Source organism: Paraburkholderia sp. IW21, assembly GCF_041321145.1.
Classification (GTDB): Bacteria; Pseudomonadota; Gammaproteobacteria; order Burkholderiales; family Burkholderiaceae; genus Paraburkholderia.
The window spans coordinates 229,654-285,530 of record NZ_JBGGWA010000010.1; the positions used below are offsets into that span (position 1 = coordinate 229,654).

Genomic DNA, 55,877 nt, shown 5'->3' on the forward strand with positions numbered 1-55,877 from the left:
AAGGGATCGGCGTGGCTGACGCGATGCTCAAGCAGATGATGCGCAATCAGGGCCTGCAGGTGGGCGGCGCGAGCGGTGCAGGCGGCACAAGCGGTGGCCTGAGCGGCGGCATGGCGGCTCTCGGCGGCAGCGGCGGCGACGAAGGCCAGACCGCGGCGCTGAATGCGCTCGCCAAGGCCTACGGCAATGCGCAGGCCAACGGTCAACTGGCGATGGGCAAGGGCTACTCGGCCAACAGCGCGTTAACCCCGCCGTTGCGCGGCGACGGCACCTCGCACAAGGTCGACGCCTTCGTCGACAAACTGGCCGGACCCGCGCAAGCCGCGAGTGCGGCCACCGGCATTCCGGCGCGCTTCATCATCGGTCAGGCCGCGCTCGAATCGGGTTGGGGCAAGAGCGAAATCAAGAAGGCGGACGGGTCGACGAGCCACAACGTGTTCGGCATCAAGGCGACCAGGGAGTGGACCGGCAAGACCGTCTCGACCGTGACGACCGAATATGTGAACGGCAAGCCGCAACGTACCGTCCAGAAATTCCGCGCGTACGACTCGTATCAGGATGCGATGACCGACTACGCGAGCCTGCTCAAAGGCAACCCGCGTTATGCGCAGGTGATCAATTCCGCGCATGACGTGAGTGGCTTCGCCAACGGTATGCAGCGCGCAGGTTACGCAACCGATCCGCATTACGCGAAAAAGCTGATGTCGATCATGCAGAAAATGGGCTGAGCGACAATTAATGCGTTTTAACGTTTGCGGCGAATATTTCATTACAGACCCTAAATTTTGCTTGATCGCTGCCGCTAATCAGTTAGACCCGATACCGGAAAGCGTCGTAACGTCCGGTTGAATGCGCGTGCCGCGGCTTCGATGAAGACCGCACGAAAGCCCCGGCAGGAGCCTTGGCACGCGCCCGCAAGAACATGCATACCGGCAAGCCCATGGATACTAACCAGTCGAACGGCCAGACCGAAGCGCCCGGCCAGTTGCACGCCGCGCCAGAAGAAAACGGTCACGATTTCGGCCGTCGCAATCCGCTGGAGATCGGCGTTCAGTTGCGCAACCTCGTCAATCGACGCGATTTCCTCACCGTCGCATATGCGGGCGGTCAGCTCGTTACGCGCCTGCTCGATGTCGACGTGCGCGGACGCACCTTCACTTTCGATTGGGGCGCGCTCTCCGATCAGAACCGAAGCTTATTAGCCGCGCCGCGTTGCGAATTCCACGCGTCGCCGGACGGCGTGCGCGCCGAGTTCGCCACCGGCACGCCGCGCGAAACCCGCTACGAAGGGCTGCCCGCGTTCGAGGCGGACTTCCCGGAAGTGCTGTTCTACGTGCAACGCCGCGAGTATTTCCGCGTCGATGCGCCGATTCTCGATCCGTATATGTGCTCCGGCCGTTTGCCCGAAGGCGACACGTTCCGCTTCGAAGTCCACGATCTGTCGCTTGGCGGTGTCGGCATGCGTACCGCGGATGAACGCGTGGCCGAATTGCCGATGGGCACGAGACTGGAGGATTGCGAGCTGTCGCTGGGCTCGCTCGGCCGGCTTTCACTCGATCTGCAACTGGTGTCGCACCGCTCCACCGCGTTGCCGAACGGCACGCAGCGCTATCAGCTCGGCTTCCGTTTTCTGACCCTGCCGGGCAGCGCGGAAAACACGCTGCAACGGTTGATTACACAACTCGAAATGAAGCGCCGCTCGCTGGTGCGCTGATGAGGAATGGCCCTCAATTTTTCCTCGTGAGGGCCGTTAAACAGGATGTTCAAGTAACGCGGCGACACGTGGTGGGTGTCGCCCTTCAGGATGACGCATGTCCAATCTCATCAATCTCGGCCTCAGTGGACTGAACGCAGCCCAGTGGGGACTCACGACGACCGGCCAGAACATCAGCAACGCGTCGACGCCGGGCTACACGATCGAAACACCGGTCTACGCGGAAAGCGGCGGCCAGTACACGGGTTCCGGCTATTTGCCGCAGGGCGTCTCGACCGTCACCGTCACGCGCCAGTACAGCCAGTATCTGACGACTGAACTGAACAACGCGCAGTCGTCAGGCAGCTCGCTGTCGACGTACAACACGATGATCTCGCAGCTGAACAGCCTGATCGGCAACCCGACCGGCGGCATTGCGAGCGCGATCACCGGCTATTTCACCGGCTTGCAGAACGTCTCGAACAACGCTTCCAGCCTGGCCACTCGCCAGACCGCGATGAGCGGCGCGCAGACGCTCGTGAACCAGATCAATGCCGCGGGTCAGCAATACGACGCGTTGCGCCAGAGCGTCAACACGCAACTCAGCAACACTGTTTCGCAAATCAACAGCTACACGCAGCAGATCGCCCAGTTGAACGGGCAGATCGTCGCGGCCAGCACGCAAGGCCAGCCGCCGAACCAGCTGATGGACCAGCGCGATCTCGCGGTGTCGAACCTGTCGCAACTGATCGGCGTGAACGTCGTGAACAGCAACGGCAGCTACAGCGTGTTCATGGGCAACGGCCAGCCGCTCGTGTCGGCCGGCAACAGCTACAACCTGGGCACGGCGCCTTCGACGGGCGACACCAGCGAACTGTCGGTGCAGTATCTCGGCCAGGCCGGCGCGAACCCGGCCACCGCGCCGCAAAACCTGCCCGACAGCAAAGTCACGGGCGGTACGCTTGGCGGCCTCGTCGCGTTCCGCAGCCAGACGCTCGATCCGGGCGAAGCGCAACTTGGCGCGATTGCGGTGAGCTTCGCTTCGCAGGTCAACGCGCAGAACGCGCTCGGCATTACGCTCACCGGCGCCCAGGGCGGCGCGCTGTTCTCGGTGGGCAGCGCGACGGTCTACGCGAACACGCAGAACACGGGTAATGCGTCGCTGAAAGTGTCGTTCGCGAATCCCGCGCAACCGACCAGCGGCGACTACACGCTGGCCTACAACGGCACCGCCTACACGCTGACCGACAATTCGAGCGGCGCCGTGGTGGGGTCGGCGGTCAACCTGAGCCAGCCGATCGACGGCCTGAATTTCTCGACCACCGGCACGATGAACGCCGGCGACTCGTTCACGGTCGAACCGACCCGTGGCGCGCTGAACAGCTTCACCACTGCGACCACGGCTGCTTCGGCGATCGCCGCCGCGTCTCCGGTGCTGGGTTCGGCCGCGGTGAGCAACACCGGTACCGGCGCGATTTCGTCGGGCACGGTGACGGCGGGCTACACCATGCCGAATGCGTCCACCACGCTGTCGTACACCGGCGTAGGGCTGGCCGGTTTCCCGGCGGGTTCCACGGTGACGGTGGCGGGCTCGCCCCCGACCAGCTATCCCATCGTTGATGCGACGACCGTGGTGCCGTACTCGTCCGCCACGGGCGCGACGCTGACGATCAACAACGCGACCGCCGGCCAGATGAACAAGGTGTCGGTGACGATCAACGGCGCGCCGTCCGCCGGCGACAAATTCACCATCGGCCCGAATACCGGCGCGACCAACGACGGCAGCAACGCGCTCGCGTTGTCGAATCTATCCAGCGCGAAATCGCTGGGGGGCGGCACGCTCACGCTGGTGGGCGCGTATGCGAACTACGTCAACCAGGTCGGCAACCAGACCAACCAGATTCAGACTTCGAGCACGGCCCAGACCGCGCTGGTGACGCAGATCACTACCGCGCAGCAGTCGGTCTCCGGCGTGAACCTTAACGAGGAAGCAGCCCACCTGCTTCAGTTTCAGCAGCTCTATCAGGCCAACAGCAAAGTCATCCAGACCGCGCAGACCCTGTTCCAGACGCTGCTCGGCATCTTCCAGTAAGGCGTTGAACATGCGCATCTCGACTTCGCAGTACTTCAACATGGACGTGGCGACGATGAGCGATCAGCAAACTCAGTTGTCGCAGCTGTATGCACAGGTTTCAAGCGGCGTGAGCCTCTCCACGCCGGCGGACAATCCGCTCGGCGCAGCGCAGGCGGTGCGGCTGAGTTCGACGGCGACAACCTTGTCGCAATACACGAGCAACCAGACTGCCGCGCTCGGGTCGCTGCAACAGGAAGACTCCACGCTCGGCAGCGTCAATACCGTATTGCAGAGCATCCACGCGCTGGTGCTGCGTGCCGGCGACGGTTCACTGAACAACGGCAACCGCGGCGCGATCGCGACGCAGTTGCAGGGGTTGAGCAGCCAGTTGATGTCGCTGGCGAACTCGACGGACCCGCAGGGCAACTACCTGTTCGCCGGCTTTCAAAGCACCGCGCAGCCGTACTCCACCAATTCGGCCGGTGCCGTGACGTATTCGGGCGACACCGGCACGCGCGCAGTTCAGGTCGCCGATTCGCGCACCGTCCAGACCGCCGACAACGGCCTCTCGATCTTCGGCAGCGTGGCGCCGATCGGCACGAGCGCGGTGCCGGCCGCGACGGCCGGCAACACGGGCAGTGGCGTGATCAGCAGCGTCAGCCTGACGAATCCGACCAATCCGGCCAATGCGGATACGTACAGCATCAGCTTTTCGTCGGCGACCTCCTACGCGGTGAACCAGACCGATCCGGCCACCGGCGTGGTCACGCCGGGCACGGCGCAGACCTTCACGGCCGGCTCGGCCATCACGCTCGGCGGCCAGTCGGTGAGCATCGCCGGGGTGCCGAACGCAGGCGACAGCTTCACGGTGACGCCGGCCACGCAAGGCAGCATGGATGTGTTCGCGAATCTGAACCAGTTGATCAAGACCCTGCAAACGCCGATTTCGGGTGCGGCCTCGACGGCCAGCTTCCAGAGCGCGCTGACCACCAGCATGACCCAGCTCGAGAACACGATGAACAACGTCGTCACCGCGCGCGCATCGGTAGGTGGCCGCGAGCAGGAAGTACAGGCATTGCAGACGGTCACGCAGTCCAACACGCTGCAGACCTCGACCAACTTGTCGGCTCTGACGCAGACGAACATGGTCAAGACGATCGGCCAGTACACAATGACGCAAGCCGCGCTGCAAGCGGCGCAACAGGCATTTTCGAAGATCCAGAACATCTCGCTGTTCCAGTACCTGAACTGAGCGGGCAAGCAGCCTGAAATGAGGAAGGGCGCAAGCCGGTGCGAGCCGGTTGCGCCCTTCTTTCCAATGTGACTCGCATCAGATAATGCCTGGAAATGTTGGGCGAGTGAAGGCGGCGAAGCGATGCAGCGTTGCCGCGCTACTTCAACCCCGCCGCCACACGCCCCATCTGATCGATGCCGATGTCGAACAGGCGCATGAAGAACGGAATCATGTTCGGGATCATCAGTTGCAGGAGCAGCATGCCGATCAGCATCGTCAGCGGAAAGCCGATCTGGAAGACGCCGATTTGCGGTGCGGCCCGATTCAGAATGCCGAGCGCGAGGTTGGTGATCAGGAGTGCGACGACCACCGGCAGCGACAGCAACAGGCCCGCCGAAAACACCGTGCTGCCGAAATTCGCCAAGGTGCGCCAGCCGGGCGCGCCCAGAATGTTCGCCGAGACCGGCACCGACTGGAAGGTCGTCAGCAGCGCGCTGATCATCTGCAGATGACCGTCGATCACCAGAAACACCAGCATCGCGATAGTGTTCATGTAGCTCGACAGCACCTGGCTCGAACTGCTCGCCTGTGCGTCGAAGAAGGTCGCGAAGCCGAGACCCATGCCCAGACCGACAAAGTCGCCCGTGGCGCTGATCGCCTGAAACACGATCTGCATCGTCATGCCGAGCGCGATGCCGATCAGGAACTGGTTGACGATGATCCACACGCCTTCGGCGGAAAACACCGTGACTTGCGGCAGCGCGCCGAGCGTGGGCGCCACGATGATCGTGATGAAAGCGGCGAGGCCGATCTTCACGCGCGTCGGGAGCGAGCGGTTGCTGAGCACCGGCGCGGTCGCGACCAGCGCGAGAATCCGCACGAACGGCCACAGGAAAGCCGTGAGCCAGCCGTTCAGTTGCGCGTAGGTGACGGAAAACATGAGGGCAGCGGAAGGGTGACGTCGCGAACGGAGGCCGGCCCGGCGCTCAGTTGACGAGCGTCGGGATGTTGGTGAGCGTCTGGCGCAGGTAGTCGAGCATGATGGTCAGCATCCACGGACCGGCGATCACCAGGGTGACGGCGATCGCGAGCAGCTTCGGAATGAACGACAGCGTGCTTTCGTTGATCTGCGTCGCCGCCTGGAACAGGCTCACCACGAGGCCGACCACCAGCGCGACCAGCAAGAGCGGCGCGGCGAGCAACAGGCCGACATACATGGCCTGGTGCGCGAGCGTCATAACGGATTCCTGATTCATGGCGAGTCGACCGGAAGCGTGAGGGGTTGAGCGGCGCAGCCTGGGCGCAAATAAGCGATGCAAATAAGCGACGCGGTTAAACAAAACTCTGCGCGAGCGAGCCGAGCAGCAGTTGCCACCCGTCGACCAGCACGAACAGCATCAGCTTGAACGGTAACGAGATGGTGGCGGGCGACACCATCATCATCCCCATCGACATCAGCACGCTCGCCACTACCATGTCGATGATGAGGAACGGGATGAAAATCGTGAAACCGATCTGGAAGCCGGTTTTCAGTTCGCTCGTCACGAACGACGGCACCAGCAGCGACAGCGGCACGTCTTCCGGACCTTGCATCGGCGCGGCGTGCGAGATGCGGGCGAACAACGCGAGATCGCTTTCGCGGGTCTGCCGCAGCATGAAGGTCTTGAACGGCGCGAGGCCGCGGTTGACGGCGGTCTCCATCGGGATCGAGCCTTCGGAGAACGGCTTGTAGCCGTCGTTATAGGCTTTGTCGAGTACCGGCGACATGACGAACAGCGTCAGGAACAGCGCGAGTCCCACCAGCACCTGGTTCGGCGGCGTAGTGGTCGTGCCGAGCGCCTGGCGCAGCAGCGACAACACAATGATGATGCGCGTGAAGCTCGTCATCATCAGCACCATCGCCGGCAGGAACGACAGCATCGTGAGCAGCAGCATCGTCTGCACGCTGAGCGAATACGTCGTGCCGCCGTTCGGGCCGGGGCTCGTGTTGAAGGCCGGCAAGCCGGCAGTTTGCGCGAACGATAGTGTCGGCAGCCCGAGCATCAGCGCAGGTAACATGAAAGGTGCGAGACGGCGCAGCACGGCGATGATTTTCGAGGCGACGCAGGACATGCGAGCGGCTTGCGCGTCTCGCGCCGATAGAAGACTGAACTGCATTACCGATCCCCGCTGCCTTGCCCACTGAAACGTTTACCCATTTCGCCTTTTAAGGCGTCGCGAAAGCGTTGGCCGAAGGTGCCGGGCAATGCGCCGGCGCCCGTTGCTCCTGGCGTGGCGGGCTGTGCGCCTGTGACCGGATCGATTGCGGCTGAACCGGCGGGCATCGTGTGCAACAGACGCACGTTGCCGGGCGCCGTGCCGAGCACGAGCCATGTATCGCCGATCTCGACCACCGCGACCCGCTCCTTGCCGCCGAGCGAGGCCCCGCCGATCGTCTTCACCAGACCGCCGCGATTGGCCGGCTGCAAGCCTAAGCGGCGCGCGAGCCACGCACAGGCGAACACCAGACCGATCACGACCAGCAGGCCCACGATCGTCTGCAACACCGCGCCGACGCCGAGCGCCGGAACGGCCGTGCCCGCACCCACTCCTGAAGCCATTTTCGCGGCGTTGTTGACCGCGTTCATGTCGGCCGCCTGCGCGGCCGATGGCGTGAATGTCGCCACGAGGCTCAGCGCGACCATCAGCGCCGAAGCCGCCGCTGTCGTTGTCACGGGCGCCGCGAGCACCTGGCGATTGGGAACATTGCGCGACGTATGGCACACGCGCAACGCGGCGCGACCCGCAACACGTTTCATCGATTCAATTTCCGGATGCGCTCGGACGGCGTGATGATGTCGGTCAGACGGATACCGAACTTGTCGTTCACCACCACCACTTCGCCCTGCGCGATCAGGCAGCCGTTCACCAGCACGTCCATCGGTTCGCCGGCCATGCCGTCCAGTTCCACGACCGAACCTTGCGCGAGTTGCAGCAAGTTACGGATCGCGATTTTGGTGCGGCCCAGTTCGACGGTCATCTGGACGGGAATGTCCAGGATCATGTCGATGTCGTTGCGCGTCGAGGTCGGCTCGACCTTCGAGAGCGGCTGGAACACGCCGGCCGTGGTCGGGCTGACTTCCGTGTTGTCGTTCTGCTCGGCCAGCGCGCTGGCCCAGTCGGCCATCGCGGCGTCGTCTTCGGCGCTGGCTGCGTCGGCGGCCAATTGCGCCTCGCCGGCGGCCAGTTCTGCCTCAGTCTTTGCGTTCAGGTCACTCATATCCACCTTCCTTCATCGTTTCGGCTGCGCTGATCATCTTCTGGACCCGCAACGCGTACTGACCATTGAAAATTCCGTAGCCGCATTCCATCACCGGCACGCCATCGACTTTCGCCGTGATGTGTTCGGGGATGTTGATCGGCAGAACATCGCCACGGCGCATGTTCAGGATCTGTTCGAACGTGACCGGCACCTGGGCTAAGTCGGCGGTCAGTTCCACTTCCGCTGCCTGCACCTGCTGCGACAGCACGCGGATCCAGCGGCGGTCGACTTCGAGCGCCTCGCCCTGGATCGGCGACGAGAGAATGTCGCGGATCGGTTCGATCATCGAATACGGCATGCAGATGTGCAGCGTGCCGCCCGTCGAGCCGAACTCGATTGAGAACTGCGTGACGATGACGATTTCGTTCGGGGTCGCGACGTTGGCGAACTGCGTGTGCATTTCCGAGCGCACGAATTCGAACTGCAGCGGGCGCACGCTTTTCCACGACGCAGCGTAGTGCTCGAACGTGAGGTTGAGCAGCTTCATGATGATGCGCTGCTCGGTCGCTGTGAAATCGCGGCCTTCCACGCGGGTATGGAAACGCCCATCGCCGCCGAACAGGTTGTCGACCACGAAGAACACCAGATTCGGATCGAACACGAACAGCGACGTGCCGCGCAACGGCTTCACGTGGACCAGGTTCAGGTTGGTCGGGATGGGCAGATTGCGGGTGAACTCGCTGTACTTTTGCACCTTCACCGGACCAACCGAGATTTCCGCCGAGCGCCGCATGAAGTTGAAGATACCGACCCGCAACATGCGCGCGAAGCGGTCGTTGATGATTTCGAGGCCGGGCATCCGGCCGCGGACGATGCGTTCCTGCGTCGCGATGTTGTAGGGACGTACGCCCGCACGGTCGGTCTGCTCGGCGACCGAGTCGGACTCGCCGGTTACGCCCTTGAGGAGGGCATCGACCTCCTCCTGGGACATGAACTCTTCGTGGCCCATTCCTTATTCCTCGTGCGTCCGGCGGTTAGTGATGGCTGCGCTAGATAACGTCACTGAAAACGTCACTGCACGACGAATTCGGTGAACAGCACGTCCTGGACGTGAATCGGGGGGGCGCCCTTATCGGTCGGCTGTTCGATCAGCGTCCGGAGTTCGGTGGCCAGCGCGCGTTTGCCTTCGAGCGGCGCGAGCTCTTCCGGATGTTTGTTCGACAGTGCGAGCAGGATATGGCTGCGCACTTCAGGCATATGGTCGGTGAGTTCCTGCTGGGTTTTCGGGTCGCTGAGCTTGAGCGTCAGGCCGATACGCAGGAAGTGTTGCTGACCGTCGTCCGATTGCAGGTTGACCGTCATCGATTCGAGCGGGAAGAAGAGGGGCACGGCCAGTGGCGCGGGCGCGCTGGCGGTTTCCGCTGACCCGGGAGCTGGGTTGCGCTTGGACATGAAGAACCACACGCCCGCGCCGGCAACGCCCGCGGCGATGATCGTGAAGAGGACGATCAGGATGATGCGCTTCAAGGGGCCCGGTGAAGCGGGCGCGGCTTGCTGGTTTGCGGTCGGGGTTGCCATGAGGTTTGCTTTGCTTGTCTTTAGTGCTGGTGATGGTGATTGTTGTTGATTTGCCTGCGGCGCGATGGGTCGAAAAGAAGGGTTATTGAGGGCTATCTCTGGTTTTTGCCTTTCAGGCGGGGGATTGCTTTGCGGTGCGGGATTTGGGGTTTGGTCGCGCGGTGGGTTTTGTTTTTTTGTTTTTGGGTTTGGTGTTTTTTTTTTTGGTTTTTTCTCTGGCTGCCTGGCGCTTTTGTTTGTGCTCTTTGGGCGTTGGCCTTTTCTTGAATTGCTATTGGTCTATTAGCGTTCCCCCTGTGCGGGGGGGCACCTACTTTTCTTTGCCTGCTGCAAAGAAAAGTAGGCAAAAGAAAGCAGCTCAAACCGCTAATGCTAAGCGGCTCCCGCAGTCAGAAAATGGTAGTGGCCCCGTGGAATCCGGGTTATCGCACATTCGGCGTGAGTGACAAGGGCGTCATTCTTCCGGCGGCGCTGCGCGCGCCGTCGGGTACTTCACAAAACCATCGTTTTTTTCAGCGCCTCGCCGAGTCAAAGCCGAGGATCCCACCATCTTTGAACGAAGCCCCTGGTTTCCCATGCAGACCCGTCCGCGACGCACGTAGTGCGGAGTGGGAGCTGATGACACCTTTGTCACTTGAGGTTGAAGGTACGAAGGCACGGATTCCACGGGGCCACTGGCCCCTCCAAGCCAGGGGAGCCGCTTAGCATTAGCGGTTTGAGCTGCTTTCTTTTGCCTACTTTTCTTTGCAGCAGGCAAAGAAAAGTAGGTGCCGCCCCGCACAGGGGCAACGCTAATAGACCACTAACAAATCAAGAAAAGGCCCCCGCAAGAAGCACGAACAAAACCCGCCGAAGCAGGCAAAAAAGGACCATCAAGCAAACGTATCAACCAACCCCACACTCCGCCGCACGGCAACACTCCCCACGCCCCCAACAGCATCAGAAGAAGAAGCGCCCCCGGCAAAAGCCCCCCCAGCCCCACTGGATCTCCGACCAGAACGACCGGAATCAGCATTCTGCTGCCCACTGCCCTGGCGGGCAAACCCATCGCTAACACTAGCGCTCCCCAGCCCAATCCCATTGGACTGCATCGCCTCGCGAAGCTTCGGCAACGCTGCCTCGACAGCCTCCCGCACCTGCTGGTGCTGCGAAACAAACAACGCATGCGCATGGTTATCGGCAACCTGCAACACCACCTGGAGCGGCCCCAAATCCTTCGGATTCAAAGTCAGTTCGGCGCTCTGTGCATGCGCGTTCGACAAAAACACCACCTTCTGGCTTAACGCTTCCTCCCAGTCAGTCGTACCCACCTGCGGCGTCAACGCATTCGCCGCGTCCGCCGCGCCGGCATTGCCCGTCGTCTGCACGGCCACAGTCGCACTCGCGGCGCTCGCCGCGGCTTGAGTGGCGGCCTGCGCCGTCGTCGCGGCATCGGCCGCGCTCTTGAAGGTCGCCAGATCGCCAGCCTGCGCGCCGCCGGCAGCCGTCGCCGTCAGCGCGTCAGCCGCAGCCTTCGCGCCCGTGGATGGGGCGGCCACCGTCGTGGCTGCCGCTGTCAACGCAGTCTTGCCGGCATTCGTTCCCTTTCCGTCGCCCAACAGGCCTGTCGCAAGCGTCTTGCCGTCCGCCGATCCGTTCTGCACCGCGTTCGCGCCGGCAGCCAGGCCGTTCGCGGCCGCGCCGCTCGCCAGTGCCTGAGCCGGAACCACGCCCTGGCCGTTCGCCAGCGCAGCGAGCGCCGCCTGCAAGGCGTCCTGCACCGATTTCGGATCGGTCGCGCTGCTTTTTTTGGTGGTGGTGCCACCCGTCGTGGTGTTCGTGCCAGCTCCCGGCAGAGAGGTCGCGGCGTCAGTCTGAGCCGTGGCGGGGTCGACAGCCGCCAGATCGGTGGCGCTGTTCGCGTTGGTCTGGGCCTGTGCCAGCGCGGCGGCCGTGGCCGCATCGGTCTGCGTGTTCGTGTTGCCGGACTTGGGCGGCGTGGCGTTGGTCTTGTTCGAGGCCTGCTGCGTATTGGCCGACGCAGCGGACGACGACGAAGCGGGCGACGAGCCGGCCGACGACGAAGCCGATGACGAGGCCGATGACGAGGCCGATGACGAGGCCGATGACGAAGCCGACGACGAAGCCGACGACGAAGCCGACGACGAGCCGGACGAGGAAGCGCTCGTCGAGTCGCTGTTGCCCTTGCTGCCGCTTGAGGCATCCGGGCTCTTCGTCGAAGGATCGGGCGGCGGCGGCGCGTCATGCACGCTCGTGGAGGATGACGATGCTGGCGCCGGCGCCGGCGAAGCCGGCGGCTTGCTCGCACTCTGCGCGGCTGCATTGTTTTGCAGGTCGATGCTTTGCTGGAGAGTTTGCGAGAACGGCTGGGCGTTCGCCGCCGCGGCCATGGCCGCGCCGGTGGACGTGCTGCTGGCGGAGCCGAGCAGTGAGGCGATCGGTGAAAGAGGCGACATAGGGAATCCTGTCAATCCGTCAAAACGGGGTGTTCGGTCAATCGAGGCGGGACCCGGCGCATTAGACGCCTTCGGCTCGCATCCTCAGGATTCGGGCGGCGTGTTCGTCGGAGTCGCGCTGGTCGCGCCGCGCCGTTTGTTTGGCTTCGGCAGCTTCGCCGCGTGCCTGCAGCACTTCATACGAGCCGAGTTTCTGCTTCTGGCGCTGCCAGTCAGGCTTGGCGGCTTCGACGCGCGCATTGGCCGTCACCAGCAGGTTGCGCTGCTGTTCGATCGCGGCGTCGAGCGTGTCGATGAATGCCTGGAAATTGCGCATGTTGCCGGCGGCCATGCCCGCCTGGGCGGTCGCCGTGAAGCGCGCGTGATATTCGTCGCGGTACTGCACCAGTGCGTCGAGCTGCGCTTGCACGTCGTTGCGCTCGCGCTGCGCGCGGCCGAGACGTTGTGCGGCGGCATCCACATCGTCCTGCGCGAGGCCGATGAGTGTCTTGATCGGAAAGTGTTTCGCCATCGTCAGCCTCCTTGGGCAAACAGCGCGTCCAGCATCTCGAGACTCGGTTCAAAGTTCGCGCATTCGCGAAAACCTTGCTGCAAAAATGCTTCCATCCGCGGATACAGCGCAATCGCGCGGTCGAGCAGCGCGTCGCGCCCGCTCGAATACGCGCCGACGTTGATCAGATCGCGGTTGCGCTGATAGCGCGACAGCATCTGCTTGAACATACGCGTCTTGTCGAGATGTTTATCGTCGATCAGCGCGGTCATTGCCCGGCTAATCGACGCTTCGATGTCGATCGCGGGATAGTGCCCGGCCTCGGCAAGGGAGCGCGACAGCACGATATGGCCGTCGAGAATCGCCCGCGCGGAGTCGGCGATCGGGTCCTGCTGGTCGTCGCCTTCGGTCAGCACGGTGTAGAACGCGGTGATCGAACCGCCGCCCGCCGGGCCGTTGCCGGTGCGTTCGACGAGCGCCGGCAGCTTGGCAAACACCGAAGGCGGATAGCCCTTGGTGGCGGGCGGTTCGCCCACGGCCAGCGCGATTTCGCGCTGCGCCATCGCGTAGCGGGTCAGCGAATCCATCAGCAGCAGCACGTGCTTGCCCTGGTCGCGGAAATATTCGGCGAGCGAGGTCGAATACGAGGCGGCCTGCATGCGTAGCAGCGGCGAGACGTCGGCGGGCGCGGCGATGACAATCGAGCGCGCAAGACCTTCCTCGCCGAGAATCTGTTCGATGAATTCCTTCACTTCGCGGCCGCGCTCGCCGATCAGGCCGATCACGATCACTTCGGCGCTGGTGTAGCGCGCCATCGTGCCGAGCAGCACCGATTTACCGACGCCCGAACCGGCGAACAGGCCCATGCGCTGGCCCCGGCCCACCGTCAGCAGCGCGTTGATCGCGCGCACGCCGACGTCGAGCACCTTGTGAATCGGCTCGCGGTTCAGCGGGTTGATGACCGGCGAGGACAGCGGCGCGTCGGCGTGCGTGCCGAGCGGGCCGAGGCCGTCGAGCGGGCGGCCGGACGCGTCCAGCACGCGGCCGAGCAGTTCCCAGCCGACCGGCAAGCGCTTCGCGCCCGCCATCGGATCGGCGATCGGCGCGCTTTCGAGCGGATAGACGCGCGCGCCGGGCAGCAGGCCGATCGCTTCGGTGGTCGGCATCAGAAACAGTTTGTCGCCGGAGAAGCCGACCACCTCGGCTTCGGCCATCGGCAGCGAACTCCCGAGCGGCAGTTCGATCATCACTTCGGCGCCCACCGAAAGGCGCAGGCCGACGGCTTCCAGCACCAGGCCGGCGGCGCGCGTCAGGCGTCCGCAAGCGCGCATCGGCTTGGCGATTGCGCTGCGCGCGCGCAGTGCGTCGAGCCGGCCGCGCCATGCCTGCATGTGCGGGTTGCTGTCGAGCGCGGGATCGTACGGGGCGTGGGCGGCAGGGGTTGAAGCGGGGCTCGAAGCGGCAGACTCTCGGCTCGCGGCAGCGGATTCGCGGCTCGCCGCCGCGCCCGTTGCCGGGTGGCCCTGGCTCGGATCGCGCAACGCAGCTTCGATGGCCGCGACTGCAGCCGCAGCGGGTGTAACCGCCGCCGGCACATCCGCTAGCGCCTCGGCGCCGAACGACGCCAGCGCCAACTCGCGTTCGAGCGGCGTCAGATCGCTGGCGCGAATCTCTTCGAGCGTCGGCTTCACCATGTGCTCACCTTGCCGAGGGCGGCAGCCACGCGCTCCCAGCGCGTGTCGATGCCGGCGTCGACTTCACCGGTGCCGGCTTGCGCGCGGCAGCCGCCGCGTTCGACCGACGGATCGGTGCGCACGGTCCAGCCGCGCGTTTGCAGTTCTTCCATCAGATAGGCTTCGACGACCGGCAGGTCGGCGGGGCTGACGATCAGCGCCGGCGCGCCCACGAGCGCCGGTTCGGTGGCCAGCACCTCACGGGCGGCGGCGATCAGCGCGGCCGGATCGTGCTGCACATGCTGACGCACTACCTGTTGGGCGATGTCCAGCGCCAACGCAACCAGTGTCTCGGCGATCGCGCCTTGGGCGCCATCCAGTGCCGCCTTGAAAGTCTCGGCCAGCGCGGCGAGACGCGCCGCTTCTTCGCGCGCTTCGCTCTGGCCCTGCTCGAAACCCTGCGCATGACCTTGCTCGTAGCCAGCCTGATAACCGAGCGCCTGCCCGGCCACGTGACCCGACGCGATGCCCTGTGCATGCGCGGCGTCGTGCAGACGTTCGAGTTCGGCTTCGAACGCGCCGTGGTCGACTTCGGGTTCGGGCGGCGCGGGCGGCACCGGATCGAACGAGGCCATCTCCCAGCGCTGGTAGGCCGAGAGACGCTCCTTCGCCGCGGAGTTCTGGTCAGACATAGGCATCTTCCGCCTTGCCGCCTAGAACGATCTGGCCGCTTTCCGCCAGGTTGCGCACGATCTGCAGGATGCGGCGCTGCTGCGTCTCGACTTCGGAGACACGGACCGGGCCGCGCGCATCGAGGTCTTCGGCGAGCAGTTCGGCAGCACGCTGCGACATGTTCGACAGGAACTTCTGACGCAGCGCGGGCGCCGCGCCCTTCAGCGAGATGATCAACGCCTCGGACTCGACTTCCTTCAGCAACAGCTGGATCCCGCGGTCTTCCAGATCGAGCAGGTTCTCGAACACAAACATCTGATCAATGATCTTCTGCGCGAGTTCCGCGTCGTATTGGCGAACGTTCTCGATGACGGCTTCTTCATGGTTGCTCGACATGAAGTTGAGAATTTCAGCCGCCGTGCGGATACCGCCCATCGGGCTGCGCTTGAGGTTGTCGCTGCCTGACAGCAGGCCGGTCAGCACGTCGTCGAGTTCGCGCAGCGCGGCCGGCTGGATGCCGTCGAGTGTCGCGATCCGCAGCAGCACGTCGTTACGCAGCCGCTCGGTGAAGCAGGCGACGATTTCCGAGGCCTGATCGCGGTCCAGGTGAACGAGAATGGTCGCGATGATCTGCGGATGCTCGTTCTTGATGAGTTCGGCCACCGCCGCGGAGTCCATCCACTTGAGGCCTTCGATACCGCTGGTATCGCTGCCCTGCAGAATCCGGTCGATGATCGCGCCGGCTTTGTCGTCGCCGAGCGCCTTGGTCAGCACCGAACGGATGTACTCGCTCGAATCGAGCGACAGCGCGGTATGCTGCTCCGCCTCGCGCACGAATTCCTGCAAGACCCCGTCGACCTGCTCGCGCGTCACGTTCTTCAGTGCGGCCATCGCGACGCCGATCTTCTGGACTTCGCGGGGTCCGAGGAATTTGAACACCTGCGCGGCTTCTTCCTCGCCGATCGACATCAGCAGGAGCGCGCTTTTCATGACGCCTTCAGCGCTCATCGGACACCCAATTTTTCACGACGGTTGCGACAATCTTCGGATCCTGGCGGGCGATGTTGCGCGCGAATTCCAGATTCCGTTCGTATTTGTATTTCTCGTTTTCGAAGGCCAGCAACTCGCTGTCGCTTTCCATTTCCGTGACGGCGCTCGCGCGCTCGGCGATCGGAATGCCATCCAGCAGGATCGGCTCGTCCGGCGACGGCAGCGCCGCGGCGGAGGCCGGCTGGGGCGGCGGGAAGGCGCGGCGCAGCGCCGGCTTCACCATCACGAAGTACAGGAACAGGGCGGCTGCGCCGATACCGAGGTAAGTCGCGATCTGCCTGGCGAGCGCGATCATGTCCGGCGTACGCCACCATGGCAGGTCGGCATCCGGGTTGACGTCGACGGTGAACGGGCTGTTGACCACGTTGACCGAGTCGCCGCGCGCGGCGTCGAAGCCCATGGCGTCCTTCACCAGCTGATTGACCTGCGCGAGCTTGTCGGCGGTGACCGGCTGCATCGTGGCGTGGCCCTTGGCGTCGACCACCCGCAAATAGTTGACCACCACCGCCACCGACAGACGCTTGATGCCGCCCATCGGCTGCTCCAGATGCCGCACGGTCTTGTCGAGTTCGTAGTTGGTGGTGGAATCCTTGCGGTCGCTGACCGGCGTGGTCGTCACGCCGGGTGTGCCGTTGCCCGCCGTGAGCGGCGCGGACGCCGGCTGCGGCGGCTGGTTCGACAGCGCGCCCGGCACGCCCGAGGCCCCGGCTTGCGACATTTCGCTGGCGGTACTCGATTGCTGGCTGCGGATCGCCGCCTGTTGCGGGTTGCCGTTCGGACCGTAGTTTTCCGAAGTCTGCTCGCTGCGCGAGAAGTCGATATCGGCGCTGACTTGCGAATGGGCGTTGCCGGCGCCGAACAGGGGCGACAGGATCGTGTCGATCCGCTGTTGAGTGCTGCGCTCGATCTGCTGACGGTACTTGAGTTGCGAGGCGTCCAGACCGCTGCCGGTGGACGGCTGCGTCAGCAGGTTGCCGTCCTGGTCGAGAATGGTCACGCCCTTCACCGGCATATCCGGCACCGCCGACGACACCATATGCGTAATCGCCAGTACCTGGCCTTCGTCGAGTGCGCGGCCTGGGTAAAGGTTCACCAGCACGGAGGCCGACGGCGCTTCCTTGTCGCGCACGAACACGGAAGGCTTCGGAATGGCCAGATGCACGCGGGCCGACTTCACCGACGAGATCGATTCGATCGTGCGCTCCAGTTCGCCTTCCAGCGCGCGCTGGTAGTTGATCTGCTCGGCGAACTGGCTGATGCCGAACTTCTGGTTGTCCATCAGTTCGAAGCCGACCGAGCCGCTCTTGGGCAGGCCTTGCGAAGCCAGCCGCAGACGCATTTCATGCACTTGCTCGGCCGGCACGAGGATGGCGCCGCCGGCTTCGGAAAACTTATAGGGGATGTTGGCCGCCTGGAGCGCCGTGATGATGGCGCCGCCGTCGCGATCCGACAGGTTGCTGTAGAGCACTTTATAGTCCGGCGCACGCGACCACAGGAACAGACCCACGACGATGGCGGCCAGCAGCGCGACCGCGAAAATCAGCGGAGCGCGCGGGTTGCCGCGCATTTGCGCGAGGCCTGACAAGCGCTGACCGAAGTTGCCGCCCAAGCCGCCCCCCAGGCCGCCGAGGTCGGCTGCGCCCCCGGCCTGGCCTGTGCCGGCCGCACCGGCGCCCGGCTGCGCGCCGGCGACGCCCATGCGGGCGTCGGGGTTGATCAAAGAGTTGGCTGACGAATCCATGCGTCGGGTATCTCCGGGATGCCTTTGCGTTCTGCCGCCTGCTGCCGCACCGAGGGTCGGCGGGCGCACGGACAGAAACTTTCACCATTGAAATTATCCGCAGCGCGGCTCAACCCGATTGCTTGAATAGAGCCGGATTTCCCCCCTAGTTTCGGGGCTTTCCCGTATAGCCCACTGCTATGCTTTCGTTCAGATCGGCACGGTTTCTGGCATGCCGGTCGTCATTCCCTGGAGAGAACATGACTTTGCCCGTGAACGCGCTCTCGTCGGCGCTGCAACAGATGCAGTCGATGGCAGCGCAAGCGGCCGGCAGCAACAATGCTGCGGCCAGCGGTTCGGTCGCCAACCAGTCCGGTGCGGCTTCGACCGGCGGTTTCGCCTCCGCGCTGAAGGCTTCGCTGGACAAGATCAGCGGTGCTCAGAACACGGCGATCGGCGAATCGAAGGCGTTCGAACTCGGCGCGTCGAATGTGTCGCTGAACGACGTGATGGTCGATATGCAGAAGGCCAACGTCGGTTTCCAGTTCGGCCTGCAGGTGCGCAACAAACTGGTGTCGGCCTATAACGACATCATGCAGATGTCGGTGTAAGTGCGGCTCGGGCGGCAGGGCTGTTCCGCCCGCCCGAACGCATGCGTCCAGATGCAACGCTGTGCGGATGCACGGCAAGACGGTCTGCCCGGCGCGCCCTTGCGGCGCTTCGTGGCAGGCGGCCTCGCCACGCTCAGCGCGATATCGCGGGCATCGGCCCCTTAATACTCTCTCTATCGGCCTAAAGCTTTCCTGCTGCCTATCCGATAACCAGGTACAGGCAGAAATCGGGGGTGCGGCAACGTGCCCGGGTGGGGTGCAGCGAGCAACCGCAAGAGAGGAGGAGCGCCGATGTTTTCCCCAGGACACTCTGGAGCCAATGCGTATGCGCGCGTCGGCGTCGAGACAGGGGTGATGGGCGCGAGTCCGCATCGTCTGATCGTGATGTTGTATCAGGGCGCCCGGCAGGCGATCGCGCAAGCGCGCATGCATTTGCAGATGGGCAACGTGCCGGCTCGTGGTGAGGCGATCGGCAAGGCGATTCAGATCGTCGAAAGCGGGCTGCAGCAGTCGCTCAACATTGAAGCGGGCGGCGAGATTGCAGAGCGGTTGGACGCGCTATATAGCTATATGTCGCGCCGGCTGCTCGAAGCCAACATAAAACAGAGCGAGACGATGCTGGCCGAGGTCGATGGCCTGCTGGCGACGCTCGAAGAGGCCTGGATCGGGATTGCCCCGGAGATCGCGCGGATGGCAGTCCAGCCGGCCGCGGAAAGCATGAGATGACATCGAACGCAGAATATTTCGCCCGCTACGAGGCGATTGCAGCGATTTCCCGCCGCATGCTGATGGCTGCCCGGCGTGCCCTGTGGAACGATCTGGTCCGCTTGCAGGATGAGTACCGGAATCTGGTGGACGCGTTGAGAGACGCGGAAACCGGCGTCAGACTGGACGACGCGGAGCGCCTGCGCAAATACGCGCTGATCCGCCAGATACTCGCCGACGACGCTGCGATCCGTGACCTGGCGAATCCGCGCATGGCCACGCTGTCGGCACTATTCGCTGGACGGCCGACTCGCCTGCTCAAGGAACTGTACGGGGCGCGCTGAGTTTGCCGGCGGGCGACGCGCTGCAAAAGTCCGCATGATCGGATTTGAGCGCGTCGCCGCCCATGTGACCAAGGAATCGGTATGAACGGAATCGACGCGGTCGTCACTTCGCTGCTCGCGAACCGGGTCGACAGCCTGCTCAATCTTGCGCCGGGCAGTGCGACCGCCTCGCAGACCGGTGCGGCGGGCGTCGATACCGCGCCTGCCAGCGCCGCTCCCGGCACGACACCCGCGACACCGCCCGCTTCCGCTCAAACCGCGCTGTCCGCCGTCGCGTTGACGCTCAATGCGATCCTGAGTTCGGGCGGCGCGGCGACCCTCGCGGTGCTTGGTCAAACGCCGATCTGGCCCGCAGCGCCGGCGCTCGATGTCGCAGCCGGCGGCTTGCCGCTATTCGATACGCCCGCTGCCGCCGCTCCTGCCGCTTCTCCTGCCGCTTCGTCCGCCAATCCGAGTGCCGCCACGGCCGCGGCCACCACCAATGTGGCGGCTGCCCAGGTTCCGGTGGCGGCGCTCGCGGCCGCGCTCGAACAAACGGTCGGCGAAAGCGGTCTGTTCTACGAAGCCCATCTCGCGCAATGGCTGGCGGGCGAGCGCTCGCCCGCCGCGTTGGCCGGCGAGGCGCAAAACAAGCTGGTGGCTGCCGCCGCGCAATTGCCGCTCAACTGGGCGAGCGACGCCGACGAGGCTTCTTCCTCTAATGCCGCATCCCGGCAGGGCACGGGCGCAGCGCCCAGCGGTTCGACCAACGGCACGCCGGACGGCAATGCCGCCGCCCGCACGGTGCCGTCGATCCAGACCGCGCAGGCCGCGCGCTTCGTGGCCGCCGAGGTGCTGGCAAATTCGCTTTCCGACCTGAACGGTCAGCCCGCGCGCACGAGCCTGCACAGCGCCGCGGCGCAACTGGCCGACGACGGGTCGCCGCAAAACCCGCAATCGATGGCGGCCGCGGTTCATCCCGCGACCGTTCCTTTGGTCCGTCAGCAACTCGATCTGCTCGCAACCGGACAGTTTCGCTGGACCGGCGAAGCCTGGCCGGGCGCCAAGCTCGACTGGACCATCGAGCAGGAAGGCGACGAGTGGGACCGCAGCGGCGGCGGTGCGGCGAGCGAGGACGACCAGCCGTGGCGTACGCGCCTGACGTTGTCGTTGCCGACGCTCGGCACCGTCGATGCGGACCTGACGCTGACCGGCACGCGCCTCGTCGCACGCGTGCAGGCGAGTCCTGGCGGCGCGGCGCGACTGGCGATGCAGGGCGAAAACTTTCGTCAGCGGCTCGCGGCAGCGGGCATCGAACTGAACGCATTGACGATTCGCGAGATCGGCGGCGGCGCGCCGGCCACGGCGGCGGGTACGGCAGGCGCTGCGGCGGCCGCGCAGGCGGCGGCTTCGGCCTATGCGCGCTCGGCGTCGGCGGCTTCAGTGGCTGACACGGCGCCGGCGGGGCGCCGCACGGCGCGCGTCACCCGCACGGGTGCCGCACCGCTCGGCGATTTCGATTGGGACATGTGATGAGCCGCAAACATCGCCGCAGCGCGGCAGCGCTCGTCTACGACGCGCAAAGCGGCGATCACGCGCCGCGTGTCGTCGCCAAAGGCTACGGCATGCTGGCCGAGATGATCGTGCAACGCGCCAAGGAAGCCGGCCTGTATGTGCACGAGGCGCCGGAAATGGTCTCGCTGCTGATGCAGGTCGACCTCGATACGCGGATTCCGCCGCAGCTTTATCAGGCGGTGGCGGAATTGCTCGCGTGGCTGCATCGGCTGGAAAGCGGTGCTGAGGCGGAGCCCGAAGGCGGCGCGGCCGATGCGCAGGATGTCACCGATGTGGTCGCGACGGACATTGCGGACGCCGGCGGCGGGGCGCCCGGGCGCTGAGTGCGCGCGTTGCCTCAAAACCGCATCATCAGCTTCAGCAGTGCATTCACCCGCTTGCCGTACGGCGGCGAGATCCATCCGCGGGCGTTCAGGCGCGCCTGCGTCAGCACCGGCTTCATCTTCGAGAAGGTGACGAAGCCTTCGTAGCCGTGATACGCACCCATCCCGCTCGCACCGACGCCGCCAAACGGCAGGCTTTCGCACGCCAGATGCATCAGCGTTTCGTTGACCGCCATGCCGCCCGCGATGGTTTCGTGCGTGACGCGCTCAATGGTGGCGGGGTCGTCGGCGTACAGATACAGCGCGAGCGGGCGGGGACGCGCGTTGATCCAGGCGATCGCGTCGTCGAGCGAGTCGTAGGGGACGATCGGCAGCAGCGGGCCGAAGATTTCCTCCTGCATCAGCGCGCTTTCGTCCGGCGCATTCGTGATGGCGATCAGCGGGAAGCGGCGGCTTGCCTCATCCGGCGTGCTGTCGGTGAGCGTGTGGAGTTGCGCGCCGGCGGCCTGCGCTTCGTCGGCGAGACGCTGCAGCCGCGCGAAGTGCCGCTCCGAAATGATCGACGTGTAATCGAGGTTGCGCGCGAAATCGGGGTACATCTTCGCCATCCGCGCGCGGGCCCGTTCGATGAACGCCTGCTCCTGGCCGCGCGGCACCAGCACGTAGTCCGGCGCGACACAGGTCTGACCCGCATTGAGCGTCTTGCCGGCGATAAGGTTGTCCACCGCATTGTCGAAGCGCGCATGTGCGCCGATGATCGCCGGCGACTTGCCGCCTAGCTCGAGCGTGACCGGCGTCAGGTGTTCGGCCGCGGCGCGCATCACTTCATGGCCGACCTTGGTCGAACCGGTGAACAGCAGATGGTCGAACGGTTGCGCGCTGAACGCGGCGGCCAATGAAGCGTCGCCGTTCACCACGGCGACGTGATCGGCCGCGAAGGTCTGACCGATCAGTTGCTCGAACAACGCCGAGGTGCGTGGCGTCAGTTCGGACATCTTGATGATGGCGCGGTTGCCGGCCGTCAGCGCGCTGATGAGCGGCCCGACGGCGAGCAGCACCGGATAATTCCACGGCACGATGATGCCGACCACGCCGAGCGGCTGCGGCACGACTTTCGCGCGTGCCGGCATCAGCCATTTGTTGGTGCTGCGGTGCTGCGCTTTCATCCAGCGTTTGCCGTGACTGAGCGCGGCGTCGATCTCTTCCTTGACCAGCAGGAATTCGGCGAGCAGGACTTCCTGTTTCGCACGATTGCCGAAGTCGGCGCTCATCGCGTCGGCGAGCGCGTCGCGGTTGTCGAGCATGACTTTGCGTAGTGCTTTCAGATGCGCGGCGCGGTTTTCCCACGATGGATACGGCGCCCGCAAATAAGCATGGCGTTGATCGCGCAGCAGCGCTTGGAGCGCGGCGACCTCTGGCAGATCGTTCTTCATGTGTGACCGCTCCCTGATGGATATCGGTGCGCGTTGAGTCGCGCTTATGGGTTTGTTGTCTTGTCTTGCGACGGTATGGCGAAACGGTATGGCAAAACGGTCCTGCAAAACACGGCCTGGTTCGCTCGCCTCAAACTTGAAACGCGCAATCGCGGTTGGCCCACCCGCTTTAGCCTGGAAATGCCCGCTCGATGATCGCCGCGTGGTCGAACGTCGCCGGCAGCGTGCCGTACACCCGGCCGCTCTCGCCGCAACCGTCGGCGAGACGCGTCGCGATGAAGGCTTCAGCGACTTCGGCGGGCGCGTGCTTGACCAGCAAGGTGGCCTGCGCGGTCAGCACGATCTGCTGCGCGATCCGTCGCGCGGATGCTTCACGCGTTTCGGGTGCGCCGTTGAGCGTGGCTGTGAGCTTGCCGAGCGCGGCGCTCAGTCCGGGGTGACCTTGCGCATCCGCTTGCCATGCCGCGAAAAGAGCCTGTGCGGCCTCGGGTTCGCGTTCCATCGCGCGCAGCACGTCGAGGCACACCACGTTGCCCGAGCCTTCCCAGATCGAATTCACCGGCGCTTCGCGATAAAGGCGCGCCATCGGACCGGTTTCGACGTAGCCGTTCCCGCCCCAGACTTCCATCGCCTCGCCGGTGAATTCCAGGGTGCGCTTGCAGACCCAGTACTTCGCCGCCGGGGTGACGATCCGTCGCCATGCGCGTTCGGCGGGTGCGGCCGACGACGCATCGGCCGACTCTTCGAACGCGCGCGCGAGTCGCATGAACAGCACCGTCGCGGCTTCCGACTCCAACGCCAGGTCGGCCAGCACGTTACGCATCAGCGGCTGATCGGCCAGATGCCGGCCGAACGCGCTGCGGTGCCGCGCATGGTGGATCGCCTGCACGAGCGCGGCGCGCATCAACGCTGCGCTGCCGATCACGCAATCGAGCCGCGTGTAGTTCGCCATTTCGATGATGGTCGGCACGCCTCGGCCTTCGTCGCCGATCATGATGCCGAATGCGTCGAAGAACTCCACCTCGCTGCTGGCATTCGAGCGGTTGCCGAGCTTGTCTTTCAGACGCTGGATCTGGACGGCGTTCTTGCTGCCGTCCGGCGCGAAGCGCGGCACGAAGAAGCATGAAAGGCCTTCGTGATCGTCGGTGCGGGCGAGCACCAGATGCGCATCGCATTGCGGCGCCGAGAAAAACCATTTGTGGCCGACGAGCCGGTATTCCGCGCCACGGCCGCTGCCGCGCGTGGCATACGCACGGGTCTGGTTGCTGCGCACGTCCGAGCCGCCTTGTTTCTCGGTCATGCCCATGCCGATCATCGCCGACGTTTTCTGCGTGAGCGGCACGTCGCGTGGATCATGTTCGCGGGCGTACAGCTTGTCGCGCAGCGTGTCGAACAAAGCGGGTTCGCGTTGCAACACCGGAATGCTCGCGAAGGTCATCGTGAGTGGGCACAGCGAGCCGGATTCGAGTTGCGCGTGCAGGAAGTAGCCGGCGCAGCGCGCGACCATCGCGCCTTGCTGCGGATCCGAAAACGGCAGCGCGTGCAGGCCTTCGCGGCGCAACAGCGACAGCAGCGTATGCCATGAAGGGTGAAACTCGAGCGCGTCGATGCGTTCGCCGCGCGGGCTGTGCGTGATGAGTTCGGGCGCGTGGCGGTTCGCCAGTTCAGCGAGCGCGAGCGTTTCCGGCGTGGTGAGCGCTGCGCCGTGCCGCTGCAGCGCCTCGCGATGCCAGGCGGCGCCTTCGCGTTCGACGGCGGCGCACAACGCCGCGTCGCTTGAAAACAGGTTGTAGTCCGCGAGCGGCGGCGCCTGATTTGTCACGTCGTGGGGGGGGCCGAAGCTGTGCCGTTCCATCTGCTGTCTCCGTTCACCGGATGCGCGCCGGCGCTGATCGACGGTGTGCTGTTTTATCACTGCGTGTCATGCCGCACGCTCAGAGGACGGCGCGTGGAGCGCCGCGTTTGAATGCTCCGCGCAGCGCCCGGCGGGCGCATGCGCGTCTTTCATCATAGGGTCGCTGCGGCGCTTTCGTTTAGAGGGATCGCTCTGACACGACGCCGCCGTGGCGCGCGAACGCTCCCTACAATGCCGATGAAACTCACGTAGACAATTCGCCACAACTGCTGATGTGCTCGGGAATCGGGCCCGCGGCACAGTTGCAGTCGCTCGGCATTCCGGTGCTGCACGATGCGCAGGAAGTCGGCCGGAATCTGATCGACCACGTCGACTTCACGGTCAACAAACGGGTGTCGTCGATCGAGCCAACCGGCTTTTCGATTCGCGGCATCGCGCGGATGCTGCCGCAGTTCGTCACCTTCATGCGCCATGGGCGCGGCATGCTGTCGAGCAATGTCGCCGAGGCGGGCGGCTTTCTGAAGAGCCGGCCGACGCTCGAACGCCCGGACCTGCAATTGCATTTCTGCGCAGCGATCGTCGACGATCACAACCGCCATATGCATTGGGGCCACGGCTATTCGCTGCACGTGTGCGTGTTGCGGCCGCATAGCCGCGGCACGGTCACTCTCGCCAGCGCCGATGCGCGCACCGCGCCGGTGATCGATCCGCGCTTTTTCAGCGACTCGCGCGATCTCGACCTGCTGGTGGAAGGCGCGCGGATGGCGCGGCGCATTCTCGATGCGCCTTCGCTCGCACTGCATGGCGGCGAGGAGTTGTACACGCATCCCGGCCAGACGGAGGCGGAATTGCGCCGGACCATCGCCGAGCATGCGGACACGATCTATCACCCGGTGGCGACGTGCCGGATGGGTAGCGATGCGCGCTCGGTGGTCGATCCGCAGTTGCGGGTGCGAGGCGTGACGGGGCTGCGCATCGTCGATGCGTCGGTGATGCCGACGCTGATCGGCGGCAACACCAATGCGCCGACCGTGATGATCGGTGAGCGCGCGGCCGAACTGATCGCGGCGGCGCGGCGCGAGGGGCAAACGGTGTCGGCGGTGGCGTCGGCGGGCGTCGCGGCTTGACACGTCAATCTTCCTAATTTGGCTCGCAAATATAAGAAAATTTAGGCCAACGTCTGTTAATTCGTCATAAATTGTGCCGTTTCGTTTATGAGATTTCCCCAAACTTATAATCGCGCCGCGAAAAAGAGCGCGTCAGGTGACGCGTTCGGGAACTCAAGGAAGCGAAGCGATGAGTATCAATGTGATTCAGCTGATTCAGTCCGCGTTGACGGACGGTGTCGTGCGACAACTGGCGGCCCGCTTCGGGCTGCCGCCGGACGCGACCCAAAAGGTGCTTGCAACGACCGGCCCGGCGCTGGTCGCCGGCCTGATGCAGAAGGGCGCGACGCTCGACGGCGCGCGCTCGCTGTTCGCCGCGGTCCTCGCGCCCGAGGTGAATGGGCACATCGCGGAGCAGTTGCCGCAACTGCTTGGCAGCACCGGCGGCGTGAGCCAGCTGGAAAGCGCGGGGCGCCTGTTGCTCGAACGCGTGCTGGATCGCCGCGTCGATACGCTCAGCGATGAAGTCGCGACCCAAACCGGCGTGCCGGCACATGCCACGCATGCCATGACGGGCATCGTCGGCGCAACGCTCCTTGGCGTGCTCAAGCGGCATTTTCTTGAAGGTCAGGGCAACGTCGGCCAACTGCCGACGCTGTTGGGTCATCAACTGCCGGCCATTGCACCGTATCTGAACGACCGCCTGATGGCCGGCCTCGGACTGAGCGGCCTCGGCGCCTTCACCGGCAACATTCTGTCGCAGTTGAAGGCGGTTTCGGCGCACGTCGACCACCCTACGCCGGCTGCCAAGCCGGTGGCGGAAACTCTGTCGAACATCCGCGTGCCGGTCGACGCGGTGGTGCGCGAAGAGCGGCGTTCGCGCTCGTGGCTGTGGTGGCTGCTCGCGGCGATCGCAGCGGTGCTGGCCTTCCTGTTCCTGCGCGGCTGTCATAGCGAGCAAAGCAGCGAGCGCAGCAGCGCGGCAACTGCGCAACCCGCGTCCGCGCCGGCGGAGGCCCCGGCCGCCGCCGTAGCGGCCAGCGATGTCGCGGCTTCGACGCCCGCGGCCAGCGCCGCTGTCGCCGCAAGCGCAGCCAGCGAAGTCCAGCAGCCGGCCGCCGCGCCCGCGCCGGCCAAAGACAGCCAGATCAGCTTCACGGTCGACGCCGCGGGCAAGCCGACGCTCACCGCGACGGTCGGCAGCGAAGCCGAAAAGACCCAGTTGATCGACGCGCTGACGAAGCGCTTCGGTGCGGACCATTTCGTTGCGAACGTTACGGTCGATCAGGACACCAAGCCGGCCGACTGGCTCGCTCATCTCGACGGTCTGCTGCCGCTGATGGCGTTGCCGGGTGCGGAAGTGAAAGTGGACGGCGCGCATATCGAATTGAGCGGCAGCGCGGCAAACGCGAAGCTGGGCTGGCTCGACAAACTGAAGTCGCTGTTCGGCGCGTCGTACCAGATCGGTTCGTTCAATGTCGAGCAGGCGGTCGCGAATGCAACCGAGAACTTCCGTGGCGCGATCAAGGGCCTGCTTACGCCGGACAGTTCGTGCGCGACAGCGGACGTGGTCAAGGTGTTGAACCTGCAGGTGATCAACTTCACGAGCGCCAGCGCGCGCGTGCCGGTCTCGGCCGTTGAAGATCTGAACCAGTCGGCGCAAGTGCTGAACGCCTGTGCGCGCAACGGCAAGACGGCCAAGCTCGAAGTGGCCGGCTATTCGGACAACGTCGGCGGCGCGCAAGCCAATCTGCAGTTGTCGAAGAAGCGCGCCGAAGCGGTTCGCGCGTATCTCGTGAAGACGGGCGTGCCGGCCGATTCGTTGGTCGCACAAGGTTACGGCGATGCACGTCCGGTGGCGAGTAATGACACCGCGAGCGGCCGCTTTGCCAACCGCCGCATCGAGTTCGTCGCGCAGCAGTAATGACGGCGCTCAATGAGCGATCAAGGCAAGCTTTTGAAGCGAGCCTTTGAGGTGCACGATCGAGACATGCCGCCCGGTTCGCGCCGGGCGGCATGTTGTCATTTGGCCGGCCGCGTTTGCGGTGGCTGCATTTGCTGCGGCGTCTGAACCGGCGCCGTGATGCCGGTCACGCCGATGCCCGGCCCGAGCATGAAGTCGTCGCCGGCCTGGCCTGGCAGCGCCTCGCGAGCCACCTCCAGCCATGCGCGCGCAGCGTGCGACAGATAGCCGTTGCGGCGCCAGCCGATCGCCATTTCCCACGGAATCTCCGGTTCCACCACCGGGCGGCAGGTGAACTGCGCTGCGTCGAGCCGCCGGCAATATGGCGCCGGCAACAGCGCGATGCCGACACCGGCCAGCACCAGCGCCGCCATGAAATCCCAATGCCCGCTGCGCCCGACAATGGTCGGCGCAAAGCCGGCGATGCGGCACGCATTCAATACGACATCATTGAGCGCCAGGCTCTCGCCATAGAACACGAACGGCTCGTTGGCGAGTTCGGCGAGCGGCACCTCGTGGAGATCGTCCCAGCGCGAGCCGATGCGTGCGACCAGCCACAGCAATTGACGCGTCATCGGCAGTACGTCGATGTTTTCCGGGTCGACCGGTTGCAGCACGCCGCCCAGTTCGAGCTCGCCGTTGATCAGCGCGGCTTCGATCGCGCGCGAACCTTGCTCGAACAGCTTCAGCTCGATTTTCGGGTAGCGCTGGCGGAAGGCCGCAATGGCAGGCGTGAAGAGTGAACCGCCCATCGGCGGAATGCCGATGGTCAACTCGCCGCGGCCGAGCGTGTCGAGATCGTTCAGCTCGGCCTGCAACTGCGCGTGCGCTGCCAGCACATCCTGACCGCGCTGGTAGACGATCCGGCCGGCGTCGGTCAGCACCATCTGGCGCCCGTCGCGCAGCAGCAGTGGCGAGCCGATTTCGTCTTCCAGCGACTTGACCATCTTGCTGATGGTCGGCTGAGTGACGAACATCTGCTCGGCGGCGACGGTGAAGCTCTGTTGACGAACCACTTCGACGAAATACCGCAGCGCACGTAGTTCCACGATCTCAGGCTCCAGAATTCCAAATTGGAATGGTTTTGATGATTGTAAGTCATTATATTTATGATGCGGCGCAGCCCATGCTGACTTTCAACAGAAGTCCACTTAGGGATTGCCATGGCGGCGGCACCTCTCCCGATTCGCCAACGCTAGCCGCGCAAGCGGTCTCATGCGCGTCGCGCGGATCGCCGTGCAGAGTGCCGCGCTTGCCGGTCTCTGGTTCGTCGCCGATTTCGCCGTGCGCGTGCTGCATTTGCCGGTACTGGCGGCGTGGTCGGTCTGGTCGCGCTACTCGCGCTCCTGTTCTGCGGCGGAATCGCGCCGCGCAGGTCTGCGATCTGCATTTCAGGATGGACGCGCCGGGAAGCGGGATAACATTGCTGGTTCCCTATCGTTCGGCCCGCAGCGCCCGTTTCAATTCATGACGCCCATCTCAATCATCGTTCCCTGCTACAACGGCGCGGCGACACTCGCGCGTGCGCTCCAAAGTTGCCTGATTCAGCCCGAAGCCGCGCAGATCATCGTGGTGGATGACGGCTCGACCGACGCATCCGCCGACCTCGTTGCGTATTGCGGAAGCCTCGACCAGCGCGTGGGCTTGCTGCGGATGCCCTACAACGGCGGCGCGGCGCGGGCGCGCAACTGGGGTGCGATGCATGCATCGCACGAACTGCTGGCCTTCCTCGACGCCGACGACGAATACCTGCCCGGCGCCTTGGCCGCCGCGAGCAGGTTCCTCACACAGAACCCAAACGAAGTGTCCGTGCGGCTCGACGTCGAGTACACGGATTTTCCGGCCGACATCACCGGCCATTCCGATTTCGACAAGCATGCAGCGACGCTCAGCAATACGGTGCCGAGCAGCTTGATCATCCGCCGCGCGGTGTATGCCGCACTCGGCGGTTTCCCGATGGATGACGCGTTTCGCCGCATCGGCGGCGAAGACGGCGCGTTTTCGTGGGCCCTGCGTGAAATTTTCGGCAACCGGCGCCTCGACGATGCGAAGCGCGTGCGCATGCATTACCACTCGGGCATTCACGCCGAACGCTATTTCCGCATCGCGCTCGGCATGCGGAAGCCCGATCCTGCCGATCTGGTCGACGCGTTCCATTTCTCAAGGCAGTATCTCGAGGCCGCGCGCGCGGGTATCGCGCAACTGCGCATGGCAAGCGTCGCGGCCGAACCTGCCGCATCGACCCTGCCGAATCACACGGCATAGAACCACACGCTCAAGCGGCTCCACAACGGGGCTAAGGCGCACCGCGCATGTGCACGAGCTCTCGCTCCAAATGCCTTAAGGCACGCCGCGCCCATATTCACTACCACCCGCGGCAACCGCACTCAAAGCGCCGAGTCCGTCAACCGGCTCCACGCCCCGAAGCCGTCTCGATTTGCTACAATCGCCGTTCGTCTTCGAGGAGCGTTGCGACGGGTACCGCGAATCAGTCTATTCGCCGGCCGCCCGCCAGGCTCGAAGGCTTCAATCGGAGGGCTCGGATGCGCTTAGCGCTTTCCCGTCCACCGCATCGAACCGCGCTCACGTCAAATTTCTAGTCAATTTCTTAGAAAGGAGGGCGTGATGAACGCCGCAGTTCTCGATTCAAAAAACAAGCAAGACTTTCTCGTCGCCGATATGTCGCTTGCCGCCTGGGGCCGCAAGGAACTGAATATCGCTGAAACCGAAATGCCCGGCCTGATGCAGACGCGCGAGGAATACAAGAGCGCGCAGCCGCTGAAGGGCGCGCGCGTCGCGGGTTCGCTGCACATGACGATTCAAACCGGCGTGCTGATCGAAACTTTGACGGCACTTGGCGCGGACGTGCGCTGGGCATCGTGCAACATTTTCTCGACGCAGGATCATGCCGCCGCCGCGATTGCGCAAGGCGGCGTGCCGGTGTTCGCATTCAAGGGCGAATCGCTCGACGAATACTGGGAATTCTCGCACCGCATTTTCGAATGGCCGAACGGCGAATTCGCCAACATGATCCTCGACGACGGCGGCGACGCCACGTTGCTGCTGATCCTCGGCTCGAAGGCCGAGAAAGACCGCTCGGTCATCTCGAAGCCGGAAAACGAAGAAGAAGTCGCGCTGTACAAGTCGATCGCCAGGCACCTTGACGCTGACCCGGTGTGGTACTCCACGCGTCTCGCGCACATCAAGGGCGTGACCGAAGAAACCACGACCGGCGTGCATCGTCTGTACCAGATGGAAAAGGAAGGGCGCCTGCCGTTCCCGGCCATCAACGTGAACGATTCGGTCACGAAGTCGAAATTCGACAATCTGTATGGTTGCCGCGAGTCGCTGGTCGATGGCATCAAGCGCGCGACCGACGTGATGATCGCCGGCAAGATCGCGGTCGTGGCCGGTTACGGCGACGTGGGCAAGGGTTGTGCACAATCGCTGCGCGGTCTGGGCGCCACGGTGTGGGTCACGGAAATCGATCCGATCTGCGCACTGCAGGCAGCGATGGAAGGCTACCGCGTCGTGACGATGGAATATGCCGCCGACAAGGCCGACATTTTCGTGACGGCAACGGGCAATTTCCACGTGATCGGCCACGATCATATGGCTGCCATGCGCAACAACGCGATCGTTTGCAATATCGGTCACTTCGATTCGGAAATCGACGTTGCATCGACGCGCCAGTACACGTGGGAAAACATCAAGCCGCAAGTCGATCACATCATTTTCCCGGACGGCAAGCGCGTCATCCTGCTGGCTGAAGGGCGTCTGGTGAATCTGGGTTGCGCGACGGGCCACCCGTCGTTCGTGATGTCGGCATCGTTCACCAACCAGACGATCGCGCAGATCGAACTGTTCGTTCACGGCGACAAGTACGAAAACAAGGTCTACGTGCTGCCGAAGCACCTTGATGAAAAGGTCGCCCGTTTGCATCTGGGTCGTATCGGCGCGGAACTGACGGTGCTGTCGGACTATCAGGCAAGCTATATCAGCGTCGACAAGAACGGTCCGTTCAAGCCGAACCACTACCGCTACTAAGTAATATTAAGCACGCGGGCGGTTTAAACGCATGACAGTGTGACGACAAAGCGGCGCGTAATGCGCCGTTTTGTTCGCCATGCCCGCCTCTTTCCGTTCAAACGGACATCCTGCCTGAAAGGAGCTCTACATGACCGTGCTGCTGACCTGGCTGATCAATGCGCTTGCGCTCCTGATCATCACCTACCTCGTCCCGTCGATTCATATCCGCAGTTTCGGCACCGCATTGATCGTCGCGGTGGTGCTCGGATTGATCAATACGATCTTGCGACCGGTGCTGATCCTGTTGACGCTGCCCGTCACGATCGTCACGCTCGGACTCTTCATTCTGGTGGTCAATGCGCTGTGCTTCTGGCTGTGCGCGTCGCTCCTTAAGGGTTTCGAAGTGTCGGGTTTCTGGTCGGCGTTCTTCGGCTCGATTCTGTACAGCATTGTTTCGTGGCTGCTGTCCGCGCTAATTTTCGGCAACCGCAGTCTCGGTTGACCCACTGAATCATGAACCCGATCGAACTTTCATTCGAATTCTTCCCGCCGAAAACGCAGGAAGGCGTCGACAAACTGCGCGCCACCCGCGCGCAGCTCGCTTCGCTCAAGCCCAAGTTCGTGTCCGTCACGTTCGGCGCCGGCGGCTCGACGCAACAGGGCACGCTCGATACCGTCGTCGATATGGCGAAGGAAGGGCTCGAAGCGGCACCGCACGTGTCGTGCATCGGCTCTTCGAAAGAGAGCCTGCGCGGGATCCTCAATGAGTACCGCGCGCATGGCATCCGTCATATCGTCGCGCTGCGCGGCGATCTGCCGTCCGGCATGGGCGAAGTCGGCGAGCTGCGCTACGCGTCCGAGCTGGTGAGCTTTATCCGCGCCGAGTTCGGCGACTGGTTCTGGATCGAGGTGGCCGGCTATCCGGAGTACCACCCGCAGTCGCGCTCGCCGCGTCACGATCTGGAAAACTTCGCTCACAAAGTGAGGGCCGGCGCCAATTCCGCGATCACGCAGTATTTCTTCAACGCGGACGCGTATTTCCGTTTCGTCGACGATGCGAGGAAGCTCGGCGTCGATGTGCCGATCGTGCCGGGCATCATGCCGATCACGAACTTCTCGCAATTGATGCGCTTCTCGGAGATGTGCGGCGCGGAAGTGCCGCGCTGGGTCGCGCGGCGCCTGGAAAGCTTCGGTGACGACCGCGAGTCGATTCGCGCGTTCGGGCTGGATGTGGTGACCGACCTGTGCGGGCGTCTCATTGACGCCAAAGTGCCGGGCCTGCACTTCTACACGCTGAATGGCGCCGCGGCGACCAAGGCGATCTGCGAACGGCTGGGCGTTTAAGGCGTTCAGACTTTCGCATGGAAACCGCGCGGTTCAGCGAGCCGTGCGGTTTTTTTACGCCAAGGCGAAACGCTGCTGCGCCGCAACATGCATGCCCGTCCGACCCGGCTTCGCAGCGCGTAAGCCCTGATTGAACCCGATTTTTGTGCTGTCTATGATCCAAGCGCAGCTGACGTGGCTGCTGTGCGGAGAACGTGATGACGGTATCAAAGTTGCTGGTTGCTGTTCGCCATGCCTGCCTTCCTGCTTTAAGCGCCTGCGCGGTCCTCGGGGCGACCTTTTCGCCCGCCACTGCGGTTCAGGCGGCTTCGCTGCCCGACAAAACCCTCGTGTTCTGCTCCGAAGGTAGTCCGGCGGGCTTCGACAGCGCGCAGTACACGACCAGCGTCGAATTCACCGCTGCCTCGTACACGGTCTATAACCGGCTTGTGGAGTTCGCCCAGGGCAGCACCGATATCGAGCCGGGCCTCGCCGAGAAGTGGGATGTGTCGCCAGACGGTTTGCAGTACACCTTCCATCTGCGGCACGGCGTGAAGTTCCAGACCACCTCGTTCTTCAAGCCGACCCGCGAACTCAACGCCGACGACGTCGTTTTCACCTATCAGCGGATGCTCGATCCGGATCAGCCGTTCCGCAAGGCATACTCGGTGCCATTCCCCTATTTCACCGATCTGGGTCTGGCGAAGAACATTGCGAAGGTCGAGAAACTGGATCCGTATACGGTGCGCTTCACGCTGAAGGAAGTCGACGCGCCGTTCCTGCAGCAGATTGCGATGCCGTTCGCCTCGATCTTGTCGGCTGAATACACGGATCAATTATTGAAAGCCGGCAAGGCGTCGGATATCAATCAATATCCGGTCGGCACCGGTCCGTTCATTTTCCGCAGCTATACGAAAGACGACACGATTCGCTTCGACGGCAATCCGGATTACTGGAAGCCGGGTGTGGTTAAAGTAAGCAAACTGATATTTTCGATTACCGTCGATCCGGCGGTGCGCCTGCAAAAACTGAAGCGCGGCGAATGCCAGATAATGGCTTATCCGCGTCCGGCCGATATTCCGCAAGTCAAAGCCGATGCGTCGCTCGCGATGCCGAATCAGGTCGGCTTCAATCTCGGCTTTATCGCATACAACACGACCAAAAAGCCGCTCGACAATGTGCTGGTGCGCCGGGCGCTGGATATGTCGATCAATAAGAAGGCGATTATCGAATCGGTGTATCAAGGTGCCGGCCAGGCCGCGACAAACCCAATGCCACCGACGCAATGGGGCTATGACAAAAATCTGAAGGACGCGCCATACGACGTCGACAAAGCTAAAGCATTGCTCAAGCAGGCCGGTTATCCGGACGGCTTCGAGCTGACGTTGTGGGCAATGCCCGTGCAGCGTCCTTACAATCCGAATGCCCGCCTGATGGCGGAAATGCTGCAATCGGACTGGGCGAAGATCGGCGTCAAGGTGAAGATCACGACCTACGAATGGGGCGAATATATTCGCCGCGGCCATGCAGGCGAACACGAAGCAATGTTGATTGGCTGGACCGGGGATTATGGCGATCCGGATAACTGGTTAGGCGTCTTGCTCGGCTGCGATGCGGTAAACGGCAGCAACTTTTCCAAATGGTGCTACAAGCCATACGACGACCTGATCAAAAAAGGCCGTGGCACGACGGATGTTGCCGAGCGCACCAAGGCGTATACGGAAGCCCAGGAAATCTTCAAACAGCAAGTCCCGTTTACCCCGATCGCTCACTCCACCGTTTATCAACCGATCAGCAAAGACGTTACCGGCTTCAAGATCGACCCGTTCGGTCCGACCCAATTCATGAATGTCGGCCTGAAATAGCCACTGGCAACTATTGGCGGGCTGTTTTTCGAGCCCGCCCTCCAAAGCCGCACGCGCCGGTCAGCACCCGCGTGCGGCTGCCCCTTATGCCTCAATAGTTTCCGATCGTCAACAGTGGGAATTTCCTCCGCTTGTTGCTGCGCGCCAAGCTCAAGTAATATCGCGCTACGCTGGCTTAAGCCGGCCCTGAACCAGGAGGAAACATGAAGCAAAACAACCTGTTGCGCGCCGCGCGTGTTACCACGCTCGTCGCAGCTGCAGCGGCATCGATGCTGGGCGCCACAAGCGCGCATGCCGAGATTCCGAACAAAACACTCGTTTACTGCTCAGAAGGCAGTCCCGCGGGTTTCGATCCGGCTCAGTACACCACTGGCGTCGACTTCACGGCCAACACGTTCACCGTTTATAACCGCCTCGTCGAGTTCGAACGCGGCGGCACGAAAGTCGAGCCGGGCCTGGCGGAAAAGTGGGAAGTCTCGCCGGATGGCAAGACCTATACGTTCCATCTGCGCCACGGCGTGAAGTTCCAGACCACGGCGTACTTCAAGCCGACGCGCGAATTCAACGCGGACGACGTCGTGTTCACGTTCCAGCGCATGCTGGACACGAACCAGCCGTTCCGTAAGGCGTATCCGGTCCAATTCCCGTACTTCACGGACATGGGCCTCGACAAGCTGATCACCAGCGTCGAGAAGGTCGACCCGTACACGGTCAAGTTCACGCTGAAGGAAGTCAACGCGCCGTTCATCCAGAATCTGGCGATGGAATACGCGTCGATCCTGTCGAGTGAATACGCGGACAAGTTGATGAAGGCCGGCAAGGCTGCCGACATCAACCAGTACCCGGTCGGCACGGGCCCGTTCATCTTCCGCAGCTATACGAAGGACGCCACGATCCGTTTCGACGGCAATCCGGATTACTGGAAGCCGAACGCGGTGAAGATCTCGAAGCTGATTTTCTCGATCACGCCGGACGCCGGTGTGCGCGTGCAGAAGATCAAGCGCGACGAATGCCAGGTGATGAGCTATCCGCGTCCGGCCGACATCGCACCGCTGAAGGCCGAAGCGAACATCGCGATGCCGTCGCAGCCGGGCTTCAACCTCGGCTACCTCGCGTACAACGTCACGCACAAGCCGGTCGATAAGGTCGAAGTGCGTGAGGCGCTCGACATGGCGATCAACAAGAAGGCGATTGTCGAGTCGGTGTACCAGGGCGCAGGCCAGGCCGCGACGAACCCGATGCCGCCGACCCAATGGTCGTATGACAAAAACCTGAAGAGCGCGCCCTACGATACGGAGAAAGCCAAGGCTCTGCTGGCCAAGGCCGGTTATCCGAACGGCTTCGACATCACGCTGTGGGCGATGCCGGTGCAACGCGCGTACAACCCGAACGCCCGTCTGATGGCGGAAATGATCCAGGCCGACTGGGCCAAGATCGGCGTGAAGGCGAAGATCGTCACGTATGAATGGGGCGAGTACATCAAGCGCGCGCACGCAGGTGAGGACGACACGATGCTGATCGGCTGGACCGGCGACAACGGCGATCCGGACAACTGGCTCGGCACGCTGCTCGGCTGCGACGCGGTGAACGGCAACAACTTCTCGAAGTGGTGCTACAAGCCGTTCAACGACCTGATCCAGAAGGGTCGCGAGACGTCCGATCAAGGCGCGCGCACGACGGATTACATGCAGGCGCAGCAGATCTTCGCGCAGCAACTGCCGTTCTCGCCGATCGCCCACTCGACCGTGTATCAGCCTGTCAGCAAGAAGGTGGTCGACATGCGTATCGAGCCGCTCGGTTATGCGCGCTTCGACGGCGTCAGCGTCAAGTAAAAGTACTACAGTCAAGCTTACGCAGTAGCTTTTCGCACGGTTAGAAAACTGGTCGAAATGGTCCGGCGACCGGGGTCACAAGCCCTTGTCGCCGGTTGCGTTTTTTCTTCATCAAGATCATAGGGACGAACCATGTTCCGCTTCGTTTTGCGCCGCATCGGCATGGTGATACCGACTTTCATCGGCATCACGATCCTCGCGTTTGCGCTGATTCACCTGATCCCGGGCGACCCCATCGAAGTGATGATGGGCGAGCGCGGCGTCGATCCGGCGATGCATGCCGCCGCATTGCACCGCCTCGGGCTCGACGAGCCATTGCCGATGCAGTACGTCCACTATGTCGGGCGCGCCATGCACGGCAACCTCGGCACCTCGATCATCACCAATACCAGCGTGATGGGCGAATTCCTCGCGCGCTTTCCCGCCACCATCGAACTGTCGCTCTGCGCGATGATGTTTGCGCTGATCGTCGGCTTGCCGGCGGGTGTTTTCGCGGCGCTCAGGCGCGGCACGGTGGTCGATCACGGCGTGATGGGCACGGCCCTGACCGGCTACTCGATGCCGATCTTCTGGTGGGGCTTGATCCTCATCATGGTGTTTTCCGTGAAGCTCGGCTGGACCCCGGTGTCGGGCCGCATCGCGGTCGAGTACGACATTCCGCACGTGACCGGCTTCATGCTGATCGACGCGATGATGTCCACCGACGAAGGCGCGTTCAAGTCCGCACTGAGCCATCTGATTCTGCCGGCCATTGTGCTCGGCACGATTCCGCTGGCAGTGGTCGCGCGGATGACGCGCTCGTCGATGCTCGAAGTGCTGCGCGAGGATTACATTCGAACTGCGCGCGCGAAAGGCTTGTCGCCCGGGCGCGTGATCGTCGTGCATGCGTTGCGTAACGCGCTGATTCCGGTCGTGACCGTAATCGGTTTGCAGGTTGGCACGCTGCTGGCCGGCGCTGTGCTGACCGAGACGCTGTTTTCGTGGCCGGGTATCGGCAAATGGCTGATCGACGCGATCGGGCGGCGCGACTATCCCGTGGTGCAGGGCGGCATCCTGATGATCGCCACGCTGGTGATCGTCGTGAACCTCGTCGTCGATCTGTTGTACGGCGTGCTGAATCCGCGCATTCGCCATACGAGGTGAAAATATGAACCCCTACGCTCACTTGCGTTCGGTGCTCCCCGAGGGGGCGCATGCCTCCCTTGAGGCGGCTCGGCGGGAGGCATAAACGATCATGGCAGACATTCAAAATACCGTCCCCACAGCAGTGACGCCGCCAAGCGGCCGCGCCATCGCCGCCCGCGAATTCTGGGCGAACTTCTCGCGTAACCGCGGCGCGGTCGGCGCCGGCATCATCGTGCTGGTGTTGGTCTTCATTGCGATCTTCGCGCCGTTGATCGCGCCGCACAGCCCGATCGAGCAGTACCGCGATTCGGTGAAGATTCCACCCGCATGGCTTGACGGCGGCAACTGGAAATTCCTTCTCGGCACCGACGAAGCGGGCCGCGACATCCTCTCGCGTCTGATGTATGGCGCGCGGCTGTCGTTCTGGATCGGCTTCGTCTCGGTGGTGCTCGCGCTGATTCCGGGCATCGTGCTCGGTCTGATCGCGGCGTTCTTCGAGAAGTGGGCCGATACGCCGATCATGCGCATCATGGACGTGCTGCTCGCGTTGCCGTCGCTGCTGCTGGCAGTCGCGGTGGTCGCGATCATCGGTCCGGGTCTCGTCAACACGATGCTGGCGATTGCGATCGTCGCGTTGCCAGGCTATGTGCGTTTGACGCGTGCGTCGGCACAAGGCGAGTTGCAGAAGGAGTATGTGACGGCTTCGCGCGTTGCAGGTGCCAGCACCATGCGGCTGATGTTTTCGCAAGTGCTGCCGAACTGCACCGCACCGCTGATCGTGCAGGCAACCTTGGGCTTTTCGTCGGCGATTCTCGATGCCGCAGCGCTCGGCTTTCTCGGTCTCGGCGTGCAACCGCCGTCGGCGGAGTGGGGCGCGATGCTGGCCTCGGCGCGCGACTATATCGATAGCGCCTGGTGGATCGTCACGATGCCGGGTCTCTCCATCCTGGTCTCGGTGCTCGCGATCAATCTGCTCGGCGACGGGCTGCGCGACGCACTCGATCCCAAACTGAAACGGATGGCCTGACATGGAACAATCCCCACGTTCATTCCAATCGCTGCCTCCCGAGGCGGCGGGCCAGCCCGCTTCGGGCGGCCGTGCGCGTACTGACGGCAACTTATTGACCATCCGCAATCTCGCGGTGGACTTCAATGGACTGCCCGCTGTCGACCGGATTAACCTCGACGTCGCGCCGGGCGAAGTGGTCGGCGTTGTCGGCGAGTCCGGCTCGGGCAAGAGCGTGACGATGATGGCGCTGATGGGCCTGATCGACGCGCCTGGCAAGGTCACTGCGGATGAAATCACCTTCAACGGTAAGGACCTGCTGAAGGCACCGGCAAGAGAACGGCGCAAGATCATCGGCAAAGAGATCGCGATGGTGTTCCAGGACGCGCTCACCAGTCTGAATCCGAGCTACACGGTCGGCTATCAGATCAAGGAAGTGCTGAAGCTGCATGAAGGCTTGCGCGGTAGCGCCCTGGACAAACGCGCTTTGGAGCTGCTCGATCAGGTCGGCATTCCGGACGCGAAGAGCCGAATCACGTCGTTCCCGCATCAGATGTCGGGCGGTATGAACCAGCGCGTGATGATCGCGATGGCGATTGCCTGCAACCCGAAGCTGTTGATCGCAGACGAACCGACCACCGCGCTCGACGTCACGATCCAGGCGCAGATCATGGAACTGCTGATCAAGCTGCAGAAGGAACGCGGCATGGCGCTGGTGCTGATCTCGCACGATCTGGCGGTGGTGTCCGAAGTCGCGCAGCGCGTCGCGGTCATGTACGCTGGCGAAGTGATCGAAACGAACCGCGTGCCGGATATCTTCGCCGCGCCCCATCATCCGTACACGGAAGCGCTGCTGGCGGCGATTCCCGAGCACAACGTCGGCGCGGTGCGGCTGGCTGCGTTGCCGGGTATGGTGCCGGGGCGTGACGACCGGCCCAAAGGGTGTCTCTTCGCACCGCGCTGCAAGTACGTGGTCGACGACTGCACCAAGGCGCGGCCCGCGCTGGCGCCGATGCAAGGTCACGCTGAAGTAGCGCGCGTGCGCTGCATCAAACCCCTGAACCTGAGCGGCGACGCCAACGTTCACACACATGGAGGCGCACGATGAACGCAGTACTCGAACCGCGGCGCCAGTCGGCCCATGCGGGCGATCATGTGCTGGTTGCCGACAAGCTCGCGCGTTACTACACGGTCAAGCGCGGCATGTTCAGCCACGGCACGGTGAAGGCGCTCAACGGTGTCTCGTTCGCGCTGGAGCGTGGCAAGACGCTGGCGGTGGTCGGCGAATCCGGCTGCGGTAAATCCACCCTCGCGCGTCAGTTGACAATGATCGAAGCGCCCACTGCGGGCCGCTTGCTGATTGACGGCGAAGACGTGGCCGGCGCCGATCACGCGAGGATCGCGGCGTTGCGGCGGCGCGTGCAAATGGTGTTCCAGAATCCGTTTGCCTCGCTGAATCCGCGCAAGACGGTCGAGCAGACGCTCGGCGAGCCGCTCGCGATCAACACGCAACTAAACGTCTCCGAACGTACCGCACGGATCGCGCAGATGATGCGCACCGTCGGCCTGCGCCCGGAGCATGCAAAACGCTATCCGCATATGTTCTCGGGCGGTCAGCGGCAGCGTGTGGCCATTGCGCGCGCGATGATCCTCGATCCGCAGATCGTGGTCGCCGATGAACCGGTGTCCGCGCTCGACGTGTCGATCCAGGCGCAGATTCTCAATCTGTTCATGGATCTGCAGGAACAGTTCAAGACCAGCTACGTGTTCATCTCGCACAACCTCTCGGTGGTGGAGCATATCGCCGACGATGTGATGGTGATGTACTTCGGCGGCGTGGCGGAGCTCGGCGACAAGAAGCGGATTTTCTCGAATCCGCGGCATCCGTATACGCGTGCGCTGATGTCGGCAACGCCCTCTATCTTCGAAGCGGATCGCAGCATCAAGATCAAGCTGCAAGGCGAGATGCCGTCGCCGCTGAATCCGCCTTCGGGCTGCACTTTCCATCAGCGCTGCCCGTACGCGATCGACCGGTGCCGTAGCGAAGAACCGAAGCTGCGCGAAGTGGATGGCCGTCAGGTTTCGTGTCACCGCGCTGAGGAGGTGGGGGACGTGGATGCCTGATGGGGTGGCGGCGCGTCGTCTTACGCGCCGCTCGCGTGAGGGTGGCCGCCACGCTGCTTTCGCGCGGCGCTGGGGAGCGCGAGCACTGACCGGTGCCGCGCTCCTCGGCGTTTGTTCTGCTTTTCATCCGACCGCGGGACTGATCGGCGTCGCGCATGCGGCGGGAGCGGCCGCCAATACGCCTTCTCAGGCGGGGCGCCCGGCATTGCCAGTGCCCAATCTGCCGGCGTCGCCACGCGCCACCTTGCCGGGTTTCACTCCGCCGCCCGCCACGCCGGGCACCACCGCGAGCGGGCCGGTGCGCCTGCAGCCGGCACGCATGCCGTTCTATGTTGCAACGCGTGGCACCACCACGATTTACGTGCTCGGCACGTTGCACGTCGGCGATCCCGCCGACTATCCGCCCAGGCAGCCGTTCCGCGCGCCGATCCTCGGCGCACTGGCCGCCTCGCCGACGCTGGCGCTAGAACTCTCACCCGACGAACTGCTGGTCTCGCAAGACGACGTGTCGAAGTACGGCATATGCCGCCGCGACTGTCTGCCGGGCCTCCTGCCCGATCCACTGTGGCGCCGGCTTGCGTTTCGTTTGCGTGGCAATCCCGCAGCGTTGGATGAAATCAAGACGATGCGGCCGTGGCTCGCTTCGTTAGTGGTCGAGACCTATGCTTCGTTGAGCGCCGGGCTGCAGACCGAGTACGGCACGGAAGCACAACTGCAGAACGTGTATATCAGGACACGCGGCAAGATTGTCGGTCTGGAGACCCTGTCGCAGCAAATGCACGCGTTCACCGGTCTCACGCTGGCGCAGCAGCGCGAAATGCTCGCGCAGGACCTGGTGCAGACGCCTGCGGAAAACGTCGACGATGTGAAGACGTTGCATCGGCTCTGGCGAGTGGGCGACGCCGATGCGATTGCGGCCTGGCAGGCCGCGAAATCCGAAAAGCTGGCACGCGACAAGCGCATCTCCGATTCGATCGACAACAAGATCGTGTACGAGCGCAATCGGCGCTTCGTTTCGCGAATGCTGCTGATCGCCGCGCCGAACAAGCCGGTGTTCGTGGCGATTGGCTCATTGCATCTGGGTGGCCGCAAGGGCGTGCTGCAGCTTTTGCGGCAGCACGGGTTTGTGGTGGAGGCGGGGTGAGGTGTGTTCGGCTCTTATGCGAGACGCGTGCATGGGTTGCCAGTCCTGGCCAGGATAGGCCATCCGGCCAGAATAGGAACCGGTATTTGGGCGGCTAGTCCGATGCTGACGTGCGCCGCAAAATGCTCGCGGCGCACGCGGCCATAGCATGCCCGTGCATGCTATGATGTATGTACAAACGTCAATACAGGTGGCGTGTGCGCTTTGAGTGGGACGAAACCAAGAATCAAATCAACATCCGTAAGCATGGCATCGATTTCAGAGACGCCATCGACGTGTTCAATCATCCGGTATTGACGGCGATAGACGAACGGGAAGACTACGGCGAGGACCGCTGGATCGCGCTAGGCTGGATGGCGGCCATCGTCGGCGTGGTGGTGTACGTCGAACGCAATGTGGATGTGATCCGCGTCGTTTCGGCCCGCAAAGCGACGAAACATGAGGTCAGACGCTACAAGCACAGCGTCTGGAATTGACGTGAAACATCGGCGATTGGCAGAAAACGAGCACGGGTGAAATTATGAGCAAACCATCAGGAACCGACTGGAAGCGTCTTGCAAAGGCGGGCGACGCGCAAATCGACACAAGCGACTTGCCCGAATTGGGCGACGATTTTTTTGACCGCGCCGAACTGCATGTTCCGCCGAAACAGGCGGTGACGATGCGCCTGGATGCCGATGTGCTGAGCTGGTTCAAGGAGCAGGGGCAGGGATATCAGACGCGCATCAACAAATTGTTGCGTGCTTATATGCTGGCGCATCAGCGTCGACGTCCTTAAAGCGCGGCGGCGCGGTACTCCGTGTATGGCTCAATGGGTTGAGAAGACGCTGCGCGGAAACACGGTGCCTCGGCGCAGCGTAGCCTTTATAGACTGCCCCCGCGGAGTTCTTCCGACACGCGCGTTGCCACCGGCGCCCAATCTCCCAAGGTCGTCTGCCGGAACAGTTTCATCGTCGGATACCACGGCGAATCGCTGCGTTCTTCTAGCCAGCGCCAGTCTGAGTTGGCGGGCAGCAGCACCCACACCGGCTTGCCCAGCGCAGCCGCCAGATGCGCGACGCCCGTGTCCACGGCAATTACCAGATCGAGATTCATGATGAGCGCGGCGGTATCGTCGAAGCTATTCAGATCGGCGGTGAAATCGTGGACGCGGAAGGCTTCAGGCGCATCGGCCAACTGCGCGTGCGCGGCGCCCTTTTGCAGCGGGTACCACGCCACGTTCTCCAGCTCGCTTAGCGCACTCAGATCGGCCAGCGCCATCGACCGGTAGCGGTCGTTGCCGAACGTCGGGCTGCCGGACCACACCAGACCTGCTTTGCGTTTCGATTTGCCGGCTGCGTCCACTCGCTTGCGCCATGCTTTGATCTTCGCCTTCTCGGCAAACATATACGGCACATCCGCGGGAATGGTCGACAGTTCGGTGCCGACGCAAGACGGCACGCTCATCATGGGCACCCAGAAATCGTACTGGCCGTCAGGTTTGCCGCTGAACGCGCGATGCACGCCAGGGATGCGCTCAACCAGCGGCAGCAGCGGCTCGCGCACGCGGATATCGACCGTGGCGCCGAGTTGCTCGAGCAAGCGCGCATAGCGCAGAAACTGGAAGTGGTCGCCAAAACCCTGTTCGCCGACCAGCAACAGACGGCGCCCGTCGAGCGGCTCGCCATGCCACTCGGCAACGCCCGGCACGGCGAGCGCCTCGTAGTCGCTCTTGCGCCAGCGCTTCGCGAACTCCGCCCAACCCTGCTTGTAATCGCCGCGCTTGAGCAACAGCCATGCGAGATTCTGATGCGCATCCGCATAATTCGGATCGAGCGCCAGCGCGTGGCGGTAAAAGACTTCCTCTTCATCCAGACGGCCTTGCGCGCCGAGCGATCCGCCGAGGCAAACCAGATTCGTGGGATTCGGCTTCAGTGCGACCGCGCGTCGATAGTGCGATTCGGCGCCGGCGTAGTCACCGAGTTTGCCGATCAGGCTGCCCAGGTTGATGCGCGCCTCGGCATAGTCGCCACGCAGTGCCAGTGCCCGTTCGAAACTGGCGATGGCTGCGGCATGATCGCCTTGCGCGTGGTGCGCATTACCGGCGTTGAAGTGCGTTTCAGCCGATTGCGGATCGAGCGACAGCGCGTCTTGATAGCTCGCCAGCGCTTCGTCGTAGCGGCCAAGCTTGCCCAGTGCCGTGCCGAGGTTCAGATGCGCGTCGACCAGCGACGGATTCGCCCTCAGTGCGAGCCGATACTGCTCGATCGCTATGTCAAGCGAGCCTTGCGCTTGTAACGCGACGCCGAAGTTATTGCGTGCGTCGGCGAAATCCGGCTGCAACTGCAACGCCTGGTCATAGCAAAGCATCGCTTCGTCGAGATGGCCGAGCGCGGCGGCCACGAGGCCGCGGTTGCTCCAGCATGCGGCGTCGGTGCGATCCAGTTTGAGTGCTTCGCTCATCAACTCAGCGGCGAAGCCATGATCGCCGCGCTGATGTTGCAGCACGCCGAAGTAGTGCAGCGCTTTTGCATATGCTGGATCGAGCGCGAGGGCTTCGCGATAGAAGGGTTCGGCGGCATCGAGGCGACCGGCCTGGTGCGCTTCGAGCGCGGCGTCGATCAGCGAGGTGAGGTAAGCGGAGGGCGGCGCATCGGCGCGCGCAGTGTCGGGGTGGGATTGATGTTCCATGAAGGACCTGCTGGAGAGCACCGGCGCGCGTTGCGCGCGCCGTTGCATGTGGATGGGAGACCATCCGCCAGCTTATGTTCCGGCCCCTTTCATGACGATCGGACGCCTCCTAATTCGGCGGCGTCCGTTTGCCGCGGTCTTATCCCCGTCACCGCCGCGCGGTCTGGCTGAAAGTCCTACAGAAACATCAGGAAATTCAACAGGAGGATGTTCACAACCAGCAAGGTCAACGCGGTCGGCACCTGCACCTTGATCACCGCGTTCTTATCCGGCAGTTCCAGCAGCGCGGCCGGCACCATGTTGAAGTTCGCGGCCATCGGCGTCATCAGCGTGCCGCAGTAGCCCGAGAACATGCCGATCGCAACCATCACGGCCGGATTGCCGTGAAACACGCCGACCAGGATCGGTACGCCGACGCCACCCGTCATCACCGGGAATGCGGCGAAGCCGTTGCCCATCACGATCGTGAAGAGCGCCATGCCGATGCAGTACACAGCCACCGCGACAAACCGGTAGTCGAGGCTGATGTAGGCCGTGGTCACGTGAGCGACCGCCTTGCCGACGCCGGCGTCCGAAAACACGAGACCGAGCATCCCGAGCATCTGCGGCAGCACCGCGGCCCACGACAGGGCGTCGACCAGGCGGCGGGCTTCCTTCATCGACTGGCCGACGGTGTCGCGCGTCAGCACGCAGGCAATCGCGAGCGCGATCACGCAACCTATGCCGAAGCCGATCAGCGTGACGTTGGCCTTCTCGATCAACGGCATGCCGCCGAAGATCAGGTGGCTGGCCGCCAGCGTAATGATCACGGTGACGACCGGAATCGTCAGCGCAGGTACGAACAGCTTGTTGCCCAGTCGCGCGGCGCTAGCCATGCGCGCTTCGAGCGACAGCAGTTTCGGCTTGGCCGCGGTCACGCCGCCAAAGCCCGCGATCAGCGCCATCACGATCACCAGCACGCCGACCACGGAGGGTGGGATCTTGTCGCCGATCAGGAAGATCAGCGCGTAGAGGATCCAGAAACCGCCTGCGGTGAAACGGCGCGGGTGTTCCTTGTCCGTGACGATCATGCCGCCGATGACGAGCAGCATCACGCCCAGCAGCCAGAACAGATAGGTAATCGTGAGCGTCATGCTTTGTCTCCTGCGGCGGACTGCGTCGGCGAAACCGGCGCAGCAGCAGCGGCATTCGATGCCGCATTTCCGCGCAGTTCGCGTTCGAGCCTGCGGTCAAGCAGATGCAGGCGGAAGCCGTGAATGATGAACGCGGAGATCGCGGTCGGAATGCCCCAGACGGCCACGTGCATCGGCTCGACGACGATGCCGGCTTCTTTCAGGAAGGTCGTCATCAGCACAATGGCGCCGAACGCGACGAAAATGTCTTCGCCGAAAAACAGGCCGACGTTGTCGGTTGCCGCGGAGAACGCGCGGAGCTTGAAACGCACCGCGTCGCTGATCTTGCCGAAGCGTGTTTCGGTGGCGCCTTCGGCCATCGGCGCGATCAGCGGACGCACCATCTGCGGGTGGCCGCCGAGACCGGTCAGGCCGACAGCGGCGGTCAGCTCGCGAATCAGCAGATAGACGATCAGCAGGCGCCCGGCGGTCGCGGCTTTGATGCCCCCGATCCATGCTTGCGCACGCTCGCGCAGGCCATGCCGTTCCAGCAGACCGATCACGGCCAGCGGCAGCAGAATGATCAGCGGGATGTTGCGGGTCTTGATGAAGCCGGTGCCGATTTCAGCGAGGATCTTTTCAGGCGGAAAGTGCGCGGCGAGGCCTGTGATGATCGCGGCAACCGCTACGATCAACATCGGATTGAACCGCAATAAAAAGCCGACGATGATGACGGCCACGCCGATGAGCGGCCATAGACTGACTGTTGTTTGCATCTGGATCTCCAAACAGGGTTTCAACCTTGCCGCTTGTGGCGGCTAACGTGAGCCGGCGCTAGGGGATCCATGCGCCGTCTTGCTGCCACGGCTCTTGACGGCCGCGTTGGTTCGACTACATCTGCATCTGCATCTGCATCTGCATCTGCATCTGCATCTGCATCTGCATCTGCATTTGCTGCTGATTTGCTGTGTTACCGCGGCTACCGCAATGCGTCCTGCACCTGGCAAACGCCCCGCATGGAGCGGGGCGTCTCGGGGCTGGCAAGGGGTGAACAGCGGGGTCGGGCTCGCGTTGGCCGACGCGTGGATCAGACGCTCGCGGCGCCGGCCGCGTGAACTTCAATGCCGGCGTCCTGCAGCGCGCTGCGAATACGCCGCGCGAAGGCCAGCGCATGCGGTCCGTCGCCGTGCAGGCAGATGGTTTGTGCGTTAAGCGGCACCCAGTGTCCGTCGACGGCTTTCACGCGGCGCTCGCGCACCATCGCAAGCGTGCGCTCCAGCACGACGTCTTCGTCGTCGAGCAGCGCGCCCGGCTCCTTGCGCGGTACCAGCGAGCCGTCGGCGCGATAGCCGCGGTCGGCGAATACTTCTTCGATGGCGGTCAGGCCGGCTTCGCGTGCGGCTGTCACGAGTCCGCTGTTGGCAAGCGCGAACACGGCGACCGACGGGTCGAAATCATGGACCGCCGAGACGATCGCGTCGGCGATCTTCGCGTCGCGCGCGGCCTGGTTGTACAGCGCGCCGTGAGGCTTGACGTGCGCGATGCGCCCGCCTTCGGCCAGGGCAATCGCCGACAGTGCGCCGAGCTGATACAGCACGCCCGCGTAAATGTCGTTGGCCGGCAGGTCCATTTCCTTGCGGCCGAAATTCTCCGGATCGTTGAAGCTCGGGTGCGCGCCGATCGACACGCCTTTTTGCACGGCCCAGCGTACGCAGTCGCGCATCGCATTGGCGCCGCCCGCGTGCCAGCCGCACGCGATGTTCGCCGAGCTGACGAGGTCGAGCAGCGCCTCGTCGGAGCCGCAGCCTTCGCCGAGGTCGGCATTCAAATCGATTTCCATGGTGTTCCTCTACTTAGTGTTACAGCGCTGCGACTGCCGGCTGGCGCGCGCAGCGCTCTTCGTGCATGGCGATCGCGGCGTCGATCTGCCGCAAATACGTGCGTTCTTCCAGTAAAGCCTGGCGTGCCTCATAGGGCGTCGTCGGGATGAAGCGGACGGCGGCGTTCAGCCGAACCTGCGCGAGCTTCCAGAGATCCGCCTGGATCACCGCGCCGATCTTCGGATAGCCGCCGGTGGTTTGCGCGTCGCTCATCAGCACAATCGGCTGGCCGTTCGGCGGGACCTGAATCGTGCCTGGCAACACCGCGTGCGATAGCAGATCGCCTTTCTGGGTGCGCTTCAGCTCAGTGCCGGCGAGGCGGTAGCCCATGCGGTTGCTGTTCGGCGTGACCAGCCATTCGTCGGCCCAGAACGATTCGTGCGCCTGCTCAGTGAAGCTGTCGTATTCGGGACCTCGCAGGACGCGGATCGGCACGGCCCACGGCACGCCGGACGGATGCCGGCCGCGCCGCGACGGCTCATGGACCAGCACGAACTTGCACCAGGCGGGCGCCTTCACGCCGAATTCCGGCGCCTCGGGCGTGAAGCCGACGTGGCCGCGTTGCAGCGGCGCGCCGACCGGCAGACGGTCGCCGTCGCGCAGCGCCCGGCCGCCGAGTCCGCCGAAATGCCCGGCGAGATCGGTGCTGCGCGAGCCGAGCATCGGCAAAACGTCGATGCCGCCCGCGATGCAGACATAGCCGCGCATGCCGCGCTTGGCCGCGTTCAATACCAGTTCCTGGCCGGCTTGCACCGGCAGGCTCCACCATGAATAGACCGGCTTGCCGTCGAGCGTCGCGCCGAATTCGGTGCCGGTGATGGCCACGCGCGTGGCGCGCAGAAAGCGCAGCACGGTCGGGCCGAAGGTGATTTCCAGACCGGCCGCGTCGGGCCGGTTGCCGACCAGCCGGTTGCCGACTTCCAGCGACAGACGATCCAGCGCGCCACCCATCGCGACGCCGAGATGCCGGTAGCCGTGACGGCCGAGATCCTGAATCGTGGTCAACAGACCCGCGCGAATTACATCGATCATGCGTGTATCCCCGCGACGGTAAAGCGCACCCGGTCGCCCGGCTGCAGCAGTGTGGGCGGGCGCCGCGTCGGATCGAACAGCGGTAATTCGGTGCGGCCGATCAACTGCCAGCCGCCAGGCGCGGTAGCCGGATAAATGCCAGTCTGCTCTCCGCCGATACCGACCGAACCGGCCGGCACTTCCAGCCGCGGCGACGCACGGCGCGGCGTGTGCAGCGCTGCATCGAGCCCGCCCATGTAGGCGAAGCCCGGCTGGAAGCCGAGGAAAAACACCACGTATTCGCCCTCCGCGTGACGTTGCACAACCTCGCGCACGCTCAAGCCCGTGTGATTGGCGACCGTTTGCAGATCAGGGCCGAACTCCCCACCGTACTGAACCGGGACGACGACTTCACGGCCCAGCGCGGGCGCATCGCTCACCGCGTTCCATGCCGCTTGCAAATGGCTCACGAGGGCTTCGCGGTCGGCTTCGAGCGGATCGAATACGAGTGTCAGATTGTTCATGCCCGGCACGACCTCCAGCACATGCGGCCAGTCGCGCGCGGCCTCGGCGGCGGCCCACACGCGCCGCTGGCACTCGAGCGTGGCAGGCGGCGGCGCTTCGCAGACGAGCGCGGCGTCGCCCAGCGGAAAGATTCTTGGTTGGCTCATCACTTACTGGCCCAGGTCGAGTCGGAGATGTCGAGCATAGCGGACCTCATGGATAGTTATCGACATCGGGTGCGCGATTCTGAAGCGTACATTATCAATAAAGTATCAACAATTTCTCAATAAGCGTTTTCGCCAGGCTCCCGGAAATGAGTCGCGCGTCGTACACTCCCGACACCTTCCCATCCCGCTTCTCGAGAATCTTCACCATGTCGCGCCACCCCACCAAGATTGTCTCCTCGGAACATCTCGTGTCTGACACAAGTGCTGAGCTGTCCGAGCTGGAGTACGCGCTCATCATGGCGGGCAATGCGTTCAACCGATGGATGGTGCGCTGCATGTCGGCAGCCGGCGAGAAGGACATGACGGCTATCGAAGTCTCGCTGCTGCACCACGTCAGCCATCGCGAACGGCGCAAGAAGCTGGCGGACATCTGCTTCGTGCTGAACATCGAAGACACCCACGTCGCCACCTACGCGTTAAAGAAGCTCGTAGCTAGAGGGTATGTAAAAAGCGAAAAGACCGGCAAGGAAGTATTCTTCTCCGCGACCGAGGCGGGCCGGGAGCTTTGCCTTAAGTATCGCGAGGTGCGCGAGAGCTGCCTGATTTCGACGCTGAAGGAAAGCGGCTTGACCAACGAGCAGATCGGCGAGGCGGCGCAGTTGATGCGCAACGCCTCCGGACTCTACGACACGGCCGCGCGCGCGGCGGCGTCTTTATAGCCGGTCTTCGCGGCTGCGTTCGGCCGCAGCCGCGGACGCGGCGCACGTGGTTCGGCCGAACGCTTGATCTTATTGCGCCGGTTGCGGATAGAGGCCGGCCTCGGTCACGATCAGGTCGAGCGGAATGTCGTGGGCTTCGCGTTGCAGCGCTTCAGTGCGGCACGCTTCATAGGCGATGCCGACCGTGATCGGCTTCTTCTCCCCCGGCCACGCGGCCAGCGTGCGATCGTAGTAGCCGCCGCCGTAGCCTAACCGGTAGCCGTCGGTATCGAAGCCGACGCACGGCACGAACAGCAATTCGGGAATCACCACGCGGCCGGAAGTGGGCTCCGCGATCTTGTGATGGCCGATCTTCATCGCCGTATCGGGCGTCCATGCATGAAATTCGAGCGGCACGCCGCGGTCCTTGACGATCGGCAAACTCGCCTCGCGTTGCGCGCGTGCCGCGAGCCAGATCGCGATCGCGGCACGCGCGTCGAATTCGCCTGTCAGTGGCCAATAGAATCCGACGCTGTCCACACCATGGTGCTTCAGCGCATCGAGTATGCGGCGGCTGAGCGCGGCATTGTGCGCCGGCTCGGAAGCCGCATGTAGCCTTGCTTCCAATAGCATTCGACGCAGCGCCTTTTTCGATTCCGTGACGGGGTTGCATGCTATGCTTGGGTTCAATTCGCGCTCCAGAAACAACGATGTCAAAACGCCTCTATCGAGTATATCGCGCGGTCGGTCTGGCGCTTGCCGCAGCGGCGCTCGTCGCATGCAGCACCGCCTCTGCCGTCAAGCCCATTCCCCTTTCGCAACTCACGAACGACGACCAGATCTTCGTCCAGCTTCGCGAAGCCGCCCGCAATAATGACGCGGCGCGGGCAGCGCAACTGGCGAGCATGATCCCGAATTATCCGGCGCCTTCGTATCTGGAGTACTTCCAGCTCAAGCCGCAGTTGTTCGATTCCAGCGGCCATGCGCGTGTCGACGCGCCAGATGCGCCGGTGCTGGCGTTCCTGCAGAAGTACGAGGGCCAGGCCATTGCTGACCGCATGCGCAACGACTACCTCACGGTGCTCGGCGCGCGTCACGACTGGCGCAACTTCGATCAGCAATACGCGCGCTTCGTGCTGAACGACGATACGCAGGTGAAGTGCTATGCGCTCGAATCGCGCGCCTCACGTGGCGAGAACGTTGCCGACGCGGCGCGCGCGCTGCTGGTCGACCCGAAATGGTACGGCGACGGCTGCGTCGATCTGATCACCTCGCTGGCAATCAACCAGCAATTCAGTTCCGACGACGTGTGGCAACAGATCCGTCTCGCGTACGAGCAGAACTACACGAACACCGGCAGCAGGCTCGTCGACGCGCTCGGCAACCAGCCGCCCGATCCGGTGTTGTTCAATCAGGCCACGAGTACGCCGCCGTTGTTGCTGGCGCGGGGCGTCGGCCCGGATACGCAATCGCACCAACTCGCGCTGCTCGCAATCACACGCATGGCGCGCAACGACCCGGCCATGGCCGCGGCCACGTTCGCATCCGTGGCGCCGTCATTAAGCTCGCCGGAGCGTGCGATCGGCTGGGGCACGATTGCCTATCAAGCCGCCACGAAGCAGATGCCGGGCGCGGTCGACTGGTACCGTCTGTCGGTCAATGCGCCGTTGTCGAACCCGGCGTACGAATGGCGCACCCGCTCCGCGCTGCTGGCAGGCGACTGGACGATGGTGCGCTGGTCGATCGAACAGATGCCGGCGGCGCTGCGCAATCAGCCGTCGTGGGTGTATTGGCATGCCCGCGCGCTCAAGCAAGCCGGCGAGACGACCACCGCCAACCAGGAATTCGAGTCGATCTCGCAGGGCTTCAACTTCTACGGCCAGTTGGCCGCGGAAGAACTTGGCCAGAAGATCACCGTGCCGCCGAAAACCACGGTGACCGACGCCGAAGTCCAGCAAGCCGCCAACACGCCGGGCTTCGAGCTCGCGCAGCGGTTCTATGCGCTGAATCTGCGGCTCGAAGGCAATCGTGAATGGAACTGGCCGCTGCGCAACATGAGCGACCGGCAACTGCTGGCCGCTGCCGAATACGCTCGCCGTATCCAGCTGTATGACCGCACCGTCAACACCGCGGACCGCACGAAGAGCGAACACGATTTCTCGCTGCGCTATCTGTCGCCGTTCAAGGATATCGTCGAGCGCGATGCGCAGTCGAATGGGCTCGACGTCGAATGGGCCTACGGCCTGATTCGCCAGGAGTCGCGTTTCATCATGAACGCGCGCTCGGAAGTCGGTGCGAGCGGTTTGATGCAGTTGATGCCGGGCACCGCTCAACTGGTCGCGAAGAAGATCGGTCTCGGTCCGATTTCGCGCGAGCAGATGAACGACATCAACACCAACATCCTGCTCGGCACGAACTATCTGTCGATGATCTACAATCAGTTCGACGGGTCTGCCGTGCTGGCCACCGCCGGTTATAACGCCGGTCCCGGCCGTCCGCGCAACTGGCGGCAGCAGTTGCAACATCCGGTAGAAGGCGCGATCTTCGCCGAGGCGATTCCGTTCCAGGAAACGCGCGACTACGTAAAGAATGTGCTGTCCAACACGGTCTACTACGCGGCATTGTTCGAAGGCCGTCCGCAATCGCTGAAGGCGCGTCTGGGTTATATCGCACCGTAAGCGCCGTGCCGCCGCCGCGTCACTTCTGATGCGGCGGTGCGCCACGCCAGCCGTTGCCGCGGCTTCCACCAGGGAGTCGAAAAATGCGACATCAAGCCATAGCGGTCATCGGCGGTTCCGGTTTTATCGGCAGCCATCTCGTCAACGCCCTCGTTGAAATGGGCAAGGACGTGCGCATTGCCACCCGGCGGCGCTACAACGCGCGCCATCTCACCCTGTTGCCCATCGACGTGATCGAAGCCGACGTGTTCGATCCGGTGCAACTCGCGCGCTTCGTCGAAGGCGCCGATTGCGTGATCAACCTCGTTGCCACACTGCACGGCAAGCGCGGCACGCCGTATGGCACCGAGTTCGCGCGAACTCATGTCGAATTGCCGACCAAAATCGTTGCGGCTTGCGAAGGCAAGAGCGTGCATCGGCTGATTCATATCAGCGCGCTCGGCGCCGCCTCGAACGGCCCCAGCATGTATTCGCGCTCCAAGGGCGACGGCGAAAAGGCCGTGCACGCGGCGAATCTGGCGTGGACGATCTTCCGGCCGTCGGTGGTGTTCGGTCCCGAAGACCAGTTCCTCAACAAATTTGCCTTCCTGCAGCGGGTGTTCCCGGCCATTCCGCTCGCCATGCCGGATGCGAAGTTCCAGCCCGTGTATGTCGGCGATGTGGCGAAAGCGATCTGCAACGTGCTCGATCTCGATGCCGCGAGTGGTCATACCTACGAACTGGGCGGCCCGACCGTCTATACGCTCGAAGACCTCGTCAAATATTGCGGCGACGTGCTTGGCCGGCATGCGCGGATCATTCGTCTGCCGGAGGCGTTGGCCCGCCTGCAGGCGCTGACGTTCGAAATGGCGCCGGGCGAACCGGTGATCTCGCGCGACAATCTCGATTCGATGAAAGTCGACAACGTGTTGAGTGGACCGCTTGCGCCTGAGCTCGGCATCGAGCCGGCTAGCATCGAAACGATCGCGCCCGTGTATCTGACCGGCGTGTCGACGCGTTCGCGCTTCGACACGTTTCGCGCCAGTGCGGGGCGTTGAACCTTTTTCTCTCTCCTCCAATACGAAGCATGAAGCTGCTTATCGGTGACAAGAACTATTCGTCATGGTCGATGCGTCCGTGGCTGCTGTTCAAACATTTCGGCATTCCGTTCGAGGAAGTGCTGATTCATCTGAATGAATCCGGCACGAAGTCCGCGATTCTGGCTTACGCGCCGACGGGTCCGGGCAAAGTACCGTGTTTGATCGGCGAAGACGAGGCGGCCACCTGGGATTCGCTGGCGATCGCCGAGGCGCTGGCTGAGCGCTTCCCGCAGCATGCGCTGTGGCCGCGCGACCCGGCGGCGCGTCGCCACGCGCGCAGCGTGAGCGCCGAAATGCATTCGGGCTTCGGCGACTTGCGCTCGAACATGTGGATGAACATTCGCGCGTCGTTTCCGGGCAAGAATGCCACGCCCGGTGCGCTGGCCGATATCGCGCGTATCGAGGCGATCTGGCGCAACTGTCTCGACACGTATGGCGGCCCTTTCCTGTTCGGCGAGTTCAGCATCGCCGATGCGATGTACGCCCCGGTGGTGATGCGCTTCAACACGTGGCAGCCGGCATTGTCCGAAGCCGCGGCGGGTTACGTTCGACGTATGACGGCGCTGCCTGCGGTGAAGGCGTGGATCGACGACGCGCTTGGGGAAACGCACGCGATTCCCTATCAAGACGCATGCCCATGAATATCTACGCGGTAGGCGGAGCGATTCGCGACGAGTTGCTGGGCGTACCCGTGCAGGATCGCGACTATGTGGTGGTCGGCGCGACGCCCGAGCAGATGGTGGCGCAGGGCTACCGTCCGGTGGGCAAGGATTTTCCGGTGTTCCTGCATCCGCAGACGCATGAGGAATACGCGCTCGCGCGCACCGAGCGCAAGACGGCGGCGGGCTATCACGGCTTCCAGTTCTTTTACGCACCAGACGTCACGCTCGAAGAGGACCTGGCGCGCCGCGACCTGACGATCAATGCGATGGCGCGCGAGGTGCGCCCCGACGGCGAACTGACCGGCCCGGTGATTGACCCCTTCAACGGGCAGGGCGATTTGCAGGCGCGGCTCTTTCGTCACGTCAGCGGTGCGTTTCTTGAAGACCCCGTGCGGGTTTTGCGGATTGCACGGTTCGCGGCGCGGTTTGTCGATTTCACGGTCGCAGCGGAGACGATGGCGCTGATGCGCAAGATGGTGGCCGACGGTGAGGTGGATGCGCTGGTGGCCGAGCGCGTGTGGCAGGAAGTGTCGCGCGGATTGATGGAGAAGAAGCCGTCACGCATGTTTGAGGTGCTGCGGGATTGTGGCGCGTTGGCGCGGATTCTGCCGGAGATCGACGCGTTGTTCGGCGTGCCGCAGCGGGCCGACTATCACCCCGAGGTGGATACGGGCGTGCATGTGATGATGGTGATCGACCATGCGGCGCAGCAAGGGTATGCGTTGCCGGTTCGGTTTGCGGCTTTGACGCATGACCTGGGCAAAGCGACCACGCCGGAAGATATTTTGCCGCGGCACATCGGCCATGAGGGGCGCAGCGTGGACTTGCTGAAGCCCCTGTGCGAGCGGATCCGTGTGCCGAACGATTGCCGCGATCTCGCGACGCTGGTCGCGCGGGAGCATGGCAACATTCATCGCGTGATGGAGATGGGTGCTGCCGCGCTTGTCAGGCTGCTGGAGCGCAGTGATGCGATTCGGAAACCTGCGCGGTTTGCCGAAGCCTTGCAAGCTTGTGAGGCTGATGCTCGCGGGCGGCGTGGGTTCGAGATGCAGGCGTATCCCCAAGCGGAGCGATTACGGCTTGCGCTTGTCGCCGCGCGAGGCGTGGATGCCGGCGCGGTGGCCAGGCGGCTTGCCGACGCGCCTGCCGGAATCAAGGACGCCGTGCATCAGGAAAGAGTGCGGGCCGTTGAG

51 protein-coding genes, 2 pseudogenes and 1 riboswitch (2 of these 54 only partly in view) are annotated in these 55,877 nt (G+C 63.6%); of the genes and pseudogenes, 30 read left to right on the forward strand and 23 right to left on the reverse strand.

From position 1 onward, the window contains the following. From flgJ to flgL, 4 genes are all read left to right on the forward strand, one after another. On the forward strand, positions 1–728 hold the 3' portion of the coding sequence (gene flgJ, locus ACAX43_RS23495; RefSeq protein WP_370710802.1) for a flagellar assembly peptidoglycan hydrolase FlgJ. Its footprint begins 277 nt before the window's first position; only the last 728 of its 1,005 coding nucleotides appear in the window; its start codon lies off the left edge, out of view; it ends in the stop codon at positions 726–728. 212 nt (positions 729–940) lie between these two features. After that, entirely contained in the window at positions 941–1,714 is a 774-nt protein-coding gene (locus ACAX43_RS23500; RefSeq protein ID WP_370710803.1) for a flagellar brake protein, read from the forward strand. Between the two features lie 97 nt (positions 1,715–1,811). Further along, complete coding sequence (gene flgK, locus ACAX43_RS23505) at positions 1,812–3,785, forward strand: flagellar hook-associated protein FlgK (protein WP_370710804.1); 1,974 nt, start codon at positions 1,812–1,814, stop codon at positions 3,783–3,785. A 10-nt stretch (positions 3,786–3,795) separates the two neighbouring features. Beyond that, positions 3,796–5,019, forward strand: a complete 1,224-nt coding sequence (flgL, locus tag ACAX43_RS23510) for a flagellar hook-associated protein FlgL (RefSeq protein WP_370710805.1) — start codon at positions 3,796–3,798, stop codon at positions 5,017–5,019. Positions 5,020–5,158: 139 nt separating this feature from the next. Here flgL and fliR read toward each other — a convergent pair whose 3' ends face one another. From fliR to fliF, 13 genes are all read right to left on the reverse strand, one after another. Further along, positions 5,159–5,941: a flagellar biosynthetic protein FliR gene (gene fliR / locus ACAX43_RS23515; protein WP_370710806.1), complete on the reverse strand. Its 783-nt coding sequence runs from the start codon at positions 5,939–5,941 to the stop codon at positions 5,159–5,161. A 46-nt stretch (positions 5,942–5,987) separates the two neighbouring features. Continuing rightward, on the reverse strand, positions 5,988–6,257 hold the full coding sequence (fliQ, locus tag ACAX43_RS23520) for a flagellar biosynthesis protein FliQ (protein ID WP_370710807.1): 270 nt from the start codon (positions 6,255–6,257) through the stop codon (positions 5,988–5,990). 76 nt (positions 6,258–6,333) lie between these two features. Further along, a complete protein-coding gene (gene fliP / locus ACAX43_RS23525; protein ID WP_370710808.1) occupies positions 6,334–7,113 on the reverse strand; it encodes a flagellar type III secretion system pore protein FliP in 780 nt (259 codons plus the stop codon). A 44-nt stretch (positions 7,114–7,157) separates the two neighbouring features. After that, on the reverse strand, positions 7,158–7,799 hold the full coding sequence (gene fliO, locus ACAX43_RS23530) for a flagellar biosynthetic protein FliO (protein ID WP_370710809.1): 642 nt from the start codon (positions 7,797–7,799) through the stop codon (positions 7,158–7,160). Further along, positions 7,796–8,260, reverse strand: a complete 465-nt coding sequence (gene fliN, locus ACAX43_RS23535; protein ID WP_370710810.1) for a flagellar motor switch protein FliN — start codon at positions 8,258–8,260, stop codon at positions 7,796–7,798. The genes fliO and fliN overlap by 4 nt, the downstream gene beginning before the upstream one ends. Further along, positions 8,253–9,251, reverse strand: coding sequence for a flagellar motor switch protein FliM (fliM, locus tag ACAX43_RS23540; RefSeq protein ID WP_370710811.1), 999 nt, complete (start codon positions 9,249–9,251; stop codon positions 8,253–8,255). Before fliM ends, fliN begins: the two co-directional genes overlap by 8 nt. Positions 9,252–9,313: 62 nt before the next feature. Next, positions 9,314–9,820, reverse strand: coding sequence for a flagellar basal body-associated protein FliL (fliL, locus tag ACAX43_RS23545; protein ID WP_370710812.1), 507 nt, complete (start codon positions 9,818–9,820; stop codon positions 9,314–9,316). A gap of 872 nt (positions 9,821–10,692) precedes the next feature. Continuing rightward, positions 10,693–12,276 carry a flagellar hook-length control protein FliK gene (locus tag ACAX43_RS23550; RefSeq protein ID WP_370710813.1) on the reverse strand — a complete coding sequence of 528 codons (1,584 nt, stop codon included), beginning with the start codon at positions 12,274–12,276 and terminating at the stop codon, positions 10,693–10,695. Between the two features lie 61 nt (positions 12,277–12,337). Beyond that, positions 12,338–12,787, reverse strand: coding sequence for a flagellar export protein FliJ (gene fliJ, locus ACAX43_RS23555; protein ID WP_370710814.1), 450 nt, complete (start codon positions 12,785–12,787; stop codon positions 12,338–12,340). A gap of 2 nt (positions 12,788–12,789) precedes the next feature. After that, positions 12,790–14,460, reverse strand: a complete 1,671-nt coding sequence (gene fliI, locus ACAX43_RS23560) for a flagellar protein export ATPase FliI (RefSeq protein ID WP_370710815.1) — start codon at positions 14,458–14,460, stop codon at positions 12,790–12,792. Then, positions 14,454–15,137, reverse strand: a complete 684-nt coding sequence (gene fliH, locus ACAX43_RS23565) for a flagellar assembly protein FliH (protein ID WP_370710816.1) — start codon at positions 15,135–15,137, stop codon at positions 14,454–14,456. Before fliH ends, fliI begins: the two co-directional genes overlap by 7 nt. Beyond that, on the reverse strand, positions 15,124–16,119 hold the full coding sequence (fliG, locus tag ACAX43_RS23570; protein WP_370710817.1) for a flagellar motor switch protein FliG: 996 nt from the start codon (positions 16,117–16,119) through the stop codon (positions 15,124–15,126). Before fliG ends, fliH begins: the two co-directional genes overlap by 14 nt. Further along, entirely contained in the window at positions 16,109–17,902 is a 1,794-nt protein-coding gene (gene fliF / locus ACAX43_RS23575) for a flagellar basal-body MS-ring/collar protein FliF (RefSeq protein WP_370710818.1), read from the reverse strand. The genes fliG and fliF overlap by 11 nt, the downstream gene beginning before the upstream one ends. A gap of 239 nt (positions 17,903–18,141) precedes the next feature. On the opposite strand from fliF, the gene fliE reads away from it, so the two are divergent. From fliE to ACAX43_RS23600, 5 genes are all read left to right on the forward strand, one after another. Further along, on the forward strand, positions 18,142–18,492 hold the full coding sequence (gene fliE, locus ACAX43_RS23580) for a flagellar hook-basal body complex protein FliE (protein ID WP_370710819.1): 351 nt from the start codon (positions 18,142–18,144) through the stop codon (positions 18,490–18,492). Between the two features lie 291 nt (positions 18,493–18,783). Beyond that, complete coding sequence (gene fliS, locus ACAX43_RS23585) at positions 18,784–19,218, forward strand: flagellar export chaperone FliS (RefSeq protein WP_370710820.1); 435 nt, start codon at positions 18,784–18,786, stop codon at positions 19,216–19,218. Next, positions 19,215–19,541 (forward strand): flagellar protein FliT, encoded by a 327-nt coding sequence (locus ACAX43_RS23590; protein WP_370710821.1) that lies wholly within the window; start codon positions 19,215–19,217, stop codon positions 19,539–19,541. Before fliS ends, ACAX43_RS23590 begins: the two co-directional genes overlap by 4 nt. 81 nt (positions 19,542–19,622) lie before the next feature. Next, positions 19,623–21,053 carry a flagellar hook-length control protein FliK gene (locus ACAX43_RS23595; protein ID WP_370710822.1) on the forward strand — a complete coding sequence of 477 codons (1,431 nt, stop codon included), beginning with the start codon at positions 19,623–19,625 and terminating at the stop codon, positions 21,051–21,053. Then, complete coding sequence (locus ACAX43_RS23600; RefSeq protein WP_370710823.1) at positions 21,053–21,418, forward strand: EscU/YscU/HrcU family type III secretion system export apparatus switch protein; 366 nt, start codon at positions 21,053–21,055, stop codon at positions 21,416–21,418. The genes ACAX43_RS23595 and ACAX43_RS23600 overlap by 1 nt, the downstream gene beginning before the upstream one ends. 14 nt (positions 21,419–21,432) lie before the next feature. Here the strand turns inward: ACAX43_RS23600 and ACAX43_RS23605 are convergent, their stop codons facing one another. Together ACAX43_RS23605 and ACAX43_RS23610 are read right to left on the reverse strand one after the other, a co-directional pair. After that, positions 21,433–22,851: a coniferyl aldehyde dehydrogenase gene (locus ACAX43_RS23605; RefSeq protein WP_370710824.1), complete on the reverse strand. Its 1,419-nt coding sequence runs from the start codon at positions 22,849–22,851 to the stop codon at positions 21,433–21,435. Between the two features lie 169 nt (positions 22,852–23,020). Continuing rightward, positions 23,021–24,706 (reverse strand): isovaleryl-CoA dehydrogenase, encoded by a 1,686-nt coding sequence (locus ACAX43_RS23610; protein ID WP_370710825.1) that lies wholly within the window; start codon positions 24,704–24,706, stop codon positions 23,021–23,023. Positions 24,707–24,960: 254 nt separating this feature from the next. On the opposite strand from ACAX43_RS23610, the pseudogene ACAX43_RS23615 reads away from it, so the two are divergent. Both ACAX43_RS23615 and ACAX43_RS23620 read left to right on the forward strand, forming a co-directional pair. Beyond that, positions 24,961–25,833, forward strand: a pseudogene (locus ACAX43_RS23615) (GMC family oxidoreductase); the annotation flags it as partial. Between the two features lie 169 nt (positions 25,834–26,002). Continuing rightward, positions 26,003–27,736, forward strand: a complete 1,734-nt coding sequence (locus ACAX43_RS23620) for an OmpA family protein (RefSeq protein ID WP_370710826.1) — start codon at positions 26,003–26,005, stop codon at positions 27,734–27,736. Between the two features lie 98 nt (positions 27,737–27,834). On the opposite strand, the gene ACAX43_RS23625 is transcribed toward ACAX43_RS23620, so the two are convergent. After that, the gene (locus ACAX43_RS23625) at positions 27,835–28,824 is read right to left on the reverse strand and encodes a LysR substrate-binding domain-containing protein (RefSeq protein ID WP_370710827.1); all 990 of its coding nucleotides are present in this window, start codon (positions 28,822–28,824) and stop codon (positions 27,835–27,837) included. A 166-nt stretch (positions 28,825–28,990) separates the two neighbouring features. Here ACAX43_RS23625 and ACAX43_RS23630 point away from each other — a divergent pair. The 14 genes and pseudogenes from ACAX43_RS23630 to ACAX43_RS23695 form a co-directional block, all read left to right on the forward strand. Then, positions 28,991–29,148 (forward strand): annotated as a pseudogene (locus tag ACAX43_RS23630) (CidA/LrgA family protein); the annotation flags it as partial. A gap of 94 nt (positions 29,149–29,242) precedes the next feature. Further along, the gene (locus tag ACAX43_RS23635) at positions 29,243–30,040 is read left to right on the forward strand and encodes a glycosyltransferase family 2 protein (protein ID WP_370710828.1); all 798 of its coding nucleotides are present in this window, start codon (positions 29,243–29,245) and stop codon (positions 30,038–30,040) included. A gap of 190 nt (positions 30,041–30,230) precedes the next feature. Further along, a riboswitch (S-adenosyl-L-homocysteine riboswitch) is annotated at positions 30,231–30,367 on the forward strand. A gap of 33 nt (positions 30,368–30,400) precedes the next feature. Then, a complete protein-coding gene (ahcY, locus tag ACAX43_RS23640; protein ID WP_370710829.1) occupies positions 30,401–31,822 on the forward strand; it encodes an adenosylhomocysteinase in 1,422 nt (473 codons plus the stop codon). 130 nt (positions 31,823–31,952) lie between these two features. Continuing rightward, positions 31,953–32,306, forward strand: coding sequence for a phage holin family protein (locus ACAX43_RS23645; protein WP_054040830.1), 354 nt, complete (start codon positions 31,953–31,955; stop codon positions 32,304–32,306). 11 nt (positions 32,307–32,317) lie between these two features. After that, positions 32,318–33,148, forward strand: coding sequence for a methylenetetrahydrofolate reductase [NAD(P)H] (metF, locus tag ACAX43_RS23650; RefSeq protein WP_370710830.1), 831 nt, complete (start codon positions 32,318–32,320; stop codon positions 33,146–33,148). Between the two features lie 197 nt (positions 33,149–33,345). Continuing rightward, positions 33,346–34,992 carry an ABC transporter substrate-binding protein gene (locus ACAX43_RS23655; protein WP_370710831.1) on the forward strand — a complete coding sequence of 549 codons (1,647 nt, stop codon included), beginning with the start codon at positions 33,346–33,348 and terminating at the stop codon, positions 34,990–34,992. Between the two features lie 203 nt (positions 34,993–35,195). Next, complete coding sequence (locus ACAX43_RS23660; protein ID WP_370710832.1) at positions 35,196–36,824, forward strand: ABC transporter substrate-binding protein; 1,629 nt, start codon at positions 35,196–35,198, stop codon at positions 36,822–36,824. A gap of 132 nt (positions 36,825–36,956) precedes the next feature. Beyond that, on the forward strand, positions 36,957–37,967 hold the full coding sequence (locus ACAX43_RS23665) for an ABC transporter permease subunit (RefSeq protein ID WP_370710833.1): 1,011 nt from the start codon (positions 36,957–36,959) through the stop codon (positions 37,965–37,967). 91 nt (positions 37,968–38,058) lie between these two features. Then, on the forward strand, positions 38,059–38,976 hold the full coding sequence (locus tag ACAX43_RS23670; protein ID WP_370710834.1) for an ABC transporter permease subunit: 918 nt from the start codon (positions 38,059–38,061) through the stop codon (positions 38,974–38,976). A 94-nt stretch (positions 38,977–39,070) separates the two neighbouring features. After that, entirely contained in the window at positions 39,071–40,063 is a 993-nt protein-coding gene (locus ACAX43_RS23675) for an ABC transporter ATP-binding protein (protein WP_370710898.1), read from the forward strand. After that, a complete protein-coding gene (locus tag ACAX43_RS23680; protein ID WP_370710835.1) occupies positions 40,060–41,079 on the forward strand; it encodes a peptide ABC transporter ATP-binding protein in 1,020 nt (339 codons plus the stop codon). The genes ACAX43_RS23675 and ACAX43_RS23680 overlap by 4 nt, the downstream gene beginning before the upstream one ends. Next, entirely contained in the window at positions 41,072–42,223 is a 1,152-nt protein-coding gene (locus ACAX43_RS23685; protein WP_370710836.1) for a TraB/GumN family protein, read from the forward strand. The genes ACAX43_RS23680 and ACAX43_RS23685 overlap by 8 nt, the downstream gene beginning before the upstream one ends. Positions 42,224–42,393: 170 nt before the next feature. After that, the gene (locus ACAX43_RS23690) at positions 42,394–42,699 is read left to right on the forward strand and encodes a BrnT family toxin (RefSeq protein WP_370710837.1); all 306 of its coding nucleotides are present in this window, start codon (positions 42,394–42,396) and stop codon (positions 42,697–42,699) included. A 44-nt stretch (positions 42,700–42,743) separates the two neighbouring features. Beyond that, positions 42,744–43,001, forward strand: a complete 258-nt coding sequence (locus tag ACAX43_RS23695; RefSeq protein ID WP_370710838.1) for a BrnA antitoxin family protein — start codon at positions 42,744–42,746, stop codon at positions 42,999–43,001. 86 nt (positions 43,002–43,087) lie between these two features. Here the strand turns inward: ACAX43_RS23695 and ACAX43_RS23700 are convergent, their stop codons facing one another. From ACAX43_RS23700 to pxpB, 6 genes are all read right to left on the reverse strand, one after another. Further along, a complete protein-coding gene (locus ACAX43_RS23700; RefSeq protein ID WP_370710839.1) occupies positions 43,088–44,893 on the reverse strand; it encodes a tetratricopeptide repeat protein in 1,806 nt (601 codons plus the stop codon). 176 nt (positions 44,894–45,069) lie between these two features. Then, the gene (locus tag ACAX43_RS23705) at positions 45,070–46,026 is read right to left on the reverse strand and encodes a DUF979 domain-containing protein (RefSeq protein ID WP_370710840.1); all 957 of its coding nucleotides are present in this window, start codon (positions 46,024–46,026) and stop codon (positions 45,070–45,072) included. Further along, positions 46,023–46,781, reverse strand: coding sequence for a DUF969 domain-containing protein (locus ACAX43_RS23710; RefSeq protein WP_370710841.1), 759 nt, complete (start codon positions 46,779–46,781; stop codon positions 46,023–46,025). The genes ACAX43_RS23705 and ACAX43_RS23710 overlap by 4 nt, the downstream gene beginning before the upstream one ends. Positions 46,782–47,092: 311 nt before the next feature. Further along, positions 47,093–47,845: a 5-oxoprolinase subunit PxpA gene (gene pxpA / locus ACAX43_RS23715; protein ID WP_370710842.1), complete on the reverse strand. Its 753-nt coding sequence runs from the start codon at positions 47,843–47,845 to the stop codon at positions 47,093–47,095. Positions 47,846–47,864: 19 nt separating this feature from the next. Beyond that, positions 47,865–48,917 (reverse strand): biotin-dependent carboxyltransferase family protein, encoded by a 1,053-nt coding sequence (locus ACAX43_RS23720; protein ID WP_370710843.1) that lies wholly within the window; start codon positions 48,915–48,917, stop codon positions 47,865–47,867. Beyond that, positions 48,914–49,567, reverse strand: a complete 654-nt coding sequence (gene pxpB, locus ACAX43_RS23725) for a 5-oxoprolinase subunit PxpB (RefSeq protein WP_370710844.1) — start codon at positions 49,565–49,567, stop codon at positions 48,914–48,916. The genes ACAX43_RS23720 and pxpB overlap by 4 nt, the downstream gene beginning before the upstream one ends. A 206-nt stretch (positions 49,568–49,773) precedes the next feature. Between pxpB and ACAX43_RS23730 the strand changes: the two genes are divergently transcribed. Then, positions 49,774–50,286 (forward strand): winged helix DNA-binding protein, encoded by a 513-nt coding sequence (locus ACAX43_RS23730; protein WP_370710899.1) that lies wholly within the window; start codon positions 49,774–49,776, stop codon positions 50,284–50,286. A gap of 69 nt (positions 50,287–50,355) precedes the next feature. Here the strand turns inward: ACAX43_RS23730 and ACAX43_RS23735 are convergent, their stop codons facing one another. After that, on the reverse strand, positions 50,356–50,898 hold the full coding sequence (locus ACAX43_RS23735; protein WP_370710845.1) for a 5-formyltetrahydrofolate cyclo-ligase: 543 nt from the start codon (positions 50,896–50,898) through the stop codon (positions 50,356–50,358). A gap of 77 nt (positions 50,899–50,975) precedes the next feature. Here ACAX43_RS23735 and ACAX43_RS23740 point away from each other — a divergent pair, with 77 nt between their 5' ends. The 4 genes from ACAX43_RS23740 to ACAX43_RS23755 all read left to right on the forward strand — a co-directional run. After that, on the forward strand, positions 50,976–52,943 hold the full coding sequence (locus tag ACAX43_RS23740; protein ID WP_370710846.1) for a transglycosylase SLT domain-containing protein: 1,968 nt from the start codon (positions 50,976–50,978) through the stop codon (positions 52,941–52,943). Positions 52,944–53,026: 83 nt separating this feature from the next. Further along, positions 53,027–53,980, forward strand: a complete 954-nt coding sequence (locus ACAX43_RS23745; RefSeq protein ID WP_370710847.1) for a complex I NDUFA9 subunit family protein — start codon at positions 53,027–53,029, stop codon at positions 53,978–53,980. Between the two features lie 29 nt (positions 53,981–54,009). Further along, the gene (locus tag ACAX43_RS23750) at positions 54,010–54,663 is read left to right on the forward strand and encodes a glutathione S-transferase family protein (RefSeq protein WP_370710848.1); all 654 of its coding nucleotides are present in this window, start codon (positions 54,010–54,012) and stop codon (positions 54,661–54,663) included. After that, on the forward strand, positions 54,660–55,877 hold the 5' portion of the coding sequence (locus ACAX43_RS23755) for a multifunctional CCA addition/repair protein (RefSeq protein ID WP_370710849.1). It continues 15 nt past the right edge of the window; the window shows 1,218 of its 1,233 coding nt (coding positions 1–1,218); its start codon is at positions 54,660–54,662; its stop codon lies beyond the right edge, outside the window. Before ACAX43_RS23750 ends, ACAX43_RS23755 begins: the two co-directional genes overlap by 4 nt.

Excerpts from the sequence above, each read along its gene's own strand:
- ahcY (WP_370710829.1), top strand. The coding sequence starts at position 30,401 with ATGAACGCCGCAGTTCTCGATTCAAAAAACAAGCAAGACTTTCTCGTC.
- ACAX43_RS23605 (WP_370710824.1), bottom strand. The coding sequence starts at position 22,851 with ATGAAGAACGATCTGCCAGAGGTCGCCGCGCTCCAAGCGCTGCTGCGC.
- fliF (WP_370710818.1), bottom strand. The coding sequence starts at position 17,902 with ATGGATTCGTCAGCCAACTCTTTGATCAACCCCGACGCCCGCATGGGC.
- flgL (WP_370710805.1), top strand. The coding sequence starts at position 3,796 with ATGCGCATCTCGACTTCGCAGTACTTCAACATGGACGTGGCGACGATG.
- fliO (WP_370710809.1), bottom strand. The coding sequence starts at position 7,799 with ATGAAACGTGTTGCGGGTCGCGCCGCGTTGCGCGTGTGCCATACGTCG.
- ACAX43_RS23735 (WP_370710845.1), bottom strand. The coding sequence starts at position 50,898 with ATGCTATTGGAAGCAAGGCTACATGCGGCTTCCGAGCCGGCGCACAAT.
- pxpA (WP_370710842.1), bottom strand. The coding sequence starts at position 47,845 with ATGGAAATCGATTTGAATGCCGACCTCGGCGAAGGCTGCGGCTCCGAC.
- ACAX43_RS23705 (WP_370710840.1), bottom strand. The coding sequence starts at position 46,026 with ATGACGCTCACGATTACCTATCTGTTCTGGCTGCTGGGCGTGATGCTG.
- ACAX43_RS23635 (WP_370710828.1), top strand. The coding sequence starts at position 29,243 with ATGACGCCCATCTCAATCATCGTTCCCTGCTACAACGGCGCGGCGACA.
- fliQ (WP_370710807.1), bottom strand. The coding sequence starts at position 6,257 with ATGAATCAGGAATCCGTTATGACGCTCGCGCACCAGGCCATGTATGTC.
- ACAX43_RS23740 (WP_370710846.1), top strand. The coding sequence starts at position 50,976 with ATGTCAAAACGCCTCTATCGAGTATATCGCGCGGTCGGTCTGGCGCTT.
- metF (WP_370710830.1), top strand. The coding sequence starts at position 32,318 with ATGAACCCGATCGAACTTTCATTCGAATTCTTCCCGCCGAAAACGCAG.
- ACAX43_RS23550 (WP_370710813.1), bottom strand. The coding sequence starts at position 12,276 with ATGTCGCCTCTTTCACCGATCGCCTCACTGCTCGGCTCCGCCAGCAGC.
- ACAX43_RS23655 (WP_370710831.1), top strand. The coding sequence starts at position 33,346 with ATGACGGTATCAAAGTTGCTGGTTGCTGTTCGCCATGCCTGCCTTCCT.
- ACAX43_RS23590 (WP_370710821.1), top strand. The coding sequence starts at position 19,215 with ATGACATCGAACGCAGAATATTTCGCCCGCTACGAGGCGATTGCAGCG.
- ACAX43_RS23745 (WP_370710847.1), top strand. The coding sequence starts at position 53,027 with ATGCGACATCAAGCCATAGCGGTCATCGGCGGTTCCGGTTTTATCGGC.
- flgK (WP_370710804.1), top strand. The coding sequence starts at position 1,812 with ATGTCCAATCTCATCAATCTCGGCCTCAGTGGACTGAACGCAGCCCAG.
- fliS (WP_370710820.1), top strand. The coding sequence starts at position 18,784 with ATGTTTTCCCCAGGACACTCTGGAGCCAATGCGTATGCGCGCGTCGGC.
- ACAX43_RS23645 (WP_054040830.1), top strand. The coding sequence starts at position 31,953 with ATGACCGTGCTGCTGACCTGGCTGATCAATGCGCTTGCGCTCCTGATC.
- fliM (WP_370710811.1), bottom strand. The coding sequence starts at position 9,251 with ATGGGCCACGAAGAGTTCATGTCCCAGGAGGAGGTCGATGCCCTCCTC.
- ACAX43_RS23620 (WP_370710826.1), top strand. The coding sequence starts at position 26,003 with ATGAGTATCAATGTGATTCAGCTGATTCAGTCCGCGTTGACGGACGGT.
- fliI (WP_370710815.1), bottom strand. The coding sequence starts at position 14,460 with ATGGTGAAGCCGACGCTCGAAGAGATTCGCGCCAGCGATCTGACGCCG.
- ACAX43_RS23680 (WP_370710835.1), top strand. The coding sequence starts at position 40,060 with ATGAACGCAGTACTCGAACCGCGGCGCCAGTCGGCCCATGCGGGCGAT.
- fliG (WP_370710817.1), bottom strand. The coding sequence starts at position 16,119 with ATGAGCGCTGAAGGCGTCATGAAAAGCGCGCTCCTGCTGATGTCGATC.
- ACAX43_RS23685 (WP_370710836.1), top strand. The coding sequence starts at position 41,072 with ATGCCTGATGGGGTGGCGGCGCGTCGTCTTACGCGCCGCTCGCGTGAG.
- ACAX43_RS23695 (WP_370710838.1), top strand. The coding sequence starts at position 42,744 with ATGAGCAAACCATCAGGAACCGACTGGAAGCGTCTTGCAAAGGCGGGC.
- ACAX43_RS23595 (WP_370710822.1), top strand. The coding sequence starts at position 19,623 with ATGAACGGAATCGACGCGGTCGTCACTTCGCTGCTCGCGAACCGGGTC.
- ACAX43_RS23660 (WP_370710832.1), top strand. The coding sequence starts at position 35,196 with ATGAAGCAAAACAACCTGTTGCGCGCCGCGCGTGTTACCACGCTCGTC.
- fliE (WP_370710819.1), top strand. The coding sequence starts at position 18,142 with ATGACTTTGCCCGTGAACGCGCTCTCGTCGGCGCTGCAACAGATGCAG.
- ACAX43_RS23665 (WP_370710833.1), top strand. The coding sequence starts at position 36,957 with ATGTTCCGCTTCGTTTTGCGCCGCATCGGCATGGTGATACCGACTTTC.
- ACAX43_RS23730 (WP_370710899.1), top strand. The coding sequence starts at position 49,774 with ATGTCGCGCCACCCCACCAAGATTGTCTCCTCGGAACATCTCGTGTCT.
- ACAX43_RS23750 (WP_370710848.1), top strand. The coding sequence starts at position 54,010 with ATGAAGCTGCTTATCGGTGACAAGAACTATTCGTCATGGTCGATGCGT.
- fliL (WP_370710812.1), bottom strand. The coding sequence starts at position 9,820 with ATGGCAACCCCGACCGCAAACCAGCAAGCCGCGCCCGCTTCACCGGGC.
- ACAX43_RS23500 (WP_370710803.1), top strand. The coding sequence starts at position 941 with ATGGATACTAACCAGTCGAACGGCCAGACCGAAGCGCCCGGCCAGTTG.
- ACAX43_RS23610 (WP_370710825.1), bottom strand. The coding sequence starts at position 24,706 with ATGGAACGGCACAGCTTCGGCCCCCCCCACGACGTGACAAATCAGGCG.
- ACAX43_RS23600 (WP_370710823.1), top strand. The coding sequence starts at position 21,053 with ATGAGCCGCAAACATCGCCGCAGCGCGGCAGCGCTCGTCTACGACGCG.
- fliP (WP_370710808.1), bottom strand. The coding sequence starts at position 7,113 with ATGTCCTGCGTCGCCTCGAAAATCATCGCCGTGCTGCGCCGTCTCGCA.
- fliH (WP_370710816.1), bottom strand. The coding sequence starts at position 15,137 with ATGCCTATGTCTGACCAGAACTCCGCGGCGAAGGAGCGTCTCTCGGCC.
- ACAX43_RS23700 (WP_370710839.1), bottom strand. The coding sequence starts at position 44,893 with ATGGAACATCAATCCCACCCCGACACTGCGCGCGCCGATGCGCCGCCC.
- fliJ (WP_370710814.1), bottom strand. The coding sequence starts at position 12,787 with ATGGCGAAACACTTTCCGATCAAGACACTCATCGGCCTCGCGCAGGAC.
- fliN (WP_370710810.1), bottom strand. The coding sequence starts at position 8,260 with ATGAGTGACCTGAACGCAAAGACTGAGGCAGAACTGGCCGCCGGCGAG.
- ACAX43_RS23670 (WP_370710834.1), top strand. The coding sequence starts at position 38,059 with ATGGCAGACATTCAAAATACCGTCCCCACAGCAGTGACGCCGCCAAGC.
- ACAX43_RS23690 (WP_370710837.1), top strand. The coding sequence starts at position 42,394 with ATGTACAAACGTCAATACAGGTGGCGTGTGCGCTTTGAGTGGGACGAA.
- fliR (WP_370710806.1), bottom strand. The coding sequence starts at position 5,941 with ATGTTTTCCGTCACCTACGCGCAACTGAACGGCTGGCTCACGGCTTTC.
- ACAX43_RS23710 (WP_370710841.1), bottom strand. The coding sequence starts at position 46,781 with ATGCAAACAACAGTCAGTCTATGGCCGCTCATCGGCGTGGCCGTCATC.
- ACAX43_RS23720 (WP_370710843.1), bottom strand. The coding sequence starts at position 48,917 with ATGATCGATGTAATTCGCGCGGGTCTGTTGACCACGATTCAGGATCTC.
- pxpB (WP_370710844.1), bottom strand. The coding sequence starts at position 49,567 with ATGAGCCAACCAAGAATCTTTCCGCTGGGCGACGCCGCGCTCGTCTGC.